This window comes from Nonomuraea mangrovi (assembly GCF_042681425.1).
In the GTDB taxonomy this organism is placed as follows: domain Bacteria; phylum Actinomycetota; class Actinomycetes; order Streptosporangiales; family Streptosporangiaceae; genus Nonomuraea; species Nonomuraea mangrovi.
Map to the genome: position 1 here is coordinate 1 of NZ_JBHUFV010000008.1, position 44,187 is coordinate 44,187.

The 44,187-nt window shown below is 70.9% G+C and carries 41 protein-coding genes; 14 read left to right on the forward strand and 27 right to left on the reverse strand.

What is annotated here, in order from left to right; translation table 11 throughout:
• Together ACFSKW_RS06380 and ACFSKW_RS06385 are read left to right on the forward strand one after the other, a co-directional pair.
• A partial coding sequence (locus tag ACFSKW_RS06380; RefSeq protein WP_379570148.1) for an alpha/beta fold hydrolase occupies positions 1-1,753 on the forward strand: 1,753 nt, incomplete at its 5' end.
• Positions 1,734-3,002 carry an MFS transporter gene (locus ACFSKW_RS06385; protein WP_379570150.1) on the forward strand — a complete coding sequence of 423 codons (1,269 nt, stop codon included), beginning with the start codon at positions 1,734-1,736 and terminating at the stop codon, positions 3,000-3,002. The genes ACFSKW_RS06380 and ACFSKW_RS06385, both read left to right, overlap by 20 nt.
• Here ACFSKW_RS06385 and ACFSKW_RS06390 read toward each other — a convergent pair.
• From ACFSKW_RS06390 to ACFSKW_RS06440, 11 genes are all read right to left on the reverse strand, one after another.
• Positions 2,971-3,990: an LLM class flavin-dependent oxidoreductase gene (locus ACFSKW_RS06390; RefSeq protein WP_379570152.1), complete on the reverse strand. Its 1,020-nt coding sequence runs from the start codon at positions 3,988-3,990 to the stop codon at positions 2,971-2,973. The genes ACFSKW_RS06385 and ACFSKW_RS06390 overlap by 32 nt on opposite strands.
• Complete coding sequence (locus ACFSKW_RS06395) at positions 3,969-4,703, reverse strand: thioesterase II family protein (RefSeq protein ID WP_379570154.1); 735 nt, start codon at positions 4,701-4,703, stop codon at positions 3,969-3,971. The genes ACFSKW_RS06390 and ACFSKW_RS06395 overlap by 22 nt, the downstream gene beginning before the upstream one ends.
• Positions 4,700-8,830: a non-ribosomal peptide synthetase gene (locus tag ACFSKW_RS06400; RefSeq protein ID WP_379570156.1), complete on the reverse strand. Its 4,131-nt coding sequence runs from the start codon at positions 8,828-8,830 to the stop codon at positions 4,700-4,702. Before ACFSKW_RS06400 ends, ACFSKW_RS06395 begins: the two co-directional genes overlap by 4 nt.
• Entirely contained in the window at positions 8,827-9,153 is a 327-nt protein-coding gene (locus ACFSKW_RS06405; RefSeq protein WP_379570158.1) for an acyl carrier protein, read from the reverse strand. Before ACFSKW_RS06405 ends, ACFSKW_RS06400 begins: the two co-directional genes overlap by 4 nt.
• A gap of 188 nt (positions 9,154-9,341) precedes the next feature.
• Positions 9,342-10,403, reverse strand: coding sequence for a hypothetical protein (locus ACFSKW_RS06410; RefSeq protein ID WP_379570160.1), 1,062 nt, complete (start codon positions 10,401-10,403; stop codon positions 9,342-9,344).
• Complete coding sequence (locus ACFSKW_RS06415) at positions 10,400-12,037, reverse strand: hypothetical protein (protein WP_379570162.1); 1,638 nt, start codon at positions 12,035-12,037, stop codon at positions 10,400-10,402. Before ACFSKW_RS06415 ends, ACFSKW_RS06410 begins: the two co-directional genes overlap by 4 nt.
• Before the next feature lie 236 nt (positions 12,038-12,273).
• Entirely contained in the window at positions 12,274-12,909 is a 636-nt protein-coding gene (locus tag ACFSKW_RS06420) for a TetR/AcrR family transcriptional regulator (RefSeq protein WP_379570164.1), read from the reverse strand.
• 131 nt (positions 12,910-13,040) lie between these two features.
• Positions 13,041-13,829 (reverse strand): hypothetical protein, encoded by a 789-nt coding sequence (locus tag ACFSKW_RS06425; protein WP_379570166.1) that lies wholly within the window; start codon positions 13,827-13,829, stop codon positions 13,041-13,043.
• A gap of 191 nt (positions 13,830-14,020) precedes the next feature.
• Positions 14,021-14,677, reverse strand: coding sequence for a DNA-binding response regulator (locus ACFSKW_RS06430; protein ID WP_379570168.1), 657 nt, complete (start codon positions 14,675-14,677; stop codon positions 14,021-14,023).
• Positions 14,644-15,813 (reverse strand): hypothetical protein, encoded by a 1,170-nt coding sequence (locus ACFSKW_RS06435; protein ID WP_379570170.1) that lies wholly within the window; start codon positions 15,811-15,813, stop codon positions 14,644-14,646. The genes ACFSKW_RS06430 and ACFSKW_RS06435 overlap by 34 nt, the downstream gene beginning before the upstream one ends.
• Before the next feature lie 46 nt (positions 15,814-15,859).
• Positions 15,860-17,038 (reverse strand): sensor histidine kinase, encoded by a 1,179-nt coding sequence (locus ACFSKW_RS06440; protein WP_379570172.1) that lies wholly within the window; start codon positions 17,036-17,038, stop codon positions 15,860-15,862.
• Between the two features lie 49 nt (positions 17,039-17,087).
• Between ACFSKW_RS06440 and ACFSKW_RS06445 the strand changes: the two genes are divergently transcribed.
• Entirely contained in the window at positions 17,088-17,609 is a 522-nt protein-coding gene (locus tag ACFSKW_RS06445) for a GNAT family N-acetyltransferase (RefSeq protein ID WP_379570226.1), read from the forward strand.
• A 101-nt stretch (positions 17,610-17,710) separates the two neighbouring features.
• Complete coding sequence (locus ACFSKW_RS06450; RefSeq protein ID WP_379570174.1) at positions 17,711-18,265, forward strand: YceI family protein; 555 nt, start codon at positions 17,711-17,713, stop codon at positions 18,263-18,265.
• On the opposite strand, the gene ACFSKW_RS06455 is transcribed toward ACFSKW_RS06450, so the two are convergent.
• Both ACFSKW_RS06455 and ACFSKW_RS06460 read right to left on the reverse strand, forming a co-directional pair.
• On the reverse strand, positions 18,207-18,599 hold the full coding sequence (locus ACFSKW_RS06455) for a hypothetical protein (RefSeq protein WP_379570176.1): 393 nt from the start codon (positions 18,597-18,599) through the stop codon (positions 18,207-18,209). The two genes, ACFSKW_RS06450 and ACFSKW_RS06455, sit on opposite strands and share 59 nt — an antisense overlap.
• 140 nt (positions 18,600-18,739) lie before the next feature.
• A complete protein-coding gene (locus ACFSKW_RS06460) occupies positions 18,740-19,579 on the reverse strand; it encodes an isocitrate lyase/PEP mutase family protein (RefSeq protein WP_379570178.1) in 840 nt (279 codons plus the stop codon).
• Positions 19,580-19,713: 134 nt separating this feature from the next.
• Here ACFSKW_RS06460 and ACFSKW_RS06465 point away from each other — a divergent pair, with 134 nt between their 5' ends.
• Positions 19,714-20,703: an ArsR/SmtB family transcription factor gene (locus ACFSKW_RS06465; RefSeq protein WP_379570180.1), complete on the forward strand. Its 990-nt coding sequence runs from the start codon at positions 19,714-19,716 to the stop codon at positions 20,701-20,703.
• Between the two features lie 95 nt (positions 20,704-20,798).
• Here the strand turns inward: ACFSKW_RS06465 and ACFSKW_RS06470 are convergent, their stop codons facing one another.
• Positions 20,799-21,767 carry a DUF1838 family protein gene (locus tag ACFSKW_RS06470; protein ID WP_379570182.1) on the reverse strand — a complete coding sequence of 323 codons (969 nt, stop codon included), beginning with the start codon at positions 21,765-21,767 and terminating at the stop codon, positions 20,799-20,801.
• Positions 21,768-21,952: 185 nt separating this feature from the next.
• Between ACFSKW_RS06470 and ACFSKW_RS06475 the strand changes: the two genes are divergently transcribed.
• Positions 21,953-22,402: an SRPBCC family protein gene (locus tag ACFSKW_RS06475; RefSeq protein WP_379570184.1), complete on the forward strand. Its 450-nt coding sequence runs from the start codon at positions 21,953-21,955 to the stop codon at positions 22,400-22,402.
• Positions 22,403-22,430: 28 nt separating this feature from the next.
• Here ACFSKW_RS06475 and ACFSKW_RS06480 read toward each other — a convergent pair whose 3' ends face one another.
• The 8 genes from ACFSKW_RS06480 to ACFSKW_RS06515 form a co-directional block, all read right to left on the reverse strand.
• Positions 22,431-23,060 carry a hypothetical protein gene (locus ACFSKW_RS06480; RefSeq protein WP_379570186.1) on the reverse strand — a complete coding sequence of 210 codons (630 nt, stop codon included), beginning with the start codon at positions 23,058-23,060 and terminating at the stop codon, positions 22,431-22,433.
• A complete protein-coding gene (locus ACFSKW_RS06485) occupies positions 23,057-23,689 on the reverse strand; it encodes a hypothetical protein (protein ID WP_379570188.1) in 633 nt (210 codons plus the stop codon). Before ACFSKW_RS06485 ends, ACFSKW_RS06480 begins: the two co-directional genes overlap by 4 nt.
• Positions 23,690-23,898: 209 nt before the next feature.
• Entirely contained in the window at positions 23,899-25,392 is a 1,494-nt protein-coding gene (locus ACFSKW_RS06490; protein WP_379570190.1) for a multicopper oxidase family protein, read from the reverse strand.
• A gap of 13 nt (positions 25,393-25,405) precedes the next feature.
• Positions 25,406-25,876, reverse strand: a complete 471-nt coding sequence (locus ACFSKW_RS06495; protein ID WP_379570192.1) for a hypothetical protein — start codon at positions 25,874-25,876, stop codon at positions 25,406-25,408.
• A complete protein-coding gene (locus ACFSKW_RS06500) occupies positions 25,873-26,232 on the reverse strand; it encodes a hypothetical protein (protein ID WP_379570194.1) in 360 nt (119 codons plus the stop codon). Before ACFSKW_RS06500 ends, ACFSKW_RS06495 begins: the two co-directional genes overlap by 4 nt.
• A gap of 46 nt (positions 26,233-26,278) precedes the next feature.
• Complete coding sequence (locus tag ACFSKW_RS06505; protein ID WP_379570196.1) at positions 26,279-29,035, reverse strand: helix-turn-helix transcriptional regulator; 2,757 nt, start codon at positions 29,033-29,035, stop codon at positions 26,279-26,281.
• 170 nt (positions 29,036-29,205) lie between these two features.
• Positions 29,206-30,150, reverse strand: coding sequence for a class A beta-lactamase (gene bla / locus ACFSKW_RS06510; RefSeq protein WP_379570198.1), 945 nt, complete (start codon positions 30,148-30,150; stop codon positions 29,206-29,208).
• Positions 30,151-30,303: 153 nt separating this feature from the next.
• Positions 30,304-30,894, reverse strand: a complete 591-nt coding sequence (locus tag ACFSKW_RS06515) for a TetR/AcrR family transcriptional regulator (RefSeq protein ID WP_379570200.1) — start codon at positions 30,892-30,894, stop codon at positions 30,304-30,306.
• A gap of 59 nt (positions 30,895-30,953) precedes the next feature.
• Between ACFSKW_RS06515 and ACFSKW_RS06520 the strand changes: the two genes are divergently transcribed.
• Positions 30,954-32,099, forward strand: coding sequence for an FAD-dependent monooxygenase (locus tag ACFSKW_RS06520; RefSeq protein WP_379570202.1), 1,146 nt, complete (start codon positions 30,954-30,956; stop codon positions 32,097-32,099).
• Here ACFSKW_RS06520 and ACFSKW_RS06525 read toward each other — a convergent pair.
• A complete protein-coding gene (locus ACFSKW_RS06525; RefSeq protein WP_379570204.1) occupies positions 32,096-33,868 on the reverse strand; it encodes an NAD+ synthase in 1,773 nt (590 codons plus the stop codon). The genes ACFSKW_RS06520 and ACFSKW_RS06525 overlap by 4 nt on opposite strands.
• Before the next feature lie 328 nt (positions 33,869-34,196).
• On the opposite strand from ACFSKW_RS06525, the gene ACFSKW_RS06530 reads away from it, so the two are divergent.
• Both ACFSKW_RS06530 and ACFSKW_RS06535 read left to right on the forward strand, forming a co-directional pair.
• Complete coding sequence (locus ACFSKW_RS06530; protein WP_379570206.1) at positions 34,197-34,667, forward strand: pyridoxamine 5'-phosphate oxidase family protein; 471 nt, start codon at positions 34,197-34,199, stop codon at positions 34,665-34,667.
• The gene (locus tag ACFSKW_RS06535) at positions 34,664-35,653 is read left to right on the forward strand and encodes an NADPH:quinone reductase (protein WP_379570208.1); all 990 of its coding nucleotides are present in this window, start codon (positions 34,664-34,666) and stop codon (positions 35,651-35,653) included. Before ACFSKW_RS06530 ends, ACFSKW_RS06535 begins: the two co-directional genes overlap by 4 nt.
• 125 nt (positions 35,654-35,778) lie before the next feature.
• Here ACFSKW_RS06535 and ACFSKW_RS06540 read toward each other — a convergent pair whose 3' ends face one another.
• Both ACFSKW_RS06540 and ACFSKW_RS06545 read right to left on the reverse strand, forming a co-directional pair.
• On the reverse strand, positions 35,779-36,540 hold the full coding sequence (locus ACFSKW_RS06540; RefSeq protein ID WP_379570210.1) for a class I SAM-dependent DNA methyltransferase: 762 nt from the start codon (positions 36,538-36,540) through the stop codon (positions 35,779-35,781).
• Positions 36,541-36,636: 96 nt separating this feature from the next.
• Positions 36,637-37,590 carry a helix-turn-helix transcriptional regulator gene (locus ACFSKW_RS06545; RefSeq protein ID WP_379570212.1) on the reverse strand — a complete coding sequence of 318 codons (954 nt, stop codon included), beginning with the start codon at positions 37,588-37,590 and terminating at the stop codon, positions 36,637-36,639.
• 63 nt (positions 37,591-37,653) lie between these two features.
• On the opposite strand from ACFSKW_RS06545, the gene ACFSKW_RS06550 reads away from it, so the two are divergent.
• From ACFSKW_RS06550 to ACFSKW_RS06560, 3 genes are all read left to right on the forward strand, one after another.
• Positions 37,654-38,799: an epoxide hydrolase family protein gene (locus ACFSKW_RS06550; protein ID WP_379570214.1), complete on the forward strand. Its 1,146-nt coding sequence runs from the start codon at positions 37,654-37,656 to the stop codon at positions 38,797-38,799.
• A 185-nt stretch (positions 38,800-38,984) separates the two neighbouring features.
• Positions 38,985-39,677 carry a hypothetical protein gene (locus tag ACFSKW_RS06555; protein WP_379570216.1) on the forward strand — a complete coding sequence of 231 codons (693 nt, stop codon included), beginning with the start codon at positions 38,985-38,987 and terminating at the stop codon, positions 39,675-39,677.
• A complete protein-coding gene (locus ACFSKW_RS06560) occupies positions 39,674-40,072 on the forward strand; it encodes a hypothetical protein (protein ID WP_379570218.1) in 399 nt (132 codons plus the stop codon). Before ACFSKW_RS06555 ends, ACFSKW_RS06560 begins: the two co-directional genes overlap by 4 nt.
• 151 nt (positions 40,073-40,223) lie before the next feature.
• Here the strand turns inward: ACFSKW_RS06560 and ACFSKW_RS06565 are convergent, their stop codons facing one another.
• Positions 40,224-41,243, reverse strand: coding sequence for an AraC family transcriptional regulator (locus ACFSKW_RS06565; RefSeq protein WP_379570220.1), 1,020 nt, complete (start codon positions 41,241-41,243; stop codon positions 40,224-40,226).
• A 60-nt stretch (positions 41,244-41,303) separates the two neighbouring features.
• Between ACFSKW_RS06565 and ACFSKW_RS06570 the strand changes: the two genes are divergently transcribed.
• A complete protein-coding gene (locus ACFSKW_RS06570; protein ID WP_379570222.1) occupies positions 41,304-42,215 on the forward strand; it encodes an SDR family NAD(P)-dependent oxidoreductase in 912 nt (303 codons plus the stop codon).
• 152 nt (positions 42,216-42,367) lie between these two features.
• Complete coding sequence (locus tag ACFSKW_RS06575; protein WP_379570224.1) at positions 42,368-43,036, forward strand: alpha/beta hydrolase; 669 nt, start codon at positions 42,368-42,370, stop codon at positions 43,034-43,036.
• A 316-nt stretch (positions 43,037-43,352) separates the two neighbouring features.
• Here ACFSKW_RS06575 and ACFSKW_RS06580 read toward each other — a convergent pair whose 3' ends face one another.
• Positions 43,353-44,018, reverse strand: a complete 666-nt coding sequence (locus ACFSKW_RS06580) for a DUF4097 family beta strand repeat-containing protein (protein WP_379570228.1) — start codon at positions 44,016-44,018, stop codon at positions 43,353-43,355.
• Positions 44,019-44,187: the final 169 nt, after the last annotated feature.

A 44,187-nucleotide genomic window follows, 5' to 3' on the forward strand; every position in this document is an offset into this window, starting at 1 on the left:
CCTCCTCGAAGAAGACATCCACCTCCCCCAACGCGTCATCTGCTCCGGCGAGGCCCTGCCCGCCGACCTGGCCGCACGCGTGCCGGACGCCGGTGTCTTCAACCTGTACGGCCCGACCGAGGCCGCCGTCGACGTCTCCTGGCACTCGTACGTCCAGGGCGAGCCCGTCGTCCCGATCGGCAGGCCCGTCGACAACACCCGGCTGCACGTCCTGGACGACTCCATGCGGCCGGTCCCCGTCGGCACCCCCGGACAGCTGTACATCGGCGGCGTCCAGGTGGCCCGCGGCTACCTCAACAGGCCCGCCCTCACCGCCGAACGCTTCGTCCCCGACCCCTCCGGCACCGGCACCAGGCTCTACGCCACAGGCGACCTCGCCCGCTGGCTACCCACCGGCGAACTCGAATACCTCGGCCGCACCGACTTCCAAGTCAAGATCCGCGGCATGCGGGTCGAGCCGGGGGAGGTCGAGGCGGTCCTGCGGGCCGAGCCGTCGATCCTCGACGCCGCGGTGACGGCGCACGACCAGTACCTGGTGGCCTACGTGGTCGGCGAGCCCGACCCCGACCTGCGCGAGCGGCTGCGCTCCAGGCTTCCCGACCATCTGATCCCGCGGGTCTGGGTGACGCTCGACGCTCTCCCTCTCACCACCAGCGGCAAGCTCGACAGGGCCGCGCTGCCCGCGCCCGAACCCGCGAGCGGCCGGCCGTACGTCCCGCCGCGCGACGAGATCGAGGCCCGCGTGGCCGTGCTGTACGAAGAGGTCCTGGACGTGACAGCGGTGGGCGCGCTCGACGACTTCTTCGAGCTCGGCGGCCACTCGCTCAGCGCGCTCAGGCTGGCCGCCCGCATCAGGCACGAGCTCGGCAGGAACCTGCCGGTGGCCGCCGTGCTGGCCGCTCCCACCGTCCACGAGCTGGCCGACGTGCTCAGGCAGCCCGAGGACCTGGCCCCCGCGAGCAGGGTCGTGCCGCTCAACGCGAAGGGCGACAGGACGCCGATCTTCCTCATCCACGCGCTGGGCGGCCAGGTGTTCCGCTACCACCCCTTGGCACGCAGGCTCGGCCCCGACCAGCCGGTGTACGCGATCGCCGCGCGCGGCCTGGCGGCAGGCGAGGAGCCGCACACCTCGCTCGCCGACATGGCCGCCGCCTACGTGGACGACGTGCTCGCCGTCCGCCCGCGGGGGCCGTACGTGCTGGGCGGCTTCTGCATCGGCGGGAACATCGCCCTCGAGGTCGCCCGGCGGCTGCGTGAGCGCGGCGAGGAGGTCCCGCTCGTCGTGCTGATGTACGCCAACGCCGAGGAGCCGGTGGCTCCCGCCTCGCTGGAGGACGACACCGTCCTGCTCTTCCACGCGCTCGCGGGCGGCCCCGAGGAGACCCTGGGGCTCGATCCCGAACGGCTGGCTGATCTGCCCCCCGAGGAGCGACTGCTGGCCGTCATGGGCGCGGCGTCGGCCGCGCACCGGCTGGCCCCCGACACCGCCGACGTCGAGCAGGCCCGCCGCTACCTGGCGGTCTTCCGGGCCAACGCGCACGCCGTCGGCGGATTCCGCCACGAGCCCTACGACGGCGACGTCGCGCTCTTCGCGCCCACGCCCGAAGACGGCGAGTGGCCCTCCGTCGTCAAGGGCCGGCTCGCGCACGCGCCGATCCCCGAGGAGCGCGTCCCGATCCTGTACGAACCCCTGGTCGCCGGTGCGGCCGCGGATATCAGAAAGTGGATGGACCATGGCATCCCCCACCAGTGAGCAGTCCACCCTGTGGCGCAACGCCGACTTCCTGCGGTTATGGGCCGGGCAGAGCCTGTCGCAGCTCGGCTCGTACGTCACCTACTTCGCGATCCCCGTCATCGCGGTCACCGTGCTGAACGCCACTCCGCAGGAGATGGGCGTGGTCGGCTTCCTGCTGCGGGCGCCGATGGTGCTGTTCCTGCTGTTCGGGGTGCTCGCCGACCGGGTGCGCAAGCGGCCCATCCTGATCTGGACCGACGTGGCGCGCTTCGTGCTGCTCATGCTGATCCCGATCGCCTGGTTCGCGGACATGCTCACGCTCGTCTGGCTGTACGTCGTGATCTTCCTGATCGGGCTGCTCGGGACCATGTTCCAGGTCGCCTACCGCAGCTACTTCCCGTTCCTTGTGCCTATGGAGAACTTCCTCGAGGGCAACTCCAAGCTGCAGCTGACCGAGTCGCTGGCCAACACCGTCGGCCCCGGCATCGCCGCGGCGCTGCTGAAGGTGATCGCCGCGCCCGTGCTGCTGATCGTCGACGCGGTCTCCTACCTGGCCTCCGCCATCGCGGTCGCGCTGATCAAGCGGCCCGAGTCGCGGCCGGAGGCCGACGACACCACGGCACGCCAGATCCACAAGGCCATCTGGGAAGGGATCCTGTGGGTGATGAAGCACCCGCTGATCCGCCCGCTGGCGATCTCCTCGGCGGTGTTCTCGCTGTTCATCCTGGGCGCGATGAACTCCATCTACGCGCTGTACGTGATCCGCGAGCTGGGCGTGCCCGCCGCCTGGTTCGGCGGCATCCTGGCCGGCGGGGGTGTGGGCGCCATCATCGGGGCGCTGCTCGCGGTGCGCGTGATGAAGCGCTACTCCGTCGGCGGCGTGCTGGTCTGGTCCATGGTGTACGGCAACGTGGCGCTCTTCCTCATCCCGCTGGCCACCGGCGAGATCTGGCTGAAGGTGGCCATGCTGGTCGCCGCGCAGGTCGTCAGCGGCGTCACCGCGCAGGTCTTCTTCGTCACCAACACCACGCTCGTGCAGACCATCACCCCGCCGCAGCTCCAGGGGCGCGTGGTGGCCTCGATCTACTCGCTGGGCCTGATCCCCGCGCCGCTGGGCGCGCTGGGCGCCGGCCTGCTGGCCGGGGTGGCGGGGATCAGGCCGGCGCTATGGGTGGTCATCACGATCGGCGCGCTGGTGCCGATCGCCGCGATGGCGTGGTCGCCGCTGGCCAAGCTCAAGCAGATGCCCGAACCAGCTGGGCAATGAGCCTCAGCTGCCGGCTGCGCAGCCGCCGGGTGGGCGTGACCAGGCCGACGATCAGGCTGGTGGCGCCCGCCTCGCGGTAGCCGGCGACCCGCTCGCGCAGCTTGCCGGCCGGGCCGCACAGGGTCATGGCGTCGATGAGCGCGTCCGGCAGCATGGCCATGGCCTCGCCCTGCCGCCCGTCCAGGAACGCCTCCTGCAGCTGGGCCGCCTCCTTCTCGAAGCCGAGCGAGGCGGCCAGCCGGTTGTAGAAGTTGGTGCGCCGCGAGCCCATGCCACCGAGGTAGAGGGCCAGCATCGGCCGCATCATGTCGTAGGCAAGATCCTGGTCCTCCTCGACGAGCGTGAGCAGCATCGGCGCGACGTCGATGTCGCGGCCCTTGAGGTGCACCCGCATCGCGGCCAGGTGTTCAGGGGGGAAGTGGATGGCCAGCCAGCCGTCGGCCAGCTCCCCCGCGAGCGCGATCGTCTTCGGGCCCATCGCCGCCAGGTACACCGGCAGCCGCTCCTGCACCGGCGAGACGGCCAGCGACAGTTCCTTGCCCTCGCTGTCGTCCAGCGGCAGCGTGAGCGTCTCACCTCGGTAGCTCACAGGGGCGCCGCCGAGGGCCAGGCGCACGACCTCCAGGTAGTCGCGGGCGCGGGCCAGCGGCCGGTCGAAGCGCTCCCCGTGCCAGCCCTCCACCACCTGCGGCCCCGACACACCGACGCCGAGCCTGGCCCGGCCGCCGGACACCTGGTCGATGGTGGCCGCGGTCATGGCCGCGACGACCGGCTTGCGTCCGGACATCTGCAGCACGCCGGTGCCGAGCGCGATCCGCTCGGTCTGGCCCGCGATCCAGGCCATCAGGCTGGCCGGGTCGGTGCCGTACGTCTCGGCCGCCCACACCGACTCGTAGCCGAGCGCCTCCGCCTCCCGTACCAGCGCGAGGTGGTCGGCGGGGCCGAGCCCCGCGCCACCCCAGTAGCTCATGCTGTAACCGAGGCGCATCCCATCTCCTCAACGATCGCGGCCGCCAGCGGCCCAGGGGCCTCCTCCGCCAGCCAGTGGGTGGTGTCGAGCGCGCGCAGCACCGGCCTGCTCGCGCTGTGCCTGCGCCAGCCCAGCAGGCCGCCCCTGCTCAGGGAGCCGTCCCGCGCGCCGTACAGGACCGTGACGGGGGTGGGCAGCGGCGGCGCAGGCCTGTGGTGGTAGCCGGCGAGCAGCCCGAAGTCGGCGCGCAGCGCCGGCTCCAGCACGGGCCAGAGCGCCTCGCGCTCGGCCAGCTCCGGCGGGACCCCGCCGAGCTCGATCAGCTGCTCCCAGAACAGCCACGACGGCAGCGAGGGCAGCCGGCGCAGCAGCGGCGTGACGTCCGGCGCCGCGAACGAGGCCACGACCAGCCGCTCGGGCGCGCCGCCCAGCTCCACCACGCGGCGGCAGACGAGGTAGGCCAGCAGCGCGCCGCTGCAGTACCCGAACAGCGTGTACGGCTCGTGCCGCGCCAGCAGGTCGCGGGCCAGGTCGTCGACCAGCCCTTCGAGGTCGGTGCGCGGAGCTTCGGCGAGCCTGGCCTGGCGGCCCGGCAGGTTCACCGCCCACAGGCCCACCTCGGGCGGGAGGTGGGCGGCGAGCTCGTTGAGCGAGGCGGGTCCCCCACCGGCGTGCGGGAAGGTGATGAGCGCCCGCTCGCCCTCCTTGAGCTGGACGAACCATGGCGTCATCGGATGCCTCCCAGATGGGCGGCCAGCTCGGCGGCGGTCGGGTGGTCGAACACCGCCCTGACCGAGAGAGAACGGCCGGCCAGTTCCTCGAGCGGGGCGATCAGGCGGACCGCGAGCACGGAGTGGCCGCCGTTGAGGAAGAAGTTGTCGTGCGGGCCGAGGCCGGGGCGCTCAAGCGCGTCCCGCCAGAGCGCCACGACCTGCCGGACGAGCCCGTCGCCCGACTCGGACGGCGTGCCGCGCTCCTCCTCCGGCACCGCCAGCTCCAGGTAGGCGATCTTCCCGTTGGCGGTGGTCGGCAGGCGGTCGGCGAAGACGTACCCGGTGGGCACCGCGTAGTCGGGCAGCCGCGTCCTGGCGAAGCGCCAGAGCTCCTCGCGCAGGTCCTCGCGGGCGCCCTCCACGAAGGCCACCAGCCGGCCGTCGGTCTGGGGGTCGCCGTCGAGGACGACGGCGGCCACGCGGACCGCCTCGTGCTCGTGCAGGGCCGCCTCGACCTCGCCCAGCTCGATGCGGTGCCCGCGGAGCTTGACCTGCCTGTCGTCGCGGCCCAGCAGCTCCAGGACCCCGTCGTGGCGGATCCGTGCCCGGTCGCCGGTGCGGTAGAAGCGGCCGTACCGCTCGTGCCGCCCGAAGCGTTCCTCGGTCAGCTCCGGCCGGTTGAGGTAGCCGGCGCTCACCCCGTCGCCCGCGACGCACAGCTCTCCCGGCACGCCGGGCGGCCTCTCGCGACCGTCAGCGTCGAGGACGAAGATCCTGGTGTTGGCCAGCGGCGCCCCGGCGGGCACCGGGTCGCCCGGCGGCTCCAGCAGCTCGGCGGCGGTGGACCAGATGGTGGTCTCCGTGGGCCCGTACACGTTGAAGACCCGGCAGCCGAGCGCGAGCAGGTCCCTGGCCAGCGCGGCGGGCATCGGCTCGCCGCCGCACAGGACCGTGCGCCCGGCCAGCTCCCGCCCCGCCTCCGGCACGACGAGCCGCCAGGCGGTCGGCGTGGCCTGCACGACCTCGACCGTCCCCGCCAGCTCCAGGAACCTGCGGGGCTGCAGCTGGTCCTCGTCCGAGGCCACCACGACCGTGCCGCCGCCCGCCAGCGGCACCAGCAGCTCGAGCCAGGAGATGTCGAAGGAGGGGGTGGTGGACCAGAGCGCCGACCGGGGCTCGCCCAGCCGGCCCGCGAAGTCGAGCACGAGGTTCGTCAGGTTGGCGTGGGTGACCTGGACGCCCTTCGGCCTGCCGGTGGAGCCCGAGGTGTAGATCACGTACGCGATCTCTCCCCGCTCGGGCTCCCTGGATACGGCCTGGCCTTCCGGCATCGTCACCACGGGCGTGGCCCCCGCCCACTCCGGCTCGTCCACACCGGTGATCACCAGGCGGGCGCCGGAGTCGGACACCTGGTACGACAGGCGCATCTCCGGCTGGCGGACGTCCAGCGGCAGGAACGCCGCCCCGGCCTGCCAGGTCCCGAGCACGGCGGCCACCAGGTCGGCCGAGCGGTCCAGGCCCAGCGCGACGAGGTCGCCCGGCCGCACACCGTGCGCGTCGAGGAGCTCCCGGACGGCGGCGGCGCGGCCGAGCAACTCGTCGTAGGTGACCTCCCGCGCGCCCTCACGGACGGCGACCGTCCGGCCGGCACGCTCGTCGGCCGAGCCCTCGCGCGCGACAGCTCTGTGCGATCCGATCCTCGACAGCAGCGGTTCAGGCCACGCGCGCGCGGTGTCGTTGACCCGGTCGAGCACCGCGCGGTCCGCAGGGGACAGCACGTCGGCCACCGATCCCGCGGCCGCCTGCCGCAGCACGGACGCCATCCGGGCCGCGAACGCCTCGATCTCGGCCTCGTCGTGCACCTCGGTGCTGTGCCACGCCCTGATCGTCAGCCTGCCGGGCTCCTGCACGGCGACGACCTGCAGGTCGAGACGGCTGCGGTCGAACAGGTCCTCGATGTAGCCGGGCACCTCGCCGCGGATGCGCACCTGCTCGTCGCTCCACGGCCGGTAGTTGAACATGTGCCGGAACAGCGGCACCCGCCAGTCGTCGGTGCCGTGCCCCCTGCGGGTCAGCACCGCCTCCACGGACGCGTCGGCGTGCTCGACGCCTTCCGCCCACGTCTCCTCGACCCGCCTGGCGACCTGGCCGAAGTCCTCGTCCAGTTCGGCGCGCACGCGCAGCGGCAGCGTGCTGACGCCGTAGCCGACGTGCCCGCGCCCAGCCGCGGTCCTGGTGCTGACCGGCATGCCCACCACCAGGTCGGGCCCGGCCCCGTGGCCGCGCAACGTCAGCAGGAACGCGGTGGCGAGCACGATGTTGCCCGTGGTCCGCAGCCTCGTCCTGAGCTCCTCGAGGGCCCGCACGGTCTCCTCGTCGACCTGCCACGAGCAGGTGTGCCCCGCGAAGGTCGGGCTGGACGGGGAGTGCCTGCTGCCCGGCAGCACCATGGCGGCCGGGTCGGCCCCGTCGAGCCGCTCCAGCCAGTAGTCCAGCGACTCCTGCGACGGCGTGCCAGGCTCCAGCATCGGAGCGGTGCCGGTCAGCTCGGCGGGCAGCGGGTCGTGGCCCGTCTGGCTGTCGTAGAAGCGGCCGAGTTCCTCCACCAGCAGCTGCATGGAGTGGGCGTCGATGACGATGTGGTGGCCGACCAGGCAGACGACGCTGCCCCCGCCGTCGGGGAGAGTGAAGTGGCCTGCCCTGACCAGCAGGTCGCGGCCCAGGTCGAACGGCTCGTCCAGGAAGCTCTGCAGGTCGGCGACCAGCGTCTCCTCTGTCGTGGGCCTGGTCACGAGCTTGAGCTGCGCGTCCTGCGGGGCGGTGAGATGCCTGACCGGCGCCCCGCCCACGACGGGGAACCTGAGCCGGAGCGCCGGATGCCGCTTGACCAGCCGGTTCACCGCGATCTGCAGCGGCAGGCGGCGAAGCGGCTCGCGCGTCCTGAACGCGACGGCCAGGTTGGAGACACCGCTGGCCGGGGCGAGCTGTTCCAGGACCCAGAAGGAGTACGGCACGGCGGTGAGCGGCCGCGTGGGCTCCATCGAGGGTGGCAACTCGTCACCGGGCCGGGGGATGGGGATGCGCTGGAGCGGATGGTCCGGCTCGAGAGCCGCCCAGTCCACCGGCGCCCCGGCCACCCAGAGCCGCGCGACGGCCGCCATGAACTCCCGCCGGTCCCGCCCCCACCCCGTGCCCTCCTCGGGGGTGGCCCCCTGCCGGTGGGCACCGGCTCCTCGCACCACCTCGGCGACGAGCTCGTCGAGCGGGCGGGTGGGCTCCCGTGCGACACCCCAGTCGGCGAGCGTGGCCGTCAGCGCGTAGGCGGAGGTGAAGGCCGCCGCGTCGCCGGTCCAGTCCGCGGGCAGGTCGTGGCCGTGCCTTTCGAAGGCCTCCGCGCAGACGTCCACGACCTCGGTGAAGACGCGCTCCACGCCGTACAGCGCCGCCGCCAGCTCCGCCGGCACCGCACCGGGGACGACGGCCGGATCGGAGCCGTCCTGTGCCGGGCGGAGCGGGGTGGAGCGGGAGGCGCCGGAGGAGGAGTCCTCGGCCGTCAGGGCCGCCGCGGCCTCGGCCGCGCTCTCGCAGACCACCGCTCCGCGCACCGCGTGCACGGCCCTGCCGCGCTGCAGGGTGCCGACGGCGTCGGCGAACAGGTCCTCGCGCAGCCCCGCGAAGAACCCCGCCAGGCTCCGCCGTACCGCGTCAGCCTCCTGCGGGGTGCGGCCGGACCACACCACCACGCGGGGCCCAGCGCCGGCGGGGACGTGCACGGGGGGATAGCCGTCCTCGACCGCCAGGTCGTCGGGCCAGATGACCCGGTGCACGGTGTCGCCGTCGAGCAGCGCCCGGTCGAGCAGGCGCAGCACCAGGGTTCCGGTGAGCGAGGGGACCTCCGCGCCGTCGGTGACGGCCAGCTCGCACTCCCCCGCCAGCAGCGCTGCGCACGCCTTGCGCACCCCGTCGAACGCGCCGACGACCTGCGCCGCCGGATCGTGCCCCGCCTCTTCGACGGCATCGCCCTGCGCGGCGAACCGGCCCTGGGCGATGACCGCGACCGGCCTCTCCTCAAGCTCGGGCCCGACCTCCGGCGCGCCGCCCGGCGCTTCGGATAAGGGGCCGGGTTCCGTCTGGGGAGTGGTCACCGGCCGTCCTCCCTGAGGCGGGCACGGATGTCGCGACGGCTGCCGGTGATCGGCCTGCGCCTGCCGGTGTCGGCCCGCGCGGGCGCGCTGCCCTGCGCGATCAGGCGGCCGAGCGCGACCAGGTTCGGGTGGGTGAACAGCGCGGTGGCCGGCAGGTCGACGCCGAGGGTGGTGGTGATCTCGTCGTGCAGCTCGACCAGGGACAAGGAGTCCAGCCCTGCCTCGAAGAAGTTCAGGTCGGGATCGAGGGGGCGGCCCAGCCGCCGTTCCACGAGTTCCGCCACCATCCGCTGGTGGTCCGTCGGCCGACTGGCATGGGTCATCCGGCGTCCTTTGTCCGAGCTGAAGCCTGGTGCCGGACGGGGTCGCCGTCCGCCACTAGGCATCCTTCCCGAGTCCGACAACCGCCGACAAGCCCGGATTTATAGGGGTTTCTGAAGGAAGGGTCCGGGCGAAAACTCCCCGTAGCGGCGCAACGCCACCGAGCCAGCACGGACCCCCACGCGGGACGTCAGGGAATCCAGCTCGCCGAGACGAGCGTGGGCACGGCGCCCTCCCTCGGGGCGACGACGACGAGCAGGGGCGATGCCACGGGAGCGGGCAGGTCCAACTCCAGAGTGTTGCCGTCCGTGGACCTGACGGGCCTGGTCAGACCGCCGTCCTGAACGCTCATGACCCCCTCCACGTACGGCGCGGCCGAGCACATGGCCTCGCGGGCGGCGTGCCGTACCCGCTTCGCCTCGCCGCCGACCCGCAGCAGGGCCCTGCGCATCAGCGCGCGGTCCCTGGCCGTGGCGGGCCTGTTGGCGCTGGTGTCGGCCCTGCTGCCGAGCCGGACGGTCAGCCGTCCGCCCGAGCCGAAGACGCCCGGCGGGACGGGATTCACCACGAACAGGCCGGTACGCAGCGGGCGGGTGCCGCGCCGGTTCAGGTGAGCCAGGCCGCCCGAGCTGACGAGCGAGACGACCTCGCAGCGGGCGCCGTCCATGGCCTCCCCCAGCGGCGTCTTAGCCCCGTCGGGGCACTCCTCGAAGGCCACCCTGTCGATGCGCACGCCGGCGGCGCCGCCGTCCATGATCGTGCCCGCCATCGCGTCGCGCACCTCGCGGGAGACGTCGCGGCCTTCGGCGATGTCCAGGACCTCCACGCAGACCAGGCCGTCGTCGGGCACCTCCTCGGGCATCAGGTCGAAGACGACCCGGGCGCTCATGGTGCCCTTGCCGCCCTTCAGCAGCACGCACTGCCGCAGCCGTCCCTGGGCGCGGACCTGCAGGAGGCGCGGCGGGAGGTGCGCTGCCCTGACCTCGCCGGGGCCTTCGGGCAGATGCCAGCCGGGCACGGAGGTGGCGTCCACCGACAGCACCACCTTGACGCGCAGACGGCGGCCCCCTGCCGCCACCTTGAACCCCACGAGCCCCGAGCCCTCGAACCGGCCCATGATGTGGTCGCCGCGGTGGAACAGGTCGGTCACCTGCAGCGCCGCCGCCCGCCCGTTGAACAGCTCGGCCGGCGGCGACAGCGCGACGACGGGCTCGTCGAACGCGGTGGCCGGGCCGTGCAGGAGTGTGGTCATGACGCGCTCCTAGACGTGGTCAGGGCCGCGGCGAGCCCCTCTGGATCCCGGAAGTCGAGCCGGCTCAGCAGCGGTTCGCGCCGTTCCCACATGCGGCGCACCGCCGTGTGCAGGGGGTCGCCGTCGCGCTCCACGTGCCGCATCGCGACGGCGAGCGCGCGCAGGTAGTCCTCGCCGTCCCCCATCTCCCAGTGGGGCAGCAGCGGCGAGGGCACGTCGGCCCCGCTGCGGTACAGCCACAGCCACAGCCGGGCGCGCTCCCGCTGCTCGGGCCCCAGCATGGACTCGCCCTTGAGATGGCGGGTGACGGCCTCGGCGAGCAGCCGCCAGTAGTCGGAGCGGGTCTCGGCCACATGCGACAGGCCGCAGCCGCTCCACTCCGACCAGCCTGCCTGGATGACGGGGATGCCGAAGGCGGGCAGTTCGTTGGAGACGCTGCCGCGGACCGTGACGCCCAGGTCGGTCATGCTCCAGAGCATGTTCTTCGACAGCGACAGGCTCGGCGCGAAGACCAGGTGCGAGCGCCCGGCATGGCGTGCGGCGACGGAGGCGAAGTGGCCGGTGGTGTCGTAGCGATGCTGGTTCGGGTGGTCGAGGAGGAGCCAGTTCACCGACTCCTCGCCTGCGGCGAACGCGGCCGTCTCCTCGAACCATTCCGCCAGATCCTCGAACACTTCGAGATTCGTCCCGACCGCGTCGGAGACGGCGTGGTTGAACACCGTGAAGACGGGGCGGTCAGGATCGATGCCGAACCGGTCGCAGCCGTGCTGCCGGATCTGCCGGCGTTCGGTCTCCGTGCGGATCTCGAAGGAGCTGATGTTGCCGGCCCGCCACCAGCTCGGCCTGCCCAGGTTCTCCTTGGCGCGCCACGCCACCAGCTCGGCGCTCGGCCTGATGGCGTCCCTGTGCGGCCAGACGTGCTCGTCGAAGTAGCGGGCGACCTCGCGGGTGAGCTCCTCGCGGAAGGTGCCCGTCCCCTGCCGCGCCTCGGGGAAGAGCGTGTACGCCTTCAACGACCCTGTGCTCTGGGCGTGCACGACAGGGATGTCCATGCGCATCGCCGTCTCGACGGCCAGCCCCCACTGGTCGTAGTCGACGTGGCTGGTGACCAGGGCCGCGGGCGCCAGCTCGGTGAACAGCCGGTCGTAGACCGCGGAGAAGGCCCTGGTACGGGCACGCCGCGCGTGGTGGTGCTCGTCCTCGACGTCCGGCAGCCGGGGCACGCGGTCGAGCCGGACCAGCGTCGCCGTCTCCAGCGCGTCGAGCATGGCCCTGCCGACCCTCTCGGAGGGGGTGTCGCCCTGCTCGGCGAGCCGCCGGTCGGCGAGGCCGTGCACGTCGACGATCTCCGCGGCGCCGAACGCCTGCGCGAGCCGCCGTACCCGCTCGACTTCGAACTCCTCCCAGAGCGCTCGCCGCCACTCGCGGTCGGTGCCGGTGAGGACGACGAGCCGGGAGGAGGTCAGATCGCAGATCGCGTTGGCGAGCAGCAGGTTGCGGACGACCACCCGGATGTCCTGGTGCATGGCCTCGGCCACCACACAGCTCCCGGACCTGGAGGGACGCCTGTCCCAGTAGGCCCTCGCAGCCGAGAGCAGGCGGTCGAACTGCTCTTCTCCCCCGACAAGACGCATCTGCCCCTCCATCGCTCATCGCCGTGGCAGCCGCGTAGGACGCTGCCAGGCCGGGCCGAGGCCCGACCCGGCAAACACGCGATCCTTTGCCATGGCCGCCGGGCGGCTTTACCTGCCGGCGGCCGTCACGGCGGACGGAGGGTCACCCGTTGTCAGTGCCTGGCCATGCCGGGCACCACGATGAGCGACGAGATCACCGCCGGCATGTTCATTCCATGGTTGCTACCCGGTGGGAATCATTCGGCGGGCTCCAACCCGGACTCCTCCACCATGTGCGAAGCCAGCATCGCGGTCAGCTGCGCACGGAACTCCGCCTCGTGCGCCGGGTCGTCAGGATCATGCCCCATGCCCGTCAGCCACGATCGCCTGCCGATGGCGAACCCGTACGCCGCCGACACCCCCATCAACGCCACCGCCTCGATGCGGGACCTGCTCGGAACCGGCCGACCCGCCAGCGCGGACCGGATCCCCGCCTCGATCGCGTCGATCAGCTCCCGCAGGTCCGGCCGTACGGCGCCCTGGTAGTCGGCGTGCATCTCGGCCCAGACGAACAACCGCAGGTAACGCTCGTCCGCCAGGGTGTCGAACACCACGCCCATGATCCCCGCCGCGGTCGGAACACCCCGCTCGGCCTGGATGCGGTCATGGATCCGCTCCTGGATCCGCTTGTCCTCGGACACCAGCACCTCGCGGACCAGAGCAGCATAGGTACCGAAATAGTGGGTCACCAATCCATGGGCGACACCGACGGCCTCGGCGATCTGTCTCAGCGTGACGTTGTCCGGTCCCCGCTCACCGATCAACCGTGCCGCCGCGGCAAGCAGCTCCGCGCGAGCTTCCTCAGGACTGCGCCTGCGCCGTCGGGGTTTCACGGCCCCAGCCTATTGGCCAGTGGCCAACAGGCTGGGCCGGTGGCGCTGTCGCCGTACCGCACCGCCGGCCACGGGCGCGGGGCGGACCGCCGGTCACCCCTCCCCGGCGGTCCGCGACGTCAGGGCCCTGGTCAGCCGGTCTGCTTGGGCGACCAGAGAGGCTTGTCGTCCTTGGAGTAGATCACCACGTTGCCCTCGTCCTGGACGGCCAGGTAGGCGCCGGGATTGCCCGCGGTCGGGCTGGTCCAGACTCCCTTGCCGGAGGAGCTGTAGATGACCAGGTTGCCTTCCTTCTGCATCGTGGCCTTCGCACCGGGGGCGTCCGCCGTCGGCGTCGTCCACCTGGCCTTGTGGTCCTTGGTGTAGAGGACCAGGTTGCCCTCCTTCTGCATGACGAGCTGGTACTGGCCGTTCTCGGACTGGACCCACTGTCCGGCCTTGAGGGTGTGCCCGGAAGGCAGCGACCCGACGTAGGCGTGGCGCGACCACAGGAACCTGTTGTCGGCGGAGTAGATGACGAGGTTCCCGTCATCCTGCACGGTGAGGTAGGCGCCCGCGTTGCCCGCGGTGTTCGTGCTCCACAGCGGCTTGTTCAGGGCGTTGTAGATGACCAGGTTGCCCTCCCGCTGCATCGTCGCGTACGCGGGGGAACCCGACGCGGGCGAACTCCAGAGGGCATTGCCGCCCGGGCCGTAGAGGACGAGGTTGCCCTGTGCCTGCTGGATCAGCTTGTACTGACCGTTGTCCGACTTCACCGACTCAGACGGCTTGAGGCTCTCCCCTGCGCTCAGCCTGTCGTCCGTCCTGTCGGCCGTGGCGGCGCCGGCCGCCGGCGCGAACGACAACGGCAGCGCCAGTGCCGCGGCCAGGACCGCGCTCGTCCCCAGGCCGCGCGCGGCCGCCCCCTTGAGTGAGCGCATCGAAACTCGCTTCACAGCCCAGACTCCGAATCTTCTCGTGTGTGCTCGTGTCGCCCCGTCGGCACCGACGTGCGCCGGGGCTGGAGGAATGCGGGTATGACGGCACCCGGCAAGCGGGTGCCACCCGCCACCACGTTAGGGAGAGCCGGTTGACCGGCGTGACGGCTGTTCGACCCACAAAACCGCGAAGGTCACAGATCGTCGACCCGCACGAGCCCGTCCTGGATGGCCCTGGCGACGAGCTTGGCCTTCGTCCTGGCCTCCCTGCCGACGTTCGCGTACTTGATCCGCACCCGGTCCAGGTAGGAGTTGACGGTTCGCGGCGTGATGCCCAGCCTCTCGGCGACGAGCTCCTTCGACTCGCACTGGAACCACTCGATCAGCACCTCCTCCTCGCGAACGGACAGCTGCGGGCGTTCCGCCGCCCTGTTCGCGCCGAACGCCCCCGCCAGCGCCGGCGGCGTGTACGGCCGGTCGTCGGCGGCCGCGACCGTGGCCGCGACCAGGTGCTCCTCTCCTTCGGCCTTCGTGAGGTAGCTGAACGCGCCGATGTCCATGCACGTCAACGCCGTGTGCTCGTCGTCGCGCATCGTGTAGACGATGACCTGCCTGCCCGCGTCGACCAGGCAGCGCAGGTCGCCGAACGCCGGCGGCCCGCCCGCCAGATGCAGGTCGAGCACCACCACCGCGGCCGAATCCCCTGGCGGCAGCCATGCGGCCTTCGGCGTGGCACCGGCCGCGACGACCTCGATCGGCGGGTCGGCCGTCGCGTACCAGTACCGCACGCCCGCGAGGACGGCCGGATGGTCGTCGATCAGCGCGACCGTGATGGTGTCCCCAGCCGCCACACCGTCTCCACCCACAGTCGGTTCCCCTTCGCCACACGATTGACCTCGACATGCCTGAACTCGAACTCCGGAGGCGGCTCCCCCTGCACGTCCCCGACCGCGCTGACCCGAACCTGCTCCGGCGTGCGAACCACCGTCACCCGGACCTGCTCCGGTGTGGCGACGACGGCCGACGAGGCCGCGGAGAGCACGGCCGTCACCGCGTCGATGAGCTCTCGCCGCACCTCCTTCGGCAGGTCCGTCGGCTCGCCCCGCACCGCGAGCTGCACGGTGACCTCGTGGCGTTCCGCGACGTCGATGACCGCACGCAACTCGTGCAGCAATCGGTCGGACACGTCGTCGCTCTCCGCGAACAGGCGCCGCATCCTCGCCGCCTCGTGCGCGCACCGGCGCCTGGTGTCCTGGTCCGAAGGATCGAGCGAGCCGTAACCCAGCCCGACGAGCAGCGGGACCGTGGTGCCGAGCAGCGCGGCGTAACGCCGTTGATGGTCGAGGTGCGTGTGGTCGGCCACCGCCTCCTCCGTGCGGATCCGCTCCTCTTCCTCCGCCGCCTCGCTCGCCCGTACGGCGACGCGCCGTACGGCATGGACCACGAGGCCGAACGCGAACTGGAACCCGTAGATCGACACCGCCGACAGCGCCATCGACGCCATCGTCCGGGGGCCGGGCAGGTCCGCGACGACCGCCTGGACCACCGCCAGGGCGAGGTTGGCGCCGAGGAACGCGCCGAGATACCCGAGCGGCAGGTCGAACAGCAGCAGCACGCCGTACCAGCCGACCAGGCCGAAGGACCAGTTGGCCGCGTCCGGAATCCGGTGTGAAGGCGCCGCGGAGGAGGCCGCCACGACCGCGACGAGCACCAGGCCCACGCAGACCCACCGCACCGCGGGCGGGACGCCCCGGCCGCGCACCACGAAGATCGCGGCGACCAGCGTGACCCCGACCAGAAGGGCGAACCCGGCGACCTCCAGCCACAACGGGTCGTAGCGCGCGCTGCTCCTGACAAGCTCCGGCAGGCAGAGACCGAACTGGACGGCCGCGGTCACCGCCAGAACCGACCCCCGGACACCGCGCAGGAGCCGCCGCTCGATCTGCCCTGCAGCTCTCCTCCGCCCGCGTTCGGTCACCCTGGGCACGCGGCCACATCCATCGCGCGAAACCGGTCGGCCTCCCCGAGCGCGTTCAAGCAGCCTGATCACGTGGCCACATCCAGCGCAGTGTGGTGCCCTCGCCCGGCGCCGAGGCGACGAGCACCCGCCCGCCCGCGGCCGCCATCCGCTCGACGATGGAGCCGGAGATCCCGCGCCGGTGCGGGGCGACCTGCTCGGGGTCGAAGCCGCGACCGCGGTCCCGCAGCTCCACCACGATCCTGCCGTGCTCGTCGACCTCCGCGCGCAACGCGGCCTCGGCCACCCCCGCGTGCCGGTTCACGTTGGTCAGCGCCTCCCGGACGCCGTGGAAGACGGCCAGCGCCGGTGCCGCGGGCACAGGCGGCAGCCCGCCGATGTCCTGCCGTACGCGCACCCCCGGATGCAGGGTCGCCGTGGCCAGCAGCGCGCCGAGGTCGACCCGACCGGCGTCCGGACCCGAGGACACGGTGAGCATCTTCAGGTCCTGCCTGGCGCGTTCGCGCACGTCATCGTGGGCCTCGCGGGTTCCCATCGCGACCATCAGCAGGGTCGTGCTCGCCGTGTCGTGCAGTGTGGCGAGGTACTCACGCTCGACCGCGCGCCTGGCCGCCGCGACGGCGGCCTCCCTGCGCCGTGCCGCCACCCGCTCGGTGAGCCTGTCCACCGCGCGCACCTCGGAACGGATCAGCACATAGGACAGCCTGGCCAGGGCGACCTCCATCAGCACCCGCACCGCCGGCAGCACCGCAGGCGACCAGTCACCGGAATGCGCGACGGCGGAGCCGGCGACGTAGGCGCCGAGCGCCAGGACCGCCAGCCCACTCCCCACCAGCGGCCTGGTGCACCATTCGAACGGGTACGTCACGGCCGTGATCGAGATCAGGGCGTACACCCAGCTGGCGGAGTCCTGGCCACCCGCCACCGCCTGGCCGACTCCCATCGCGGCGAGCACCACGACGTCGACCGCGACGACCGTCCACGCCCTGGACACCGTCCCGTTCCTCGCCCAGACGAGCCGAAGAACGGACCAGCCGATCGCGAGGACCGCCAGCACGGCCGTCTGCGGCCTGGTCCCGCCTGGCGCCGCGAGCACACCGAACACGCCGCAGGGCACGACGGTCGCCGAACGCAACCAGACCGAATAGCGGCTCGCAGCCCGGACCAGCTCCCGCTCCGCCGCCCCCGAGACTTTCCCGCGCGCCTCTCCCGCCTCCTGGTGCCCCTCAACCACCGCACAAACACTATCGAACTGGACACAGTCAAGACCGGAACTGCTGAGGATCCGGCACCGTCAGCCTCCGGCGGCACCGACCGCCTACTTCGACGATGTCCTGCAGAGCAAGCCCACGATCCCCGCGCCGGGCTTCGAGCTCGTCGCGGCCAAGGAACGCGGAAGCGTCATAGGGCTCATGGACGTCATCGTCGACGGCGAACTGGCGACCATCGACACCCTCGCGGTCCATCCCGACCACCAGCACCAGGGCATCGGCCGCGCGCTCCTCTCCGAAGCCCTCACCCGGGTCACCGCGCTCGGCGTGCCGACGCTGGACGCATGGACCAGAGACGATCCGAACACCTTGCGCTGGTATCGGACCAGCGGCTTCACCGAGAGCGAGCACTACCTCCACGTCTACGCGAACCACTACACCGACGCAGGCGAGCCGGACCGAGCCATCGGCGAACGACGGCCAGGGCTACGGCCGATGATGGCCTTCCTGCACGCCGACCTGCGAGAAGAGCAGTCCATGCGCGAGCGGTTCGCACGCGTCCATGTCTGCCGACGCTTCGTGCTGACCGTCTGAGCCACACCCCGCCGTCGAGCCGCATCCCTCGCGGGAGGGTCGTATGAAGGCTCCGGACGCCTGACGGTACGTGCGCCCTTCGGCGGGGCTAGCCTGGGAGTGTGGGCATCACCGCTGGTAGCTACACGTTGGGACCGGAGTCTGGACGGATCCTGGTCAAGACGACGCGTGCCGGACTCGGCGCGAAGGCCGGCCATGATCTCACCATCGCGGTCACCCGCTGGCGCGGCGATGCCACCGTCGACCCCGCCGACCCGGCCGGCTGCTCGGTGACCGTCGAAGTCGACGCCGAGTCGCTCGAAGTCCAGGGAGGAACCGGCGGCGTCAAACGTCTCACGAGCTCCGATCGCGAGGAGATCGAAAAGATCATCCGAGAGAAGGTCCTTCACTCTGAGCGCTACCCGACGATCACCTTCCGATCATCGCAAGTCACGGGAGGTACGGAGTCGTTCCGCGTGGAGGGCGACCTCGACATGCTCGGCGTCGCCCGGCCCATCCAGGTACAGGGCTCGCTCGCCGAGGATCGAGTGCACGGCTCGGCGGCCATGGTGCAGTCCCGATGGGGGATCCGGCCCTACTCGGCGTTCTTCGGCGCGCTCAAGGTGAGCGACGACGTCGAGGTGCAGTTCGACATCGGCCTCGTATCGAAGGAGTGACCCCGACCGCGAAGCGCGATCCTTGCTCGCCGCCAAGAGGTCGCGGCATCGACGAGCGGGCGCCGAGTGACGGCAGGACGATCCCCACCAGGAAGAGCAGCGATGACCACTGGTGCAACTGCCGCATGAGCCGACCGCCAGGCGCCTCGAAGGCGATCTCCACCTCCGCGGCGTAGGCGGCGCTCACCTCGGCGCCGCGTAACGGCTCGTAGGGGCCGTCATAGAACGTCTGGCCGCTCGACGGATAGAAGAACGCGAGGAAGGCGCCGGTGAGCACGACGACCACGAAACAGTAGACGAGCATCTCGCTCATCAGCGTCTTGTACAGCCTCATTCGGCTGAGTTCATCACGGATCAGGACGCGACGATCTCGCCGTTGTCGTCATCCAGGACGCGTGCGATCGGAGGACGTCGGCCAGGTCCGGACACCTGCCACGTCAGCAGTAGGCGTCCGAGCCGTCCTCCCTGCTTCGATCAACGACGGAACAGGGCGTCGAGTTCGCCGAAGTCGAGTGAGCCGTCCAGTGCCGTGAGACCTCCCGTGCCGAGCAGTTCCGCGGCGGCTCGGCGGGCCGCGGTGTAGGCGGCCTGGGCCAGCGCGGTGCCCAGGCTGATCCTGCGCACCCCGGCCTGCGCGAGCTCGGTGACACCCGGTCCGCCTGCGACGGCCATCGCGTTGACCGGCAGCGGCGACTCGGCGCAGAGAGTGCTCAGCACGTCCAGGTCGAGAAGGCCGGGCACGAAGATGCCGTCGGCTCCCGCCTCGGCGTATGCCGCCGTGCGCGCCAGCACCTCGTCCAGCCGGCCGTCGGGCGCGCCGATTCCGAACAGGAAGACGTCGGTGCGCGCGTTGACGAACAGTTCCGGCAGGTCCGCGGCGGCCGCGGCGTCCCTGGCGGCGCGCAGCCTGGCGCCCTGTTCGGCGATGTCGTACAGGGGACCGCCGACGGCTGTGGAGTCCTCCAGGTTGACGCCCACCGCACCGGCCTCGATCACCGCCCGCACGGTCGCGGCGACGTCCGCGGGGGCCGGCCCGTAGCCTCCCTCCACGTCGACCGTCACCGGCACGTCGACGGAGTTCACGATGCGCCGCGCGGCCTCCACCATCTCGTCCCGGCCGAGCCGTTGCCCGTCCCCGCGGCCCAGTGACCATGACACGCCGCCGCTGGTCGTGGCGATCGCAGGGGCGCCGGCCGCGGCGATCACAGCGGCGCTGGCGGCGTCCCAGGCGTTGGGCAGCACCAGCACGGACTCGGTGCTCAGGCCGCGGAACAGCCGAGCGGCAGCGGTGGAGGGGGTGGTGTCAACAGACATGTGCATGACCGCCTTCGCGTCGTTCCGATTCTCGGCACTCGCGTCGCGGGCGCCTGCTCCAGGGATGCTGCTGGGCCGGGGAGCGGGCGTCCACTGATTAAGCTCAGACCGAATGTGGAAGCAGTGGAGGCGACATGAAGGCGCGGCTGACCTTTTCGGTGAACGATCTGGCCGAGACCCGGTTCGCCGTCTCGCCCATGTGGGAGGTCGTCACCAGCTTCAGAGCGCTGGCCGCCGCCGCGGTACCGGACCTGCACCTCGGCTGGGCCGACCAGGTGCGTCCCAGGCTCGCGGCCGCGGGTCTCGATCGCGGTTGGCTGGCCGACATGATTCCGCCCGCCGGCCACCTCCCCGACTTCCTCAACCCGGCGCCGACGTCCGCGTCCCCCGGCCTCGCCGGCGAGCTGGCCGCCATCGAGGCCACCGCTCCTGATCAGGTACGGCGGGACCTCGACGTGCTGGCCGCCGAGCGCGAAGGCCGGTTGTCCTCCCGGCTGCGGAGCCTTCACCGGACACCTGAGACCTACCTGCCGCGAATCGTCGCGGAGATCGATGTCTACTGGCGGCTCGCGATAGCTCCTTACTGGGGCAGGATCCGCTCGGTGCTCGAGGCGGACGTCTTCTACCGGGGGCGCCAGGTGGCCGAGCACAGTACGGCCCAGGCGCTCGACGAGCTGCACCACACGGTGCGGTGGGTCGACGGCAGCCTCCACCTGGCGCAGCGGCACTGCGCCATCACCAGGATCGAGACAGGAGCCGGGCTGCTCCTGGTGCCGTCGGTCTTCGCCTGGCCGCGGGTGCTGACCCGGACCGCCGCGTCGGAACCACCCCAGCTGGCCTACCCGGCGCGCGGGATCGGCACGTTGTGGGAGCGCCGGACACATGCGCACATGGACGCCCTCGCCGCCGTGATCGGCCGATCCAGGGCGCTGATCCTGGCCGAGCTGGACTCCCCAGCCTCGACCACCGAACTCGCCCACAGGTCGGGCCTTTCGGCGGCGGGCGTGTCCCAACACCTGACCGCGCTGCGAGCCGCCGGCCTGACCAGCACCCACCGGGCGGGCCGCTCGGTGCTCTACGCCCGCACCGAGCTCGCCGATGCCCTCCTCACGGCGCAGACGTGAAGCATGCCGGCGATACGGCGGCGGTGCGCCGCGAACGCCTGCCGTTCACGGGTCGATCCCCGCGATCCGGCAGGCGTGATCGTCACCTGCGGTCATCATGCCTTTCCATTGGCGGCGCACCAGCCGGTCCACGTGGTGGCGCCCTTGCCCAGCTGCTTGTTGTAGAAGGAGGTCCAGGAGTTCTCGCTCGGGCCGGGCTCGGTGGGGGCGGCCTTGTAGAGCGGGTGGGCGGCGTCGATCTCCGCCCGCAGCCACGGCTCGATGTCCAGGTAGGACGGCAGCGACCAGCTGCGGGCGTGGTAGGTGAGCTGCCCGCGGACGTCGGTCTCCGGCAGGCACATGAACGGTGCCCACGGGCTCGTCCTGGACCAGCTGATCTTGGTCTTCATCGCACCCTTGGGGACGGTGCCCGCGATCGTGCGGACCGCCACCTCGCGGTCGTCGACGTAGAAGTCGAACATCTCCTGGGCCGCGTAGACGCCGTTCACCAGGCCGAACTGCTCGCCCAACGAGGTCTTGAAGTCCGTGCGAACCGGGATGTCGCTGGTCCACACGGTCTCGTCGTGCATCTTCCGCATGGGCGGGCCGACGTAGGAGGGGGTGACGTTGAACGGGCCGAAGTTCACCGCGTCGTTGTTGATGGGGACGACGGGGTAGGTCTTGAGATCGATCGGGTTCTTCCATTCCCGCAGGATCTTCGTGGGGTCGGCGGGGTCGGTGTAGAAGACGATCTCGCGGGAGAGCTGGTAGAGCTGCGTGGTACCGGGTACCCGGTACAGCCGCCGGATGTTGTAGCCCTCGAGGTTGAACAGCTTCTGGCCGTGGCGCAGCTGCGGGTCGTGAGCGTTGCCCTCGATGTTGGCGTAGACGGATCCCGAGATCCGGAAGACCATGTCCCGCCCGTCCGGACGCCCGTTGGTCTGCAATGACAGGAGCCCGTTCTTGTCCGTCACCGTCTTGTAGACCGGCCCCGGGTCGGTCGGATCATCCGTCGCCGTTCCCGCTGCCGTGCCGGGAACGGCGACGCACACCAGGAGCGCGGTAAGGGCTGCGGACAGGGTCAAACCACGACGCTTTAACACGAGTGCTCCTGCGGTGCTGAAAGGGTGACAGGGACCGCTGTGATCATTCCAGCTGGCGAGACCCGGCCTCAACCAGGCCCGCACCGCACCCGCTTCCCAGCCCCAAGGAATCTTGCGACAATTCCGCGACAGAACGCGCAAGTACGGGAGGCCGGGTGTCGAACAGCGTGCTGACCCACGCATTCCACGTGGACGCCGCTCCGGAGAAGGTGTTCGAGCACCTCACGACTCCGGAGAGCTACATCGGACTGTCCCCTCTCGTGGTCGCCGTCAGCGATGTGGACCGCGCGGAGCCCGGCGTGATCCGGTACACGGCCGTCGAGCGCTTCCGGTTCCTCTGGATCTTCACGCACGACAACCCGATCGACGTGGCCCTCCACACCGACGGCCTGTCCGTCTACGGCGAGGTGCGGAGCCCGGGACGCGTTCACATGGCCTACCGCTTCGACCTCGAGCCGGACGGCACCGGCACACGGGTGAGCGACCGGCTCGACCTGACGGCCCCGTGGATGCTGGCCGGGTTCGCCGCTGGCCAGGCACGCAAGGTCCAGCTCGCCCGCGCCCGAATCCTGGCCGAACGGTTGTCCACCGCCCAAGAGGGCGCCGCTCGCGACTGACCGGGAGGGCGCCCTCAGCTCGTTGTCCTCAGGCACGCGGCGTACGGTCGTCCGTCGACGGCCCGACCACCGGAAGGTGGGGAATCGCGCTGGCGAGCCCCAGCACGACAACGAACGAGGCGACGAGCACTGCGACCCACGCGCCTCGCGGTTCGCTGAGTGCGAGCCGCACGCCGCCGATCATGGGCGTGGCCAGCGTCAGGGCCGCGAGGAGGGCCGCGCCGGCGACGCCGGTGACGAGCCGGGCCCAGCGTGGCCCGCGACCGGATACCGCGTATCCGCCGCCGAGCGCGATGGCGGCCACGGCGACCGCCCCACCGCCCAGGCCCCGCGTGAGGAACTGGACCAGGGCGCCCGGCATGAGCATCGGAACGATGGCGAGGGCGAGCGGGGCAAGGGCGAGCCACCTCCACCGGGACCGGCCCCCGGTCCGCCGCAGGTGTTCGGCCCAGCCGAGCAGCCCGCCGGTGACGGCGCCGGGGAGGAGGATGGCAGCGAACGTACCGGCCCAGTCGATCTGGGAGGAGGTTCCGGCGAGCTCGGACATGTAGGAGCGGAAGCCGGCCGCCCAGGCGATGCCGCAGATGGTGCCGGCGGTGACCAGGACGAGCCCGGAGCGTGGACGGCTATCGGCCGTCCCGGACGCCGGGCCGGTCACAGCCGTTCCATACGGGCGTTCGCCGGGATGGCGTCGGTGCGCGCGAGGGCGAATCCGAGAGCGGCGAAGATCAGCATCCACACCCCGATCGTCAGCCGGGCCACGACGAACGGCCCGAAGATCGCCGGTGTGAGAGGGACGATCACATAGACGCCCAGGATCAACGGGATGTAGCGTCGCCAGCCGACCCACTGCCGCGCCCTGACCACGGCGATGCCGAGCACGATGAGAGCGGCACCGTTGAGCAGGGACAGCACTCCGTAGATGCTGTCCACGATGTCCGTGGCCGGCGAAGGGTAGGCGGCGTGCGCGACCGAGATGGCGACCAGTTCCTGTACGGCCAGCAGCACCATCGACACCACGCTGCCGATCCCCCCGATCAGGGCCGGTACGCCGCGGCCGGCGAACCCGGATCGCCACACCACCATCAGGCCCCAGGCGATGGCCAGGTGGTGGAGGAAGAAGAACGACTGGATCGCGGTGAACCCGCTTGCGCTGAGCGGGAAACTGAACCGGTCGTCGGCCACAGCAGGCGGTACGAAGGCGAGGAACACCCCCGAGGCCGCGCCGGTGAACCCAGCGAGAAGGAGTGCCCAGGCACCCGTCTTCCTCGCCATGATGTCGTTCATCAACTCCACCCCTCAGTCGCGGTGCCGGTGGCCGCGCGTGACCCGAGCCACCGTCTGAACGCCACGTGCACAGTCCGTTCCGTACGGCCTGACGCTAGATCGAGGACCCTCCCGGGAAATCGGGTGTTTCCCTATGTGCTCGCCTCGGCCGGCCGCCGGCCGAGTTCGGCACGGCAGCGGATGCCCGGATCGCGGTCGACGCGGGCGAGTCACTCCGGCTCGTTTCCCGCCGTCCCGCCCAGGACGAACGGCGTGGTCACTCCCTCGTACATCAGGTGGGCGATGAGCCCTTCGGACGCATGCGGCAGGTTGTGGCAGTGGTCCAGCCAGATGCCGGGATTGTCCGCGACGAAGGCGATGTCGTACGACTCACCGTCGCCGACGTCGAGCGAGTCCACCCACCAGGGACTCCCGACGCTGCTCACCCCGTTGCGGCCGAGTACCACCGCGTGGTGGCCGTGAAGGTGCATCGGATGCACCTCTCCGCTGTGATTCGAGATGCGCATCCGTACCACGTCGCCCTCGGAGACGACGAACATCGGCACGTCGGGGAAGAGGTGGCCGTTGACGGTCCACCACAGCCCTGGGTGCCCGTCGAGAAACCCCGGCCGGCGCCCGATGGCGTACTCGAATCGTCGATCGGGCCTGTCCTGGGCGAATCCCAGAGGCGCCTTCGTGCCGTACGAGAGCAGGTCCAGCGTCGTGGTGGGCCGCCGGACCGGGGGTGCGTCGTACGACGTCGAACCGAGCACGACGGCCGACGGACCGCCGAGATGGACCCGAACCGGCGAATCGTCCTCCGGCATGATCACCTCGATGTCGGCACGGCCGCCTGCCGTGACCAGCACCCCTGTGTCGTGGACCGGGGTGGGCCCGTTCAGATCCGTGCCGTCGACGGCGACGAGCCGGAACGGTGCACCGGCGACCCATGCGGACATCGGGGCGTTGTCGGTGTTGATGACCCGCACACGCGCCCGTTTCCCGGGCGGAACCTCGACCTGTACGTCGTCCTCGCGGCCGTTGACGGTGCGGGCTCCGCCGTACAGGTGCACCAGGGCCGCCATGTCGACGACCTCGGCAGCCTGCTCCGCGGGGGTCACCACCACGGCACCGAGCAGGCCGCCGCGGACCTGCTCGTGGGACACCTGGTGGGAGTGGTACCAGAAGGTGCCGGCCTGGTCCGCGACGAACCGGTAGGCGTGCTCCTCGCCGACACCGACCGCGTCCTGGGTGACACCCGCGACCCCGTCCTCGGCGTTGGGCACATCGACGCCGTGCCAGTGCAGCGTGACGCCCTCAGGCACCGACTCGTTGACCAGCCGTACCTGCACCAGCTGTCCCGCGGTGGCGCGGATGTCCGGGCCGGGCGACCGGCCGTTCAGGGTGTACCCGTCGACGACTCGGCCTGAGGCCAACCGGAACGCTTCCTTACGGGCAGTCAGCGTGACGGCGACGTCGGCCGTGCGTCGCGGGTCGGCGGTCAGCGCGTTGACGCCGCGCTGAGCCGTCGCGTGCTGACCGTGCCCGCCATGCGTCATCGCGCTGACGGCCGGGCCGCCGCCGTAGTCCGCGTACCCCATGTCCATCGCGGAGTACGTCCCCGGAAGCAGGCTGGCCTGCCAGAGCCAGATCAGCGGCCCGAGGACGACGACGGTCGCGCCGCACGCAATGCTGACGCGGCTGCCCCGGCGGTTCCGACGCACCTGGGTGTGCCCGTCAGGTCCGCGGCGCGAGACGCGCCTCTGGATCCACCGCCTGGCTCGCGCCCGCGTTGCGAGCCAGGCGCGCGGCGTGGATCGCCGCGCTGAACAGCAGCAGGGCGTTGAGGCCGTGCAAGGCGCCCAGGACAGGGATGTCGTGGCCGAGGACGCCCAGGGCGACCTGCGCCACGACGAGCAGCAGGACCAGGGCCGCCCACTTCACCGCTCCAGGGATCTTCGTGAAGAAGGAGCAGATCAGCAGAATCAACGCGGTCAGCGGGATGATCATCGTCCCGACCATGCCGTGGATCGCGTAGCCGAGAACTTCGGGGAAGACGAACGCGCGGCTTTCTATGACCGCCGCGTCGAGCACGCCGCCCTCCATGACCCATTTGCCTTGCCCTGCGACGGCGAAGACCATCGCCATCGACTGGATGACGACCTGGGCCGCGACGACGATGGCCAAGATCTTGTAAGCGGTTCTCATGTTGTTCTCCCCTTCGGATGGGGCTCGTTGAGCGGATCCACCACGTCGCCGCCCTCGGCGCATCTCCCGGTCGTCGCGCTCTCGATCGCCTCGACGAGGCGGTGGACCGGGATCTCCGCCTGCCGGCATACCTGTGCGACTGAGGCCGGTGAGCCGGCCGCGAACAAGCAGAAGGCGACCTCGTCCTCGGGCACGAAGAGCGTCAGGAGAAGATCGACCGTACGTCCCTCGGCCGACAGCTCTCCCGCGCAGCTGCCGATCCTGTGCGCGGTTTCCTTCAGCAGTTCGTCGGTCAGACCCGGGCGGTACCACTCGACGAGGTAGCGCGTCAGGCTCGGCGGTGCTCGATGCGGCATGGGCTGAACGTAGTTCGCGCCTTCGCCGGGGAAATCAGGTGTTTCCCTATGTGTTCAGCTCGGCCATGCGCTGCCCGAGCTCGGCGCGCGAGCCGATGCCCAGCTTGTGATAGACGCGGGCGAGGTTGGCCTCGACCGTCTTCGGGCTGATGAACATGGCCGTGGCGACCTGGCGGTTCGTCATTCCGCTCGCCGCCAACTCGGCCACCCTTCGTTCCGACGGAGTGAGCTCCGCGCCGCCTGACGGACTCGTGGTGACCCGCTCGAGTTCGGCCCTGGCGCGTGCGGCCCACAGGGAGGTGCCGAGTTCGTCGAAGACCCGGACAGCGGCCCGCAAGGCTTCGGCGGCGGCACGCTTCTGACGCCGCCTGCGCTGGATCTGCCCCAGCACCAGCTGTGTGCGGGCCAGTTCGAACGGCATCGGCAGCCGCTCATGTTCGGCCAGGGCCAGTTCGGCGGCTGCGAGCGCGGCGTCCAGGTCTCCCTGTGCGGCCAGCAGAAGGCTTCGACAGCGTGCGCCGAGCGCCAGCGCCCAGGCGCGATCCAGCCTGCGGCCGTTGGCCTCCAGCCGATCCACCAGCGCGGCTGCCTCTTCCAGCCGCCCCACCCCGACGAACGCCTCCACGGTGTCGGGGGCGAACGGTGCGGCCGTCGGTTCTCCGTACCCCATGACCGTCGCGGCCTCGGCCAACGGACCCAACGTCGCGGCCGCGGCCGCATGGTCGGCCAACGACACGTCCAGAAACCCCAGGGTCACCATCGGCCAGACGGTCACCGCCAGGCAGCTGCCCCGCTCGAAGATCGCCAGCGCCTGAAGGGCGGCCTGGCGCGCCTGATCGGGCTGACCGGCATACGCGGCGACGTTCGCCTGGGCCGACAGCGCGATCGCGAGGGGGAAGTCGGTGCCCAGCTGCCACGCCCGTTCCAGAGTGTCCTCGGCGATCGAACGCGCATCGGCGAGGTCGCCGCGCCAGCACTCGACGATCACGGTGTGAAAGGCCGTGAACATCAAGTCACTCTCCTCACCCCGCTCGAGGCAACGCCGCCGCAGGGCGAGCAGGCCGTCCCTGGCCTCGTCCAGCCGTCCCGTCCAGGCGAGCAGCAGGCTGCTGATCAAGGTCGGACGCAGCATCACCGGGCCCGGAATGTCGGGATTCTCCAGGGCAAGGGCGCGCTGTAGCGTGGGCTCGTCCAGTCCATGACCGCTCAGGAAACGGATCATGACGGAGGACGCGAGGGCCTTGGCCAACAGGTCGGAATCCTCCAGCCGCTCGGCGTCGGCCACGGTGTCGTCGACGATGCGCAGGGCGTCGGGGATGCGGCCGAGGTTGACCAGCACGAAGAGTAACTCGATCAGGATCGGCGCCCGGAGCCGCGGGTTCCCGTCCGCTTCGACAAGCGCCTGCTCCAGGTAGCCTGCCGCCTCTCGGTAGCTGTCGTCATGAAGACGCACCGTCGCCAGCAGGAGGAGCGCCTCGGCGCGGGTCTGTCCAGGACCGAGCGCATCGACCACCTTCTCCAGCATCGCGCGAGCCCTCATCGGGTCACCGGCGTCGAAGTGGTGCTGAGCCGAGCGAATGCGGCGCTCAGGCGCGTCAGCGCCGAGCCCGACCGCCAGGTCGAGGAGTTCCGCGGCGGCTGCGGGCGCGCCCCGGGAGCGCGCTCGAACAGCCGCCCTGTCGAGCGCCGCCACGGTATCCGCGTCGGCACGTACGGCGGCGAGCGCCAGGTGGCGGGCGCGTTCCTCCGGATCTGCCACGATCATGGCGAGCCGACGATGCATGGCGCGCCTGCCGGACGGTGGCGCGACCGCGTAGACGCCCGTGCGGAGCAGCGGATGCGTGAACCGGACCCGGTGGCCGTCGATCCAGATGAGGCCGGCGCCTTCTGCTTCGCCGAGCAGACGGTCGACCTCGGCGGGATCGGAACGCACGGCGAGTTGAACGAGCTCGACCGTTGGCTCGGCAAGCGCCGCAGCCGCGAGCAGCACCTGCTGCACGTTCGCGGAGCCCTTGATCCGCGCCTGCACAAGCTGAGCCAGCGTGCTCGGCAACGGTGATGTCACGTCGGCCGCGCCGCCGAGCCCGATGTCCCGGGCCAGTTCCACCGCGTAGAACGGATTGCCGCCGGACACCTGCTGGATACGGACCATCATCGGCCGGGGAAACGAGCGACCGGTCCGTTCGCGGAGCACCCCGTGCAGGGCGCCAAGGCTCAACGGCCCCACCCGTAAACGGTGAGTGGCATGAGGATCCAGCAGCCGAAGTGATGGCCCGGGATCACCACGCTCCTCTGTCCGTAGCGTCGTGAGCACACCGACCCGCGAGCTCAGCCGCCTGACAGCGAACTCGATGGCGCCGGCGCTGGAGCGGTCCACCCATTGCAGGTCGTCGATCGCCAGCAGTACCGGGACCTCGACCGCCAGCCGCTCGACGACAGAGAGCAACGCCGCGCCGGTCGCGCGACGATCGGTGGGCGCCCCGCCGGTTCCGCCCCGCAGCAGGACGACATCGATCGCACGACGCTGCGGCTCCGGCAAGGCCTCGAATACCGAGCCTTCGATGCCCGAGAGCAGGTCGGCCAACGACGTGTACGACAGCTGCGCCTCGGCGGCCGCCGGCGCGGCGGCCAGGACACAGAAGCCCCGCCGACGTGCCTGCTCCGCGGTCGCCAGCCAGAGCGTCGTCTTCCCGATGCCCGCTTCGCCCTCCAGCAGCAACGCTGCGGGCCGCGCCTCCAGCGAATCAAGGAAACTCGCAGCCGCCTGGAGCTCTGCCTGGCGGCCGACGATGTCCGCGCACATGCCGCAAGCCTCTCAGCCGCCGCCGTACGGCGCACCATGGTTGGACGCTACATTCTTCGCCCACAAGTGGCGCGCGGGCCGCCAGAGCGCGCGGCAGCTCGGTCGGGCGTCTCGCGGTCCGCGGCGGCTGGACGTACTCCGCGAATTGGACGTACTCCGCGAGCCGGACGTCAGAGCTTGCCGAGCCCGCGAGCCAGGATGGTGGCGGTCTTCGCGATGGCCGCGTTGTCCGTGGCGAGGCCTGGAGTGCGGTTGGTGTAGATCGCCATGATGATCGGAGCGGCGCCCTTCCCTGGCCAGATGACAGCGATGTCGTTCCCGCCGCCGAACCCGTCGGAGTTGGTGCCGGTCCTGTCACCGATCGTCCAGTTCTTGGGCAGGCCCGCCCGGATGCGCTCGGCGCCGGTCTTGTTCGCGAGCAGCCAGGCGTTCAGTTGCTCCCTGTCCTTGGCGTCCAGCGCGTTCCCCGTCGCGAGTACCTGCAGGTCGCGGCCGATGGCGGCGGGCGTGGTGGTGTCGCGCTTCTCCTTGCGGGTCCAGTCGTTGAGTTCGGGGTGCCAGCGGTCCATCCGGGAGATCGGGTCCTTCAACGTACGGAAGTACCTCGTCAGGCCCGCGGGTCCGCCGATCTGCTTGAGCAGCAGGTTGGACGCGGTGCCGTCGCTCTGGGTGACGGCCGCCTCGCACAACTTGGCGACGGTCAGGCCGTCCTTGACGTGCTTCTCGGTGACCGGAGAGTTGGGCGTCATGTCGGCGGCCGTCCACGTGACGAGCTTGCTCATCAGGCCGGGCTCGGAGGTGCGCGCCTTGTGCAGGACGGCCGCGCAGAGAGGCGCCTTGAAGGTGGACAGCAGGGGGAAGCGCTCGCCCGCCCGGTACGTCACCGTCCTTCCGGTGGCCGTGTCCATGGCGTACGCGCCGATGCGGCCCTTGAAGGACGCCTCCAACTCGCGCAGGTCCTTCTTGACCTGGGCCTCTCCGGGAACCCTGACCTGGGCCGCTCCGGGCACCTTGACCTGGGCCGCTCCGGGAGCCGCCGCCGGCGCCGCGACGGCTGTCGCGGCCGAGGCCGTACTCCCGCCGAGAGCGCCACCGAACAGGAGAGAGATCGCCAAGGCCCTCGAGAGGGGGCGGAGGTGTCGCATGTCAGGTCCCTTGCTGCCGTCTGTCAGAGACAAGGAGCCAAGCAGACGTGATCAGATGATGTCTAATAGCGATATCGGGAAGCGTCCGATATCGATTTCTCTATGAATGCTCGATACCGCAGGTCAACCCCTGGGGACGGCCGGCGGCAACGGCACCCCGGCGCTGCCGTACGCCATGACCTGGACCACGCCCTGGACGACGTCCCTGGTGACGCTTCCTGGCGGCGCGGTGACCAGGGTGAACAGCGCACCCCCGTAGAGCGCGATCAGCGCGGGGATCTTCTCTCGCGGGATGGCGAGGCCGAGCTTGTCGTGGTGCCCGGCCGTCAGCTGCGACGCCGTGTCCCGCAGGCCCGCGAGCGCCGCGGCCAGCGCCGGCCTGCGCGCCGCCTCCAGCTGCAGCTCGAAGATCGCCAGATAGCGGTCACGCAGCGTGGTCGCCGCGGTGAGCAGCGATTCCGTCAGCAGATCGACCAGCGTGGCGGGTCGCTCGGTGGCCCGGTCGGTGTCGGCGTGATGCAGCTCGGCGATGCGCTCCGCTGCGGCCACCAGCAGCGCTTCCCTGCTGCGGAAGTAGTTCGAGGCCGTTCCCGGCGGAAGGTCCGCCTCCTTCTCCACCGCGCGGTGGGTCAGCCCATGCACGCCCGACGACGCCAGCAGCCGGATGGCGGTATCGGTCAGGGCTCGGCGACGGGCCGGATTGGTGGGCGGCATGCGGCCATGCTATCCAATAGGCGTACTAGTACGATCGTAGTGAATGACGAGGAGGTCGCATGAGGATCGTGGTGGTCGGCGCCGGGCTCGGCGGAGTGGCGGCCGCGGTGGGCCTGCACCGCCTGGGGCACGAGGTGACGCTCTTCGAACGGGGCGCCGAGCTCAGGGAGGCGGGCACCGGGATCGTGGTCATGCCCAACGGGCTCCGCGCGCTGGACGCGCTGGGCCTGGCCGAGGACGTTCGCGGGCATGTCATGCGTGCCGTCCGCGCGGGGCTGCGGGACTGGCGCGGACGGCCGCTGCTGGTCACCGATGCGGTCCAGGCGCGGCAGGAGGTCGGGATGCCCGCCATCGTCGACCGGGCGGAACTGCACCGGGTGCTACGCGCCCCGCTGCCCGCCGACCTGGTGCGAACCGCGACCCCCGTCCAGCGCCTGGAGCCCGACTCCACCGGGGTCACCGTGATCAGCGGCGGCGGCCCCGTCGCGAGAGCGGACGCCGTGATCGCGGCCGACGGCATCGGCAGCAGGCTGCGCGGACAGCTCTTCCCCTGCCATCCAGGGCTGCGGCGGACCGGCCGGATGGACCTGCGCGGCATGCTGCCCATGCCTGCCGGCCTGGTGACAGACCTGCTCGCCAGCCAGCTGGTCGACCGCCGCAGCGGGGCGATGTTCGGCCTGTTCCCCGTCGGCGAGAACCGCCTGTACTGGTTCACCGACTCCGTCCTGCACGGCACGCCGCCCGGCGCGGACGAGGCTCGCCGGCAGATGCTGTCCCTGATGGCCGACTGGCACCCTCTCGTCACGGAACTGATCGAAGCCACCCCGCCCGCCGACATCTTCGTCGACCCGATCACCGGTCTGGCCGAACCCCTGCCCTCGTTCACGGCCGGCAGGATCGCGCTCCTCGGCGACGCCGCGCACGCCATGCCGCCCGACCTCGGCCAGGGCGCCGGCCAGGCCTTCGAAGACGCGGCCGCGCTGACCCGCCACCTGGCCGGCGCCGAGCCGGCGGACGTCGCCCAGCGGCTCCTGCGCTACGACGCCGAGCGGCGGCCCAGCGCCAACCGCATGATGCGGGCGGCGTCCCGGCAGTCGCGGCTGACCTCACAGACCGGCGTCGCCGCGTGGCTCCGCGACGCGTCGCTGCGCGCCGTACCGTCGTGGCTGGCCACCCGGCGGCTCGCCGCGCTCTGGCGCGCCTAGCCAGGTGTCTCGCGCCAGCGGTTGGTGACGGGCAGGCGGCGGTCCCTGCCGAAGTTCCTCGGGGTGATCTTGGGGCCGGGCGGGTGCTGGCGCCGCTTGTACTCGGCCAGGTCCACCAGCCTGATGACGCGCGCCACCAGGTCGGGGTCGTGACCGGCGGCGATCAGCTCGGCCGAGCCCAGGTCCTTCTCGACGTAGTCGTCCAGCAGCCGGTCCAGCACCTCGTAGGGCGGCAGCGAGTCGGTGTCGTACTGATCGGGGCTGAGCTCGGCGCTGGGCTCCTTGGTGATGGAGTTCTCCGGGATGGGCCGGGCGACGTCCATGCGGAACCAGCCGTCGGTGTGGGCGTTACGCCAGCGCGACAGCTCCCAGACCATGGTCTTGGGCACGTCCTTGATCGGCGCGAAGCCGCCCGCCGAGTCGCCGTAGAGGGTGGAGTAGCCGGTGGCCAGCTCGCTCTTGTTCCCTGTGGTGAGCACCAGGTGCCCGTGCTCGTTGGACAGACCCATCAGCACCATGCCGCGCACCCGGGCCTGGAGGTTCTCGGCTGCCGGGCCGGTGAGCTCGATCTCCTTCTCGAAGCCGGTGACGACGCCGTCGATCGGCACCAGGCGCGCGTTGACGCCCTGGCGGCGCACCAGCTCCTCGGCGTCGGCGACGGAGTGCTTGGAGGAGTAGCGCGAGGGCATCATCACGACGTGGACCCGGTCGGGGCCGATGGCGTCGGAGGCGATGGTGGCGGTCAGGGCCGAGTCGATGCCTCCCGACAGGGCCAGGATGACCGACGTGAAGCCGTTCTTGGCCACGTAGTCCCGCACGCCCAGCACCAGCGCCGCATAGACCTCGGCCATGTCGTCCAGCCGGGGCGCGACCGAGGGAGCGACGGGCGAGTCGATCGTCACGGGCTCGCTGGAGAGCACGAACCGGTCCACGGTGATCGTCGTCCCGTCGCCCGCGTCGTAGGCCGTCCTGCCCGGCTCCCGGTCGGCCACCGGCAGGTCCAGGTCCACCAGCAGCAGTTCCTCGCGGAACTGCCCCGCCCGCGCGACGAGCTCGCCGTCGGCCCCGACCACGATCGAGTCGCCGTCGAAGACCAGCTCGTCCTGCCCGCCCACCTGGTTGACGTAGGCCAGCGCGCAGCCCGCCTCCCGCGCCCGCCGGGCCAGGAGCTCCAGCCGGACGTCGTCCTTCCCCCGCTCGTACGGCGAGGCGTTCGGCGCGACCAGCAGCCCGGCGCCCGCCTGGCCGACCACCGCCACGGGGCCGCCCTCCTGCCACAGGTCCTCGCAGACCGCGACGGCCACGTCGACGCCGTGCAGCCTGAAGACGGGCAGCCGGTCGCCGCGGACGAAGTAGCGGTACTCGTCGAAGACCCCGTAGTTCTGCAGGTGGTGCTTGGCCGTACGGGTGACGATCCTGCCCCGGTGGAGCAGGGCGGCGCCGTCCAGCGGCGCGCCCTTGGGCCGGCCGACACGCGGCGCGAGGTCGGCCCGGTCCATGAAGCCGACGAGCACGGGCAGCTCGCCGAGCCCCTCCTCGGCCAGCCGGGCCGCCGCCTGCTCCAGCGCGGCGATCGAGGCGTCGACGAAGGATGAGCGGAGGACCAGGTCCTCCACGGGATAGCCGGTCAGGAACATCTCGGTGAACAGGACCAGGTGCGCGCCGCCGGCGGCGGCCTGGCGCGTCCAGTCCAGCAGCTTGGCGGAGTTGGCCGCCAGGTCACCGACGACGGGGTTGGTCTGTGCCAGGGCGATGCGCAGGTGTGCCACGGAGATCAGGCTAGTATGGGCGGATTTTTATCGTCAACCTGACGATAAAAGAGCCATTTCGCTTGATCGCCGGGCGAGCGCCTCGGTCCGTCACGCCCGCGCCTCGTGGGCGGGGATGGGCCACCACCCCTTTCCGGTGTACGCGGTCTCCCCCATGTACGCTGGTCGGCAGGCGTGTGACGGCGAGATCGGGGCCGCGGCCCGGCTCGCGCCCGCGATGCCCCGAGATCGCGTACGGCACGGCGCCGCGGGTCCGCGCGCACGCGTCAGCACGAGACCTTGATCTCCTCCCTCAAGGCTGAAGCTCAGCCCTGCCGAAGGAGAGACGATGAAGACGATCGACGACGACATGCGCCTGATCGTGGACAGCGCCCGGCTGTCCTTCGTGGCCACCGTGTGCCCCGACGGCTCGCCCAATCTCTCGCCCAAGGGGTCGATGCGGGTATACGACGACGAGCACATCGCCTTCATGGACATCGCGTCCCCGAACACGGTCGCCAACCTCGAACGCGACCCGCGTATCGAGATCAACTCGATCGACTTCTTCCGCAGACGGGGCTACCGGTTCAAGGGCACGGCGGAGTTCCGCGAGCCGGGCGATCCCGTCTACGAGTGGCTGCACCAATGGCTGCTCGACCTGAACGGTCCCGGCTACCCCGCCCATCGCGTGATCCTGGTGCGCGTGGAGCGGGTGCTGCCGATCCTGTCCCCCGCCTACACCTTCGGCGACGCCGCGGAGGACGATCTCAGGCAGGCGTGGGCGCGTATCTACCTCGGCGATCTGGACGAGGAACGATGAGCGACCAGGAGACCATGACTGCGGCGTACATCACGCGGCCCGGTCCTGCGGACGAGATACGGGTCGGCCGGCTACCGGTGCCCGAGCCCGGCTCGTCGGAGGTCCTGGTGAAGGTGCTGGCACTCGCCGTCAACCACGTCGACACCTTCGTCCGCTCCGGCGCCTACCGCACCCGCCTGCCCTACCCGTTCGTCATCGGCCGCGACCTGGTGGGGAGCGTGGTCACGGAGGCGCCGGGGTTCGCCCCCGGCGACCTGGTGTGGAGCAACAGCCTGGGGCTCGACGGCCGTCAGGGATCCTTCTCCGAGTACGCCGCCGTGCCCGCCGACCGGCTGTACCACCTGCCCGGCGGCGTGAACCCGGAGAACGCGGTCGCCTCCCTGCACACCGCTGCCACCGCACACCTCGGCCTGTTCAAGCAGGCCGGCCTGCAGGTCGGGGAGACGGTCGTCGTGACCGGCGCGGGCGGCGGGGTCGGCACGGCCACCGTCCAACTCGCCGCGGCGGCGGGCGCGCGGGTCATCGCGACAGCGCGCGAGGACGACGTCGACTGGTGCCGGCGGTGCGGCGCCGACGAGGTCGTCGACTACAGCGACCCGGACATGTACGCCGAGATCGCCAAACTCGCCCCTGACGGGGTGAACGTGTTCTGGGACAACTCCGGCCGGCACCACCTGGAGCAGACCGTCCCCCTGCTCGCCCTCGGCGGCCGGATGATCATCATGGCCGGTCTCGCCACCGCCCCCGTGCTACCGGTCGGGCAGCTCTACACGCGCGACGCCAGCCTGCGCGGCTTCGTGATCAGCAACGCCACCGTTCCCGAACTCGCCGCGGCGGCCACGGCGATCAACCACCTTCTGGCTCGCGGCACCCTGGTCTCCAGGATCGGGACGCGGCTGCCGCTCACCGAGGCCGCCCGATCCCACCGGCTCCAGGAGGGCACCGACCCCCACCTCCCCCGCGGCAGGATCGTCGTCCTCCCGTGACGCGGTTTCGCTTCCGCAGGACGGCCGGAACATCGTCCGGCAGCCCGGCCGAGCCCGTCGCCGCCGCCGTGCTGATGCTGCTGAGATGCCGCGGATCTTCGCAGGTGTCCGGTCCGCGGGCGGAGCTAGCGGCCCGGCGGGATGCGGTAGACGGACACGTGGGAACGCGACTCGGCGGTGAAGTCGGCACCGGCCCAGTCGGCATGCCTGGACTCCAACGCGAACCCGGCCAACTGAGCCATGAGGTCGAGCTCGGCCGGCCAGATGTAGCGGTGCGGGCTGCGGAACAGCCGAGCCTCCCTGCTCTCATCGAACCTGAAGTGGTGCGAGACGACGTGCTGGCGCAGAAGGTCGTAGGTGTCCAGGCCGATGTAGCCGGGCTCGCAATGGAAGACCGTGGCCTGCTGACCCGGTGGAAGTTTGCGCAGCTCAGGCACCCAGAGCTCGATCACGAACCGGCCACCGGGCGCGAGGTGACGCGCGGCGTTACGGAAGCACGCGACCTGCTCGGCCTGGGTGAGCAGGTTGGAGATCGTGTTGAAGACAAGGTAGACGAGCGTATACGTCCCCGGCGCGGCAGCGGTCGCCATGTCGCCGACGATCACCGGAATCGTCGCCTCGTCCGCCTTCGTCCGCAGCTGGTCGATCATCGGAGGCGACAGCTCGATGCCGGTGACGGGCACCCCCCGCTCGGCGAGCGGCACGGCCACACGGCCGGTTCCGATGGCGAACTCGAGCGCCCGTCCATCGCCCGCGAGCTCGGCGAGGCGGTCCACGGTCGGCTCCAGGACCTCGGGCGCGAACATGCCGGTGCCCGGCGTGTCATAGCGCTGGGCGGTCTCGACGTCCCAGATCTCCTCTTGGCGCATGCCGTCAACGATCGTCATGGGTGTACGGGTTGTCCAACGATTTTGCGAGTCACGGTCGCACGCGTGCAGGCCGCCGGCGGGAGCCGCAGCCGTGAGGCCGACACGCGGAGTCGGTCAGGTGGCGGTGGCGGAGGCGAGACGGGCGCAGAGGACGCGGATGCGGTCGACGAGCTCGGGCGGCTCGTGCACCTCGAAGTCGATGTCCATCAGTGCGACCCATACGGCGAGTTCGTCAAGGTCGTTCGCGCCGCTGGACAACGTGCAGGACCACTCGTCGATCGGCTCGATCGTCCCCACGGTGGCCGACATGTGCTCGGCGACGACCTCGGCCGGAGCGTGCATCGTGAAGCGACCCTGGTACCGATAGGGCGCGCTGGAGATCGACCGGGACATGTAGGCCGCCACGTCGGAGTCGGGCAGGTCGCGGGGGGCGAACCGGGGTCCGTTCGGCGTCCGCAGGCTCAGGCGGTCGATCCGATAGGTGCGCCAGTCGGCCCGGCCGGTGTCCCAGCCCAGCAGGTACCAGTGCCGCCCCGAATGGACCAGCCGGTAGGGCTCCGCGGCGCGGACGCTCTCCTGCCCGTCGCGTGTCCGGTAGTCGAACCGCAGGGTCTCATGGTCGCGGCAGGCGGCGGCGATCAGCGTCAGAGACGCCGGGTCCACCACCGAACCCGCCCGTCCCATCGGCACGGTCATCGACCGCAGTGCGTGCACGCGATGCCGGAGCCGGGACGGCAGTACCCGCTCCAGCTTGGCCAGCGCCCGCACGGAGGTCTCCTCGATCCCCGACACCGAGCCCCCGGCCGCCGTCCGCAGCCCCACCGCGACCGCCACCGCCTCGTCGTCGTCCAACAGCAGCGGCGGCAGCTCGGTGCCTGCGCCGAGCCGGTAGCCGGCCGTGCCCGCGGTGGCGTGCACGGGATAGCCGAGCTCGCGCAGCCGCCCGACGTCACGGCGGACGGTCCGGGCGGTCACGCCGAGCCGCTCCGCCAGCTCCACGCCCGACCACTCCCGGTGGGTCTGCAGGAGCGAGAGCAGTCTGAGCAACCGGGCCGATGTCTCCAACATGTTCTCCAGCTTGCCCCACTCCTAGGACCGGACTTGTCCTAACTCGTCCCTAGCGTGTTCTCCATGACGTTCACCACGGGGATCAGCCCGTTCCGCATCGACATCCCGCAGTCCGCGCTCGACGACCTGCACGACCGGCTGGCGCGCACCCTCTGGCCCGACGAGCTGCCCGGCGTCGGCTGGTCGTACGGCATCCCGGTCTCGTACGTGCGGCGGCTGGCCGAGTACTGGCGCAGCGGATACGACTGGCGGAAGCACGAGGCGGAGCTCAACGAGTACCCGCAGTTCACCACCGAGATCGACGGCCAGAACATCCACTTCCTGCACGTACGGTCCCCCGAACCGGACGCGCTGCCGCTGGTACTCACTCACGGCTGGCCCGGCTCGATCGTCGAGTTCATGAAGGTCATCGGCCCGCTCACCGACCCGCGTGCCCACGGCGGCGACCCCGCCGACGCCTTCCACGTGGTCGCTCCGTCCATCCCCGGCTTCGGATTCTCCGGCCCCACTCGCGAGACCGGCTGGGACCTGAGCCGGGTCGCCCGCGCGTGGGCCGAGCTGATGAGCCGCCTCGGCTACGAGCGCTACGGCGCCCAGGGCGGCGACAGCGGCTCGGTCATCTCCCCCGAGCTCGGCCGCGTCGCCCCCGACCAGGTGGTCGGCGTGCACGTCAACGGCGCGCTCGGCTTCCCGACCTTCGACCCGGCCGAGATGGAGGGCCTCACCGAGGCCGAGCAGGCCCGCATGCGGCTCTACGCCGACGACGACCGCTCCGGCTACGCGATCATCCAGGCCACCCGGCCGCAGACCGTCGCCTTCGGCCTGCACGACTCCCCCGCCGCCCAGCTGGCCTGGATCGTGGAGAAGTTCAAGGAGTGGACCGACCCCGCGCACGACCTGCCCGAGGACGCGGTCGACCGTGACCAGATGCTCACCGACGTGACGGTCTACTGGCTGACCCGCACCGCCGCCTCGTCCGCCCGGCTCTACAAGGAGGGCTCGGCACAGTGGGGGGTGCCGGTCGAGCGCTCGGAGGTCCCGCACGGGGTCGCGGTCTTCCCCGGCGACGGCGGGATCCGGCGTGTCGCCGAGCGCGAGCACAACGTGATCCACTGGTCGGAGTTCGACCGGGGCGGTCACTTCGCCGCCATGGAGGCCCCCGACCTGCTGGTCGACGACGTCCGAGCGTTCTTCCGCAAGGTCCGCTGACCACGGGCTCCGCGTGGCGGGCGCTCCAGGACCGCCCGCCTCGGCGAGACGCGCACGCACGAACTCCGTCACACCTGCGTGACCCGGCTGCTCAACCTGGGCGTACCGCGTGACCGAGCGCGACACCCTCGCCTGATGTTCTCGTAGGCCATCGTCCCCACAAGGTGAGCGATGGCCTACAAGGCATGGCCGAGGACGCATTCCTGTGGAGACATCCCTCAGGTATCTGCTTGTCTGACCCGGTGACTCGAGTACTTGATCTCGTCGTGCGGTTCGCTTCCAGCGGCCGGCTCGGTTCGTTGGACTGCGGGATGACGTTGCAAGGCGTCGAGGAACTGATCGGGCCTTTTCACGACCGCATGCACGATTCCAAGCCCCGTCGCCGGCGACCCAGGCTCTACTTCTGGGACGACGTGGAAGTCGTGATCTGCCATGGACTCGTCGTCGACATAGGTCTGCCCCTCTGGCGCGAGTCGGTCACGTTACCCGATGGCCTCCGCGGACAGGAGGACATGCCCATGCCGTCCCATCTCCCCCTCTCCGAGGTGCTCGATGCCCTCGATGCGGCGGGATGCGCGTGGAAGGACGCCCCGGAACTCGTACTCGGCGACAGGGCACGCGGGGTGCGCACCCTCACCCATGGTGTGTGTCTGGTTTTCGGCCCGGAGGGCTGTGACACGAGCGCTCTGCGACTCCACAAGATCTACAAGCCGGATCCCGGCCCAACGTCGCCGGTCGCCCGAGACTGGCGTGTGCAAGCGAACGGCTCGGACGCCGTCCAGGGGCATCCGCCTGGCAGCAACCACAGAGGGACCCCACGGCAGGCCGATCCAGAGTGCAGGACCGCCAGGCCCAAGAGACGGACAATGGGCCGATGAGCTGGGTAGCCAACGTGATGGTGTCGGTCCATCCGGATGACCGTCCGAACGTGGCGGCGTTGAGCGAGTGGCTGCGGACGGAGGCGCCGCTGCGAGGGGATCCGCCGAGGCAGGGGTGTGGCTTTCTCCGCGAGGCCACCGGTCAGAACACGGCGTGGGGCGGGGGGAAGTACCCAGAGTGCGACGTGTGGGCCGGCGCGCTCAACCACGCCGACCTGAACGCTGTCCTTGACCACATCGCGCAGATGCCCTGGCGGTGCCCGAACGCATTGCAGTTCTTCGTGATGGATCAGGAGGACTGGTTCTTCAGGGTGTGGATGCTGAGGGACGGTGAGCTGCGGCAGTACGCGCCGGTCAAACCCGACGAGGATGACCTGGACTTCTATGCAAACTGATCGCTGAACGAGGCGGCTGGGCGTCCTGTTGGCGGGCGCGTTCATGGCGCTGCACCAGCCTCACGCTCGCCCAGAACGATCTGCAGCTCACCCTCACACGCGCTGCCCAAGTGCTCTCGGACGGGAATTCTCTGCACCTCCATCACCGCACTCATCCAGGTGATGTTTCCTGGGAAACTCCGCGGTAGGGCCCTTGCGCGCCAAGATCGGACCCAGCTCTGTGCACGATCTGACCGCCGCCCGCCGTTCTGATCCGGCGGCGGTACTCGCGCGGGGACGCGCCGGTGACCCGCTTGAACGCGTTGCTCAGTGCGCTCTCCGAGCCATAGCCGACCTTGCCGGCGATCGTCGCCACCGTGTCGTCGCCGCGGCGCAGGCGGTCGGTGGCCAGTTCGATCCGCCACCCGGTCAGGTAGTCCAGCGGGCTCTGCCCGACCGTTTGCTTGAAGCGGGCGGCGAATGTGGACCGGGACACCGCCGCGGCCTCGGCCAGTTCTGCCACCGTCCAGGCGTGGGCCGGACGGGCGTGCATGGCCCGTAGCGCCGGGGCCACAATCGGGTCGGTGAGCCCGGCCATCCAGCCGGACGCCACGCCCGGCCCGGCGACGACCAGGTGCAGGCGCAGCAGGTGGATCAGCATGACCAGGGCGAGATGCTCGGTGACCAGTGTCGAGGCAAGCGACCGGTCGCGCAGCTCGGCGTCGATCTGCTCGAGCGCCCAGCGTACGGCTGCGGCCTCGGCGGTGCGGCCGGGCACGTGGATCACCGGCGGCAGCACGTCGAGCAGCAGTTCGCGGGCTCGCTCGCCGAAGTCGAACCGGCCGCCGATGAAAACCGCGTCCTCGCCGGTCCCCACCCGGGCCACGCCGTCGGTCGCCGCCGCGAAGACAGGGCCGGCCGGGACCGGCCGCACCCCTGGACCGCTGGCCATGGCGAACGCGCGTGGCTGGGTGAGCAGGAAGCAGTCGCCCTCGGCCAGCTCGATCGGCTCCGGTACGCCGTCGACGGTGAGCAGGCAGTGGCCGCGGCGCACCGCGACGAACTTGACCGCCGGCGGCGGCTCGTACGACACCGCCCACTCGCCACCGGCCACCAGCCTGACGGACAGGCGGCTGCTCGTGCCGAGGAGGGCGAGGACGTCTTCGAGGGGGTCGGCTTGCTGGACGCTCACTCAACTATGTTGGACCCTGAACCATTCCAAGTCCAACGCCCGATCTTTACCGTTGCGGCCATGACGCGCATGGGCACCCCATTCAACGCCAAGACCACGGCCGCCGAGATCCTCGCCGGTGTCGACCTGACCGGGCGGCGGATCATCGTCACGGGCGGAGCCTCGGGGATCGGCTTGGAGACCGTCCGGGCGCTGCGGGGTGCAGGAGCCGAGGTCACCGTCGCGACCCGCAACCCCACGAGCGGCCGGCGAGCCTTGGACCTGAGCGATCTCGGCTCGGTGCGCGCGTTCGTGGCCGGCTGGATCGGGCCGGTGCACGCGATCGTGGCGAACGCCGGGATCATGGCGTTGCCCACCCGCCAGGTCGCCGCCAACGGCTGGGAGCTGCAGTTGGCGACGAACTTTCTCGGGCATTTCGCACTGATCACCGGCCTGCGGGAGAACCTGCGGCAGGCCGGCGACGCGCGAGTGGTCATGGTGAGTTCCGGCGCTCAACTGCTGGCGCCGTTCGACTTCGACGATCCGCACTTCGAGCGCCGCCCGTACGACCCGTGGGTCGCGTACGCGCAGTCGAAGACGGCCGACGTGCTGCTCGCGGTCGGTGCCGCCCGGCGCTGGGCCGCCGACGGAATCACCGCGAACGCGCTCGAGCCCGGCTACATCCACACCAACCTGCAGCGCCACCTCGACGACGACACCATGCGAGCAGCGGGCGCGATGGACGACGAGGGGAACCTGGTGACCCCCGACCACTACAAGACCCCGGAGCAGGGCGCCGCCACCTCGGTGCTGCTCGCCGGGTCCCCACTGCTGGAGGGCGTGACGGGCCGGTTCTTCTCCTCGGACAACCAGGAGGCCGAGGTGGTGTCGGGCGGCCCGGACGCGACCACAGGCGTCGCCGCCTGGTCGGTGGACCCGGCCGCCGCGGACCGTCTCTGGGACTACGCGCTCACAGCGACAGCGGACCGCTGACCGAGGCCTCGTCGCCGGCGCGGCCCAGCCGCGCTCGCCGATCGCCCCCACCTCGGCGCGCACCCCAGAAGGCGGCCGCGGCCATCGGGCTTTCCCGGTGGCAGAGCGCCGTTATATCCGATATATCGCATGAGAACCTTGGAGCACCATTCATGACTACCGTGATGCTCGTCCACGGCGCCTGGCACCAGCCGAACAGTTGGGCGAAGCTTGAGGCCGAATTGCACGCGCTCGGCTATGGCACGCACACGCCGGCGCTCCCGAGCGCCGGCGAACATCCCACCGCGGGCATGCATGACGATGCCGCCGTTTTGGCTGCGGAACTGGCGTCGATCGCAGGACCTGTCGTGCTGCTCGGCCATTCCTACGGGGGCATCCCGATCACTGAGGCCGCCGCCGGAGTGGGCAATGTTGATCGGCTGATCTACCTCGCCGCCTACATGCCGGACAGTGGACAGTCGATGTACACCATCCACGGCATCCCCGATCCCGAAGACACGGGCGGCCTGTTCCCACTCATCAACGAACCGCGCACCTCGCTCTACGGCGATCTGCCCGATGCAGAGGCCGAGCAGGCGGTGAGCCCGTTGGTCAACCAGACCATCCGATCGTTCGCGGAGAAGGTCGACGTAGCCGCCTGGCGGAGCATCCCGTCCACCTACATCATCACAGAGGACGACAAGGCAATCCCTCCCGCACTGCAGGAGCAGATGGCAGCCCAAGCTGCCGAGATCCGCCGGCTCTCTGGCGGTCATTCTCCGTTCCTGTCCCAGCCACGCCGGCTGGCCGCCCTCATCGACGAGATCGTGCGGTCGGCCTGAGGGGCTTCGCAGGCGGGAACGAACCCCGACTGCCGACCACGCCGACCCGGCGATCACGCTCCCGTGCTACGCCCACGTGATCCATGAACGGCGGCCATCGTCCAAGGCCGTCAGCGGATGGCCGGGAGTCACCCCTGCGGCGCGTTTTCCCAGGTCGCGTTAGTAAGCCCTCCGGAGACCCCAGTCACTCCGAGCCACTTTGCGTCTGGTCACACGAATCCGGGTGAAGGGCCTGGAACGGCCCCAGTCCACATCGATGGACCAGGGCTGTTCGTCGTCACCGGGCTTGGTCTACCTCTCTTTTGGAGGCTGCCGGTCACAGGCTGCGGGCGGTGATGTCGCCGCTGGAGGTGGTGGCGTGGATGTCGAGTACGGCGGTGCCGTCGTTCTTGAGGGCGTTGGTGATGCGGCCGTGGCTGGTGCCGGCGTCCAGGGCGGCCGAGACTCCGCCGGCGGCGACGATCGAGATGTCGCCGGACTGGGTGCGAAGCACGACCTTGCCGCCGGTGGCCTCGGCGATCCGGATGTCGCCCCGTGCGGTGCTGATCTCCGCGGGGCCGCCCAGCCGACCGACCTCGACGTCGCCGTCGGTCGCGGTGAGGCGGAGGCTTGCGGTCTCCTCGATCTTGATCTGGTGGTACGCGCCTTCGAAGGCGACGTCGCCGAGGCGGCCGACGGTCCGGAGTTCGGCGCTGGCCGTCTTCGCCTCGACCTGGGAACCGGCGGGCAGTTCGACCGTCACGTCGATGGATCCGGACGGGCCGAGGTACTGGTTCTTCGCCGCGGCCGTCTCGATCCGCAGGACGCCGTCGGCGTATTCGACCGTGGTCTGCTCGGCCGCCTTCACGTCGCGGCTCTTTGCGGCGTTCGTGGGCCGGACCTCGACCGCGGTGTCGGCCCGGTCGGCGGCGATGAACTGGACGCGTCCCGCGGGGATGTCCAGGACGGCGGAGATCGGGGCGGGGGTGTCGAACTTCTGCATCATGTGCTCCTTGTGCTGTGTGCTTTCGACATCCACTTTCGCCAACCGCGCTGATACCGGGCTGTCACCGTCCTGACGCCGCCGCTGACATACGGCGGAGAGCGGCCGGTCACGTCCACGGACGTGGTGTATGAATCGATCTTCGCGTGATCCTGTTTATGCAGGTTAA

Coding starts and splice junctions, on each gene's coding strand:
- ACFSKW_RS06385 (WP_379570150.1), top strand. CDS start 1,734: ATGGCATCCCCCACCAGTGAGCAGTCCACCCTGTGGCGCAACGCCGAC.
- ACFSKW_RS06390 (WP_379570152.1), bottom strand. CDS start 3,990: ATGCGCCTCGGTTACAGCATGAGCTACTGGGGTGGCGCGGGGCTCGGC.
- ACFSKW_RS06395 (WP_379570154.1), bottom strand. CDS start 4,703: ATGACGCCATGGTTCGTCCAGCTCAAGGAGGGCGAGCGGGCGCTCATC.
- ACFSKW_RS06405 (WP_379570158.1), bottom strand. CDS start 9,153: ATGACCCATGCCAGTCGGCCGACGGACCACCAGCGGATGGTGGCGGAA.
- ACFSKW_RS06410 (WP_379570160.1), bottom strand. CDS start 10,403: ATGACCACACTCCTGCACGGCCCGGCCACCGCGTTCGACGAGCCCGTC.
- ACFSKW_RS06415 (WP_379570162.1), bottom strand. CDS start 12,037: ATGCGTCTTGTCGGGGGAGAAGAGCAGTTCGACCGCCTGCTCTCGGCT.
- ACFSKW_RS06425 (WP_379570166.1), bottom strand. CDS start 13,829: ATGCGCTCACTCAAGGGGGCGGCCGCGCGCGGCCTGGGGACGAGCGCG.
- ACFSKW_RS06455 (WP_379570176.1), bottom strand. CDS start 18,599: ATGAGGCTGTACAAGACGCTGATGAGCGAGATGCTCGTCTACTGTTTC.
- ACFSKW_RS06460 (WP_379570178.1), bottom strand. CDS start 19,579: ATGTCTGTTGACACCACCCCCTCCACCGCTGCCGCTCGGCTGTTCCGC.
- ACFSKW_RS06465 (WP_379570180.1), top strand. CDS start 19,714: ATGAAGGCGCGGCTGACCTTTTCGGTGAACGATCTGGCCGAGACCCGG.
- ACFSKW_RS06485 (WP_379570188.1), bottom strand. CDS start 23,689: ATGAACGACATCATGGCGAGGAAGACGGGTGCCTGGGCACTCCTTCTC.
- ACFSKW_RS06495 (WP_379570192.1), bottom strand. CDS start 25,876: ATGAGAACCGCTTACAAGATCTTGGCCATCGTCGTCGCGGCCCAGGTC.
- ACFSKW_RS06500 (WP_379570194.1), bottom strand. CDS start 26,232: ATGCCGCATCGAGCACCGCCGAGCCTGACGCGCTACCTCGTCGAGTGG.
- ACFSKW_RS06505 (WP_379570196.1), bottom strand. CDS start 29,035: ATGTGCGCGGACATCGTCGGCCGCCAGGCAGAGCTCCAGGCGGCTGCG.
- ACFSKW_RS06515 (WP_379570200.1), bottom strand. CDS start 30,894: ATGCCGCCCACCAATCCGGCCCGTCGCCGAGCCCTGACCGATACCGCC.
- ACFSKW_RS06520 (WP_379570202.1), top strand. CDS start 30,954: ATGAGGATCGTGGTGGTCGGCGCCGGGCTCGGCGGAGTGGCGGCCGCG.
- ACFSKW_RS06530 (WP_379570206.1), top strand. CDS start 34,197: ATGAAGACGATCGACGACGACATGCGCCTGATCGTGGACAGCGCCCGG.
- ACFSKW_RS06535 (WP_379570208.1), top strand. CDS start 34,664: ATGAGCGACCAGGAGACCATGACTGCGGCGTACATCACGCGGCCCGGT.
- ACFSKW_RS06540 (WP_379570210.1), bottom strand. CDS start 36,540: ATGACGATCGTTGACGGCATGCGCCAAGAGGAGATCTGGGACGTCGAG.
- ACFSKW_RS06545 (WP_379570212.1), bottom strand. CDS start 37,590: ATGTTGGAGACATCGGCCCGGTTGCTCAGACTGCTCTCGCTCCTGCAG.
- ACFSKW_RS06550 (WP_379570214.1), top strand. CDS start 37,654: ATGACGTTCACCACGGGGATCAGCCCGTTCCGCATCGACATCCCGCAG.
- ACFSKW_RS06555 (WP_379570216.1), top strand. CDS start 38,985: ATGGCCGAGGACGCATTCCTGTGGAGACATCCCTCAGGTATCTGCTTG.
- ACFSKW_RS06560 (WP_379570218.1), top strand. CDS start 39,674: ATGAGCTGGGTAGCCAACGTGATGGTGTCGGTCCATCCGGATGACCGT.
- ACFSKW_RS06570 (WP_379570222.1), top strand. CDS start 41,304: ATGACGCGCATGGGCACCCCATTCAACGCCAAGACCACGGCCGCCGAG.
- ACFSKW_RS06575 (WP_379570224.1), top strand. CDS start 42,368: ATGACTACCGTGATGCTCGTCCACGGCGCCTGGCACCAGCCGAACAGT.
- ACFSKW_RS06580 (WP_379570228.1), bottom strand. CDS start 44,018: ATGCAGAAGTTCGACACCCCCGCCCCGATCTCCGCCGTCCTGGACATC.